The organism is Pseudomonas sp. GOM7 (genome assembly GCF_026723825.1).
Taxonomy (GTDB): Bacteria; Pseudomonadota; Gammaproteobacteria; order Pseudomonadales; family Pseudomonadaceae; genus Aquipseudomonas.
In genome coordinates, this window is record NZ_CP113519.1 from 1594035 (window position 1) to 1650513 (window position 56479).

The 56479-nt window shown below is 63.7% G+C and carries 52 protein-coding genes and 1 pseudogene (2 of these 53 only partly in view); 31 read left to right on the top strand and 22 right to left on the bottom strand.

Going from position 1 to position 56479, the window contains the following annotated elements; translation table 11 throughout:
* The 7 genes from mmsB to OU800_RS07195 form a co-directional block, all read right to left on the bottom strand.
* Positions 1-19, bottom strand: the beginning of a protein-coding gene (gene mmsB / locus OU800_RS07165) for a 3-hydroxyisobutyrate dehydrogenase (protein WP_268182386.1). The gene continues 869 nt to the left of window position 1, outside the view; the window shows 19 of its 888 coding nt (coding positions 1-19); it begins with the start codon at positions 17-19; the stop codon falls past the left edge of the window.
* Between the two features lie 151 nt (positions 20-170).
* Complete coding sequence (locus OU800_RS07170; protein ID WP_268182388.1) at positions 171-1007, bottom strand: isocitrate lyase/PEP mutase family protein; 837 nt, start codon at positions 1005-1007, stop codon at positions 171-173.
* 104 nt (positions 1008-1111) lie between these two features.
* Entirely contained in the window at positions 1112-2215 is a 1104-nt protein-coding gene (locus OU800_RS07175; RefSeq protein ID WP_268182390.1) for an enoyl-CoA hydratase/isomerase family protein, read from the bottom strand.
* A gap of 108 nt (positions 2216-2323) precedes the next feature.
* A complete protein-coding gene (locus tag OU800_RS07180; RefSeq protein ID WP_268182392.1) occupies positions 2324-3142 on the bottom strand; it encodes an enoyl-CoA hydratase in 819 nt (272 codons plus the stop codon).
* A gap of 53 nt (positions 3143-3195) precedes the next feature.
* Positions 3196-4359 carry an isobutyryl-CoA dehydrogenase gene (locus OU800_RS07185; protein WP_268182394.1) on the bottom strand — a complete coding sequence of 388 codons (1164 nt, stop codon included), beginning with the start codon at positions 4357-4359 and terminating at the stop codon, positions 3196-3198.
* Positions 4360-4365: 6 nt separating this feature from the next.
* On the bottom strand, positions 4366-5613 hold the full coding sequence (locus OU800_RS07190; RefSeq protein ID WP_268182396.1) for a substrate-binding protein: 1248 nt from the start codon (positions 5611-5613) through the stop codon (positions 4366-4368).
* Between the two features lie 93 nt (positions 5614-5706).
* Positions 5707-7203: a CoA-acylating methylmalonate-semialdehyde dehydrogenase gene (locus OU800_RS07195; RefSeq protein ID WP_268182397.1), complete on the bottom strand. Its 1497-nt coding sequence runs from the start codon at positions 7201-7203 to the stop codon at positions 5707-5709.
* 124 nt (positions 7204-7327) lie between these two features.
* Here OU800_RS07195 and OU800_RS07200 point away from each other — a divergent pair, with 124 nt between their 5' ends.
* Positions 7328-8209, top strand: a complete 882-nt coding sequence (locus OU800_RS07200; RefSeq protein WP_268184226.1) for an AraC family transcriptional regulator — start codon at positions 7328-7330, stop codon at positions 8207-8209.
* 6 nt (positions 8210-8215) lie between these two features.
* On the opposite strand, the gene OU800_RS07205 is transcribed toward OU800_RS07200, so the two are convergent.
* The gene (locus tag OU800_RS07205; RefSeq protein ID WP_268182399.1) at positions 8216-9028 is read right to left on the bottom strand and encodes an HDOD domain-containing protein; all 813 of its coding nucleotides are present in this window, start codon (positions 9026-9028) and stop codon (positions 8216-8218) included.
* Positions 9029-9167: 139 nt separating this feature from the next.
* Here OU800_RS07205 and ung point away from each other — a divergent pair, with 139 nt between their 5' ends.
* Entirely contained in the window at positions 9168-9857 is a 690-nt protein-coding gene (gene ung, locus OU800_RS07210; protein ID WP_268182402.1) for a uracil-DNA glycosylase, read from the top strand.
* Between the two features lie 7 nt (positions 9858-9864).
* On the opposite strand, the gene OU800_RS07215 is transcribed toward ung, so the two are convergent.
* From OU800_RS07215 to OU800_RS07225, 3 genes are all read right to left on the bottom strand, one after another.
* Positions 9865-10725 (bottom strand): DUF6279 family lipoprotein, encoded by an 861-nt coding sequence (locus OU800_RS07215; protein WP_268182404.1) that lies wholly within the window; start codon positions 10723-10725, stop codon positions 9865-9867.
* Positions 10726-10875: 150 nt separating this feature from the next.
* Positions 10876-11412, bottom strand: coding sequence for a tetratricopeptide repeat protein (locus tag OU800_RS07220; protein WP_268182405.1), 537 nt, complete (start codon positions 11410-11412; stop codon positions 10876-10878).
* Between the two features lie 199 nt (positions 11413-11611).
* Positions 11612-12268, bottom strand: coding sequence for a hypothetical protein (locus tag OU800_RS07225; RefSeq protein ID WP_268182407.1), 657 nt, complete (start codon positions 12266-12268; stop codon positions 11612-11614).
* A 152-nt stretch (positions 12269-12420) separates the two neighbouring features.
* On the opposite strand from OU800_RS07225, the gene OU800_RS07230 reads away from it, so the two are divergent.
* The 6 genes from OU800_RS07230 to OU800_RS07255 all read left to right on the top strand — a co-directional run bounded on the left by OU800_RS07230 (position 12421) and on the right by OU800_RS07255 (position 17987).
* Positions 12421-12543: a phage integrase N-terminal SAM-like domain-containing protein gene (locus OU800_RS07230; protein WP_268182410.1), complete on the top strand. Its 123-nt coding sequence runs from the start codon at positions 12421-12423 to the stop codon at positions 12541-12543.
* A gap of 370 nt (positions 12544-12913) precedes the next feature.
* On the top strand, positions 12914-13834 hold the full coding sequence (locus OU800_RS07235) for an ABC transporter ATP-binding protein (RefSeq protein ID WP_268182413.1): 921 nt from the start codon (positions 12914-12916) through the stop codon (positions 13832-13834).
* The gene (locus OU800_RS07240) at positions 13834-14565 is read left to right on the top strand and encodes an ABC transporter permease subunit (RefSeq protein ID WP_268182415.1); all 732 of its coding nucleotides are present in this window, start codon (positions 13834-13836) and stop codon (positions 14563-14565) included. Before OU800_RS07235 ends, OU800_RS07240 begins: the two co-directional genes overlap by 1 nt.
* Before the next feature lie 12 nt (positions 14566-14577).
* Positions 14578-16410, top strand: coding sequence for a GldG family protein (locus OU800_RS07245; protein WP_268182417.1), 1833 nt, complete (start codon positions 14578-14580; stop codon positions 16408-16410).
* Between the two features lie 164 nt (positions 16411-16574).
* On the top strand, positions 16575-17564 hold the full coding sequence (locus tag OU800_RS07250) for a DUF4340 domain-containing protein (RefSeq protein ID WP_268182420.1): 990 nt from the start codon (positions 16575-16577) through the stop codon (positions 17562-17564).
* 213 nt (positions 17565-17777) lie between these two features.
* Positions 17778-17987: a cold-shock protein gene (locus OU800_RS07255; RefSeq protein WP_268182422.1), complete on the top strand. Its 210-nt coding sequence runs from the start codon at positions 17778-17780 to the stop codon at positions 17985-17987.
* Between the two features lie 63 nt (positions 17988-18050).
* Here the strand turns inward: OU800_RS07255 and OU800_RS07260 are convergent, their stop codons facing one another.
* The 4 genes from OU800_RS07260 to dapE are packed head-to-tail and all read right to left on the bottom strand — an operon-like array spanning position 18051 to position 21008.
* Positions 18051-18632, bottom strand: coding sequence for a sugar O-acetyltransferase (locus tag OU800_RS07260; RefSeq protein WP_268182423.1), 582 nt, complete (start codon positions 18630-18632; stop codon positions 18051-18053).
* A gap of 47 nt (positions 18633-18679) precedes the next feature.
* Positions 18680-19051: a hypothetical protein gene (locus OU800_RS07265; protein ID WP_268182424.1), complete on the bottom strand. Its 372-nt coding sequence runs from the start codon at positions 19049-19051 to the stop codon at positions 18680-18682.
* 5 nt (positions 19052-19056) lie between these two features.
* Positions 19057-19869 carry a putative RNA methyltransferase gene (locus tag OU800_RS07270; protein WP_268182426.1) on the bottom strand — a complete coding sequence of 271 codons (813 nt, stop codon included), beginning with the start codon at positions 19867-19869 and terminating at the stop codon, positions 19057-19059.
* Positions 19866-21008 carry a succinyl-diaminopimelate desuccinylase gene (gene dapE / locus OU800_RS07275; protein ID WP_268182428.1) on the bottom strand — a complete coding sequence of 381 codons (1143 nt, stop codon included), beginning with the start codon at positions 21006-21008 and terminating at the stop codon, positions 19866-19868. The genes OU800_RS07270 and dapE overlap by 4 nt, the downstream gene beginning before the upstream one ends.
* A gap of 142 nt (positions 21009-21150) precedes the next feature.
* On the opposite strand from dapE, the gene tcdA reads away from it, so the two are divergent.
* From tcdA to OU800_RS07290, 3 genes are all read left to right on the top strand, one after another.
* Positions 21151-21960 carry a tRNA cyclic N6-threonylcarbamoyladenosine(37) synthase TcdA gene (gene tcdA, locus OU800_RS07280; RefSeq protein ID WP_268182429.1) on the top strand — a complete coding sequence of 270 codons (810 nt, stop codon included), beginning with the start codon at positions 21151-21153 and terminating at the stop codon, positions 21958-21960.
* Positions 21961-22149: 189 nt separating this feature from the next.
* The gene (locus tag OU800_RS07285) at positions 22150-22908 is read left to right on the top strand and encodes a substrate-binding periplasmic protein (protein ID WP_268182430.1); all 759 of its coding nucleotides are present in this window, start codon (positions 22150-22152) and stop codon (positions 22906-22908) included.
* Positions 22909-22937: 29 nt separating this feature from the next.
* Complete coding sequence (locus OU800_RS07290; RefSeq protein ID WP_268182432.1) at positions 22938-23405, top strand: DUF1456 family protein; 468 nt, start codon at positions 22938-22940, stop codon at positions 23403-23405.
* 1018 nt (positions 23406-24423) lie between these two features.
* Here OU800_RS07290 and OU800_RS07295 read toward each other — a convergent pair.
* The 4 genes from OU800_RS07295 to OU800_RS07310 form a co-directional block, all read right to left on the bottom strand.
* Entirely contained in the window at positions 24424-24828 is a 405-nt protein-coding gene (locus OU800_RS07295; RefSeq protein WP_268182434.1) for a SufE family protein, read from the bottom strand.
* Positions 24825-26030, bottom strand: coding sequence for an aminotransferase class V-fold PLP-dependent enzyme (locus OU800_RS07300; RefSeq protein ID WP_268182436.1), 1206 nt, complete (start codon positions 26028-26030; stop codon positions 24825-24827). Before OU800_RS07300 ends, OU800_RS07295 begins: the two co-directional genes overlap by 4 nt.
* A gap of 73 nt (positions 26031-26103) precedes the next feature.
* Positions 26104-27138, bottom strand: a complete 1035-nt coding sequence (gene dapD / locus OU800_RS07305) for a 2,3,4,5-tetrahydropyridine-2,6-dicarboxylate N-succinyltransferase (protein ID WP_268182438.1) — start codon at positions 27136-27138, stop codon at positions 26104-26106.
* A gap of 37 nt (positions 27139-27175) precedes the next feature.
* Positions 27176-27523 carry an ArsC family reductase gene (locus tag OU800_RS07310; protein WP_268182440.1) on the bottom strand — a complete coding sequence of 116 codons (348 nt, stop codon included), beginning with the start codon at positions 27521-27523 and terminating at the stop codon, positions 27176-27178.
* 153 nt (positions 27524-27676) lie between these two features.
* Here OU800_RS07310 and OU800_RS07315 point away from each other — a divergent pair, with 153 nt between their 5' ends.
* Entirely contained in the window at positions 27677-29311 is a 1635-nt protein-coding gene (locus OU800_RS07315; protein WP_268182442.1) for a Na+/H+ antiporter, read from the top strand.
* Positions 29312-29466: 155 nt separating this feature from the next.
* On the opposite strand, the gene dapC is transcribed toward OU800_RS07315, so the two are convergent.
* The gene (gene dapC / locus OU800_RS07320; protein ID WP_268182444.1) at positions 29467-30663 is read right to left on the bottom strand and encodes a succinyldiaminopimelate transaminase; all 1197 of its coding nucleotides are present in this window, start codon (positions 30661-30663) and stop codon (positions 29467-29469) included.
* Between the two features lie 381 nt (positions 30664-31044).
* On the opposite strand from dapC, the pseudogene OU800_RS24255 reads away from it, so the two are divergent.
* A pseudogene (locus OU800_RS24255) lies at positions 31045-31845 on the top strand (cache domain-containing protein); the annotation flags it as partial.
* Positions 31846-31983: 138 nt separating this feature from the next.
* Positions 31984-32748 (top strand): methyl-accepting chemotaxis protein, encoded by a 765-nt coding sequence (locus OU800_RS24260; RefSeq protein ID WP_442442589.1) that lies wholly within the window; start codon positions 31984-31986, stop codon positions 32746-32748.
* A 1071-nt stretch (positions 32749-33819) separates the two neighbouring features.
* Here the strand turns inward: OU800_RS24260 and OU800_RS07330 are convergent.
* A complete protein-coding gene (locus OU800_RS07330; RefSeq protein WP_268182448.1) occupies positions 33820-36519 on the bottom strand; it encodes a [protein-PII] uridylyltransferase in 2700 nt (899 codons plus the stop codon).
* Positions 36520-36583: 64 nt separating this feature from the next.
* On the bottom strand, positions 36584-37372 hold the full coding sequence (map, locus tag OU800_RS07335) for a type I methionyl aminopeptidase (protein WP_268182451.1): 789 nt from the start codon (positions 37370-37372) through the stop codon (positions 36584-36586).
* Positions 37373-37629: 257 nt separating this feature from the next.
* Here map and rpsB point away from each other — a divergent pair, with 257 nt between their 5' ends.
* From rpsB to OU800_RS07420, 17 genes are all read left to right on the top strand, one after another.
* A complete protein-coding gene (gene rpsB / locus OU800_RS07340; protein ID WP_268182453.1) occupies positions 37630-38373 on the top strand; it encodes a 30S ribosomal protein S2 in 744 nt (247 codons plus the stop codon).
* 128 nt (positions 38374-38501) lie between these two features.
* Positions 38502-39365: a translation elongation factor Ts gene (gene tsf / locus OU800_RS07345; RefSeq protein WP_268182455.1), complete on the top strand. Its 864-nt coding sequence runs from the start codon at positions 38502-38504 to the stop codon at positions 39363-39365.
* Positions 39366-39556: 191 nt separating this feature from the next.
* Positions 39557-40300, top strand: a complete 744-nt coding sequence (pyrH, locus tag OU800_RS07350) for a UMP kinase (protein ID WP_268182457.1) — start codon at positions 39557-39559, stop codon at positions 40298-40300.
* Positions 40297-40854 carry a ribosome recycling factor gene (frr, locus tag OU800_RS07355; RefSeq protein WP_268182459.1) on the top strand — a complete coding sequence of 186 codons (558 nt, stop codon included), beginning with the start codon at positions 40297-40299 and terminating at the stop codon, positions 40852-40854. Before pyrH ends, frr begins: the two co-directional genes overlap by 4 nt.
* A 17-nt stretch (positions 40855-40871) precedes the next feature.
* Positions 40872-41618 (top strand): polyprenyl diphosphate synthase, encoded by a 747-nt coding sequence (gene uppS, locus OU800_RS07360; RefSeq protein WP_268182460.1) that lies wholly within the window; start codon positions 40872-40874, stop codon positions 41616-41618.
* A complete protein-coding gene (locus tag OU800_RS07365; RefSeq protein WP_268182461.1) occupies positions 41618-42433 on the top strand; it encodes a phosphatidate cytidylyltransferase in 816 nt (271 codons plus the stop codon). Before uppS ends, OU800_RS07365 begins: the two co-directional genes overlap by 1 nt.
* A complete protein-coding gene (gene ispC / locus OU800_RS07370) occupies positions 42430-43614 on the top strand; it encodes a 1-deoxy-D-xylulose-5-phosphate reductoisomerase (protein WP_268182463.1) in 1185 nt (394 codons plus the stop codon). Before OU800_RS07365 ends, ispC begins: the two co-directional genes overlap by 4 nt.
* 19 nt (positions 43615-43633) lie before the next feature.
* Complete coding sequence (gene rseP / locus OU800_RS07375; protein ID WP_268182464.1) at positions 43634-44986, top strand: sigma E protease regulator RseP; 1353 nt, start codon at positions 43634-43636, stop codon at positions 44984-44986.
* 73 nt (positions 44987-45059) lie between these two features.
* Positions 45060-47420: an outer membrane protein assembly factor BamA gene (gene bamA / locus OU800_RS07380; RefSeq protein WP_268182465.1), complete on the top strand. Its 2361-nt coding sequence runs from the start codon at positions 45060-45062 to the stop codon at positions 47418-47420.
* Positions 47421-47456: 36 nt separating this feature from the next.
* Positions 47457-47960: an OmpH family outer membrane protein gene (locus OU800_RS07385; protein WP_268182468.1), complete on the top strand. Its 504-nt coding sequence runs from the start codon at positions 47457-47459 to the stop codon at positions 47958-47960.
* 2 nt (positions 47961-47962) lie between these two features.
* Complete coding sequence (lpxD, locus tag OU800_RS07390) at positions 47963-49018, top strand: UDP-3-O-(3-hydroxymyristoyl)glucosamine N-acyltransferase (RefSeq protein ID WP_442964738.1); 1056 nt, start codon at positions 47963-47965, stop codon at positions 49016-49018.
* Positions 49019-49065: 47 nt separating this feature from the next.
* On the top strand, positions 49066-49506 hold the full coding sequence (gene fabZ, locus OU800_RS07395; RefSeq protein ID WP_268182473.1) for a 3-hydroxyacyl-ACP dehydratase FabZ: 441 nt from the start codon (positions 49066-49068) through the stop codon (positions 49504-49506).
* On the top strand, positions 49503-50279 hold the full coding sequence (lpxA, locus tag OU800_RS07400) for an acyl-ACP--UDP-N-acetylglucosamine O-acyltransferase (RefSeq protein ID WP_268182475.1): 777 nt from the start codon (positions 49503-49505) through the stop codon (positions 50277-50279). The genes fabZ and lpxA overlap by 4 nt, the downstream gene beginning before the upstream one ends.
* 116 nt (positions 50280-50395) lie before the next feature.
* On the top strand, positions 50396-51529 hold the full coding sequence (lpxB, locus tag OU800_RS07405; RefSeq protein ID WP_268182477.1) for a lipid-A-disaccharide synthase: 1134 nt from the start codon (positions 50396-50398) through the stop codon (positions 51527-51529).
* The gene (rnhB, locus tag OU800_RS07410; RefSeq protein ID WP_268182479.1) at positions 51529-52146 is read left to right on the top strand and encodes a ribonuclease HII; all 618 of its coding nucleotides are present in this window, start codon (positions 51529-51531) and stop codon (positions 52144-52146) included. The genes lpxB and rnhB overlap by 1 nt, the downstream gene beginning before the upstream one ends.
* Positions 52147-52283: 137 nt before the next feature.
* Entirely contained in the window at positions 52284-55814 is a 3531-nt protein-coding gene (dnaE, locus tag OU800_RS07415) for a DNA polymerase III subunit alpha (protein WP_268182480.1), read from the top strand.
* Positions 55815-55951: 137 nt separating this feature from the next.
* A protein-coding gene (locus OU800_RS07420; protein WP_268182482.1) for an acetyl-CoA carboxylase carboxyltransferase subunit alpha crosses the window boundary here: on the top strand, positions 55952-56479 show its 5' portion. Its footprint extends 423 nt past the window's final position; only the first 528 of its 951 coding nucleotides appear in the window; its start codon is at positions 55952-55954; the stop codon falls past the right edge of the window.

Genomic DNA, 56479 nt, shown 5'->3' on the forward strand with positions numbered 1-56479 from the left:
TAAAGGCGATCTGGGTCATGTCGGTTCTCCTTTTCTTGTTGCTCTTGGGTGACTGCTCAATGCCAATCAATCACGCATCAATCGTGTAGGTTCCCGGTGCTCTGCCGGTCGCGGCTAAAGCCCCTCCCACAGGCCCCATTTCCCGGATTGCATCCGGGCTACGGCTAGTGTTACTGCCCGGTTTTGAACAGCTCGTTGAGTTCGGCGAAGGAAGCGGCGTTCCTGGCGAAGCCTGCGTCGCCCTGATGCAGCGCGCGTGCGGCCTGGAGGAAGCCGCCAAAGGCTGCGCGCGCCAGGCTGGAGCCGACGCTGACCCGGCGCACGCCCAGCTCGCTCAGGTCGTCCAGGGTCAGGGCGCTGCTGGACAGCCCCAGCAGCACGTTGACCGGCCTGGGCGCCACGGCCCGCACCACGGCGTCGATCTGCTCGCGCGTGGTCAGGCCGGGGGCGTAGAGCACATCGGCGCCGGCCTCGGCATAGGCTTCCAGGCGGCGCAGGGTGTCGGCCAGGTCTTCACGCCCATGCAGGAAGTTTTCTGCGCGGGCGCAGAGGGTGAAGGGGAAGGGCAGGCTGCGCACGGCCGCCACCGATGCGCGGATGCGCTCCACCGCCAGCTCCAGCGGGTAGATGGGCGCCTGCGGATTACCGCTGGCATCCTCGATGGAGCCACCCACCAGGCCACAGGCAGCGGCCTGCAGCAGGGTGTCGGCGCAGCCCTGGGGCTCATCGGCGAAGCCGTTTTCCAGATCGGCTGCCACCGGCAATGGCGTGGCTTCGACTATGGCGCGGGCGTTGACCAGGGTGTCTTCGCGGCTGATCAGGCCCTCGCCGTCGGCGCGCCCGAGGCTGAAGGCCAGGCCGGCGCTGGTGCTGGCCAGGGCCTCGAAACCCAGGGCCGCGAGGATCTTCGCCGAGCCGGCATCCCAGGGGTTGGGTAGCACCAGTAACTCGTCGCGTTGATGCAGGGCCTGGAAGGCCTGGGCTTTTTGCAGTTGCGTATCGGCCATGCTGTTGCTCCTTGTTAATTGTCGTGCCTGCAGATCCTCAGGTCGCGGCTATAGCCCCACAGGTGTAGGGTGCGCCGTGCGCACCGGGCAGGCGGCGCGGCCTTCTACAAATCCGCCAGTGGGTGCTCGCCGTCCCAGGCCGGGGCGAAGTGCGCCTCGATCACGTCCTGCGGGATCGTCGCCACATCCGGCCAATGCCAGTGCGGCGCCTGATCCTTGTCGATCAGGCGGGCGCGCACCCCTTCGAGGAATTCCGGGTGGCGGCAGCAATTCAGGCTCATGGCGTATTCCATGCGGAACACCTCGGCCAGGGACAGGTGGCGGGCCCGGCGGATCTGCTCCCAGACCAGATGGGCGGTCAGTGGGCAGCCATGGGCCAGGGTCTTGGCGGCGCGCGCCAGCAGGGCGTCGTCGTCCTGCTGCAGAGCGCTGAGGGTTTGCACCGCTGCCGGCAGGTCGGCGACATCGAGCAAGTCATCGATACGCTCGCGGCGCGGCAGCCACTGTGCGGCTGGCAGTTCTTCTCGGGCCTCGCTTTCCAGCGCGCGCAGCAGGCTGTGTAGCTGGGCCTCGGGCTGTTCGCGCCAGTTCAGTTGCACCAGGCCATCGAGCAGGGCGCCTTGCTGGTCGTCGCGCAGGAAGCGGTCGGCCAGGTTCAGATCCAGCGCATCGCGGGCGTTGATGCTGGCGGCGGTGAGGCCGAGGAACAGACCCAGGCGCCCAGGCAGGCGGGCGAGGAACCAGCTACCGCCGACATCCGGGTATAAGCCGATATTGATTTCCGGCATGCCCAGGCGGCTGCTGGGGGTGACGATGCGGATGCCGGCGCCCTGCATCAGGCCCATGCCGCCACCGAGCACATGGCCATGGGCCCAGCAGATGAAGGGTTTGGGGTAGGTGTGGATGCGATAGTCGAGGCGATATTCGTCGGCGAAGAAGCGCCGCGCCAGGGCCGGTACATCGCCAGGACGCTCGCGGCACTGGTGGACGAGCTGCACCACGTCGCCGCCGGCGCAGAAGGCCTTGGCGCCGTTGCCGCGCAGCATCACGCAGGCGATTTCGGGGTCGTTGGCCCAGGCCTTGAGGCGCGCATCGAGCGCTTCGATCATGGGCAGGGAGAGTGCATTGAGGCTCTTCTCTGCATCCAGGCTGGCGATGCCGATGCGGTAGCCATGCAGGCTGGGGCGTTCTTCAAATTGCAGATTCATAGGGCAACCTTTGGTTGAGCTTCAAGCCGCAAGCCACAAGCTTCAAGTAAGAGCGCCAGAGCGGCTTTTGGCTTGCAGCTCGTATCTTGCCGCTTGTCGCTGCTCCTCTCATTTATTGCGCCACTGCGGGTCGCGTTTTTCCAGGAAGGCGTTGACGCCTTCGCGGGTGTCGTCGGCGTCGAACAGGTCGACGAAGCGCTCGCGCTCTTCCGGTAACCAGGTGTTCGGGCCGCGCTGGCGGGCGCCCTGGATCAGCGGCTTGATGGTGCGCACTGCCACCGGGCTCTGCCGCGCCACCTTGGACGCCAGCAGCAGGGCGGTGCCACGGGCTTCGCCGGTGTCCACCACCTGCTCCACCAGGCCGATGCGCAGGGCGGTGTCGGCGTCGATGCGTTCGCCACAGAGGATCATGCGCTTGGCCCAGCCTTCGCCCACCAACCAAGGCAGCGCCTGGGTGCCGCCAGCACAGGGCAACAGGCCCACGGCCGCTTCCGGTAGGGCCATCAGCGCCTGGCGTTCGGCGATGCGCAGGTCGCAGGCCAGGGCGCACTCCAGGCCGCCACCCATGGCGTAGCCGTTGATCGCGGCGATGGACACGCCGCGGAAGTCACGCAAGGTCTCGAAGGCTTCGCCGAAGCGCCGGGCCATCTCGCGGGCGCGGGCCTTGTCGCCATCGGCGAACATGTTCAGGTCGGCGCCAGCGCTGAAGAATTTCGGCCCCTGGCCGGTCACCACCAGGGCGTAGACCTCGTCATCGCGATTGAGGTGCTCGATGACCTGCTTGAGGCCGATCAGCGAGTCGCGATCCCAGGTGTTGGCCGGTGGGTGGTTGATGGTGATCAGTGCGGTGTGGCCGTGCTTCTCCACGGTGAGCTTGTGGGTCAAGTCGAAGATGCCGGATTTGTAGGTTTCCAGTGCAGTGCTCATACCGATTCCTCGTCAATTTCTTCCCCTGCCATCGACGGACGGGGACTCAGCGGTTACAGCAGGCGATCGAGCATGCCGCCCTGCAGGAACAGGCGGCGGGCGACGATCACCCGCATGATTTCGTTGGTGCCCTCCAGAATCTGATGCACGCGGGCGTCGCGTACCCAGCGCTCCAGTGGATAGTCATTCAGATAGCCATAGCCGCCGTGCAGTTGCAGGGCCTCGTTGCAGATGTCGAAGCAGTGGTCGGTGGCGAAGCGCTTGGCCATGGCGCAATACAGGCTGGCTTCGCCGTGGCCATGGTCGAGCTTGTGCGCGGCCAGGCGCACCATCTGCCGGCTGGCAGTGAGGTCGGTGAGCATGTCGGCCAGCTTGAACTGCAGGGCCTGGAATTCGCTGAGGGCCTTGCCGAACTGCTTGCGCTCTTCCACGTAGCGCAGGCTCTGCTCCAGCGCCGCCTGGGCTGCGCCGAGTGAGCAACTGGCGATATTGAGGCGGCCGCCGTCGAGGCCCTTCATGGCGTAGACGAAGCCTTCGCCTTCCGGGCCGATACGGTGGCTGGCCGGAATGCGCACGCCCTCGAAGGTGATGGTGCGGGTCGGCTGCGCCTTCCAGCCCATCTTGTCCTCGTTGCGCCCGTAGCGCACGCCGGGGGCATCGGCCGGCACCAGGAAGCAGGAGATGCCCTTGGCGCCATCCTCGCCGCTGCGCGCCATGACGATCAGCACATCGGTACTGCCGGCACCGGAGATGAAGCACTTGCTGCCGTCGAGCACGTAGTCGTCGCCGTCGCGGCGGGCGCGGGTGCGCAGGTTGGCCGCGTCGGAGCCGGCGTCCGGTTCGGTCAGGCAGTAGGAGGCCAGCGCCTGGCCGCTGATCAGCCCCGGCAACCAGGCGTCCTTGAGCGCCTGGTCGGCGAAGCTGGCGAGCATCCAGGTGGCCATGTTGTGGATGGTCAGGTAGGCGGTGGTGGCCACGCAGCCGGCCGCCAGTTGCTCGAAGATCAGCGCGCTGGACAGCCGCGACAGGCCCAGGCCGCCATCCTCTTCGGCGATGTACAGGGCCAGGTAGCCCTGTTCGGCGGCGCGGCGGATTACCTCGATGGGGAAGTGGTGGTCGCGATCCCAGTCGGCGGCGTGGGGCGCCAGTTCCCGCGCGGCGAAGGCGCGGGCGCTGTCGGTGAGCAGGCGTTGTTCGTCACTGAGTTCTAAGTCCATGGCATCTCATTGCAAGGTCAGGGGTTGGCCGCCGGCACGGCGCTCGGCCTGCCAGTCGGCGAGGCTGGGCAGCGCGGTGCTGGCGTCGAGGCGATCGACGATCTCGAAATAGTCCTGTTTCAGCGGATCCTTGAGCACCTCGTCGCGCGGTTTCACCTTCACCGCGTAGACGGTTTGCAGGTTCTGGTGGTCGAAGGCACGCCATTGCTGCTCGTCTTTCAGCAGGCGGTAGCGGTGGCCCTCCAGCGCCTTGATCAGCGCTTCGCTGTCGAGGCTATTGGCCCGTTTGGCGGCATCGGCCCATTGCTGGACGATGCTGTAGGCCGATGCGGCGGAGCTGGAGGGGTACATCTGATAACGGGTTTTGAAGGCTTCGACGAAGGCTTCGCCACGAGCGGATTTCTCCAGCGCCGGCACGCGCCAGGTCCAGGGTTCGGTGCCAATCACCCCTTGCATCAGGCTAGGGCCGCCCTGCTCGATGATGCTCTGGGTGAGGTTGGGGGCGATCACCTGCATGCGTTCGGTCAGGCCGAGATCCTTGGCGATGCGCATGGCGCGTACCAGATCCTCACCGAACAGCACCAGGGCGAGGATGTCCGCCTTGCTGGCGGCGGCCTGGGTCAGGGCGTCCTGGTAGTCGGCCAGGCGCGCGCCGGGGAAGGGGATGCGCACCCCGGCATGCTGGGCGACATCCTCGCTGGCGGTGGTATGGCGCAACGAGGCTTCGGTGGTGTGGCCCCAGGTGTAATCGGCGGTGACGTAGAAGTAGCGCTTGTTCGGCAGGGTCTTGTTCAGGTACTGACCGAGCACCTGGGCACTCATCCAGGCGTTGTTGCACTCGCGGAACATGTAGCGATGGCCATCCTTGCCGGTGGTGTCGTTGGAGTAGGTGAGGGTGCCGAAATACAGCAGGCCATGCTCCTTGGCGCGCTTGCCGGCGGCGATGGCCACGGCGCTGGAGGAACCGCCGAAGAGCATCGCCGCGCCACCGGCAACCAGCTTGTCGACGTTCTTCACCGCCTTGGCCGGGCGCGAGGCGGTGTCCTTGCTGGACAGGCGCAAGGGCCGCCCCAGCACGCCGCCGGCAGCGTTGATTTCATCGATGGCCAACAGGGCTCCACGCATCTGCGCCAACCCCTCCTCCTTGTATGGCCCGGTGCGCGGGTAGTTGAGGCCGAGGGTGATGGGCTCGGCAGCCTGCGCACAGGCGGTGATTGCGGCCCACAGGGCCAGGACGCCAGACAGTCGACGCATTGCAGTTCTCCTTGTTCTTGTTCTGCAAAGTCCCTTTTTACGCCGCTTGTCCGGCTCCGGTGATTGTCTTTTCGTATAACAGCTACGTCGTTCTCATTTCAGTTGAATGGTCATGTTCGGCCCGTCGCCCAGTGGCGTGTCGTCGAACCAGCGGCTGGTCACCGTCTTGGTCTCGGTGTAGAAGCGCACCGCCTGTTTGCCGTAGGCGTGCAGGTCGCCGTAGAACGAGCCCTTCCAGCCGGTGAAGGAGAAGAACGGCAGCGGCACCGGGATCGGCACGTTGATGCCCACCTGGCCGACTTCCACGGCATGCTGGAAGTGCCGCGCGGCGCCACCGGAGCGGGTGAACAGGCTGGTGCCGTTGCCGTAGGGGCTGGCGTTGACCAGTGCGATGGCCTCGTCGAGGCTGTCCACCTCCATGCACACCAGCACCGGGCCGAAGATTTCCTCGCGGTACAGGCCCATCTTCGATGTCACGCCACGGAACAGGGTCGGCCCGACCCAGTTGCCGTCCGGGTAACCCTCGACCGTGCACTGCGAGCCATCGAGCAGGCACTCGGCGCCTTCGGCCTTGCCTTCGTCGATCAGGCGCAACACGCGCTGGCGCGCCTGCGGGCTGATCAGCGGGCCGTAGGCGGCGCCGCTGTCCTGCCAGTGACCGGGGCGCAGCGCGGTCATCTGCGCGGCCAGCTCGTCGATCCACTGCTTCGATTCGCCGACGAACACCGCCACGCTGATGGCCATGCAGCGCTGGCCGGCGGCGCCACAACTGGCGCCGAGCAGGTTGCTGATGACCTGATCCTTGGGTGCGTCCGGCATGATCACCATATGGTTCTTGGCTCCGGCGAAGGCCTGCACCCGTTTCAGATGCTGGGTGCCGGTGCGGTAGACATGCTGGCCCACCGTCACCGAGCCGACGAAGGACACCGCGCGCACCGCCGGGTGCACCAGCAGCGCATCGACCTGCTCGCGCCCACCATGCAGCACCTGCAGCACGCCGGCCGGTGCACCGGCTTCGAGGAACAGCTCGGCCAGGCGGTTGGGTGTCAGCGGATCCTGTTCGGAAGGTTTGAGGATGAAGCTGTTGCCGCAGGCGATGGCCAGCGGGAACATCCACAGCGGAATCATTGCCGGGAAGTTGAACGGGGTGATGCCGACGCACACGCCCAGCGGCTGGATCCAGCTGGCGGTGTCGATCTCGCGGGCGACGTTCTCCACCGTCTCGCCCATCATCAGGCTGGCAATATTGGCGGCATGCTCGGCCACCTCGATGCCCCGCCATACATCGCCCTTGGCGTCGGCGAAGGTCTTGCCGGTTTCCCGGGCGAGCAGCTCCGCCAGCTCATCGTGGTGTTCCTTGAGCAGATGCTGGTAGCGCAGCATCAGGCGGGCGCGTTCCGACACTGGCACCTCGCGCCAGGCGAGAAAGGCCTGCTGCGCACCGGCTACCGCCATCTCGATCTCTTCGGCGGTGGCCTTGGGCGCCAGGGCGATCACGTCCTGGGTGGCTGGGTCGGTGACTTCGATCAGATCCGAGGCCTGGCTTTGCAGCCACTGGCCGTCGATCAGTTGCGGCAGGGTATGGGGCATCTTGGCCTCCGGTTGTTCTTGTCCGAGTTCCTTATAGCCCCTGGTGGCGCTCTTGTGGATTGACGATCTTGGCCATCGGATGGACGATCTTGTCATTCGTATCGAGTGGCAGGGAGCAATCAGGATGGGCGCACGGGTGGAAACCTCCAATTGGCCGTTGCCCCTGGGCGGGCAGCGGTTCATCACGCCGCCGCGCCTGCGCCGCCTGCTGGCACGCCATCCCCTGAGCGCAGGGTGCTATCCATTGGCCATGGGGTTTTACCCGGAAGCGGTCAGCCACCAGATGCAGCGCGCCCAGCCGGATGACCACCTGCTGATCCATTGCCGTTCCGGCAAGGGCTGGCTGGAGACGGCGGATGGACGATTCGAGGTGATGCCTGGCGATCTGCTGCTGTTGCCCAAGGGCATCGCCCATGCCTATGGCGCCGACGCGAATAGCCCCTGGACCATCTATTGGGTGCATTTCGACGGCAGCCTCAGCGAGGACTTCCTGCGCCTGCTCGGGGGCCAGCCGTTGCGCCGCATCGGCGTGCAGCCGCGCCTGCTCGGCGACTTCGAGGCCTTGCTGGCGGTGCAGCGCCAGGGCTTAAATGCCTTGCCCTTCATCCATGCCGCACATCGCCTGCAGGCGATGCTCAGTTCGCTGGCGGCGCTGCCGGCGCGGGTCAATCTGAAATCCGGACGGGTGCTGGATATCGAGGCGGTGCAGGCAGTGATGCGTGAGCATCTGCGTGGCAGCCTCAACCTCGACGAACTGGCGGCGCAGTTCAAGCTGTCGCGCTTTCACTTCGCCAAGACCTACCGCGCGCTCACTGGCCATGCACCGATCCAGGATTTCATCCAGTTGAAGATGGCCTTGGCCTGCCGCCTGCTCGACCGCGGCGATATCGAGGTGCGCCAGGTGGCCGAGCAATTGGGCTATGACGACCCGTATTACTTTTCGCGGCTGTTTCGCAAGGTGGTGGGGATGGCGCCCAGTCATTACCGGGCGCTGCACCAGGGGTAGCAGGCATCAGGCGAGCAGGCGCTTCCACATGCTCAGCTCGTCGGCCAGCTCTTCGCGCAGGGTCGCCAGTGGCTGCTCCAGGCCCAGCTTCTTCTGTACCGGCAAGGGTTCTTCCGGCTCATGGCCGGCTTGCATGGCACTGGCGAGCAAGACCAGATCGGCCATGTCGGCGACGCCGTCGTGCTCGCGTTGCCACTGCCCATAGAGGCGTGCGCACTCGATGATGCTCGGCGGCAGTTGCCAGCGGGTGAGAATCAGCGCGCCCAGATTGCCGGACAGCGACTCGCACAGTTCCTCCAGGGTGGCGCTATCGCGTGGCACGTCCGGCCAGTTCTCCAGCTCCGACAACAGTGGCAGGCTGCCGATGTCCTGCAACAAACCGGCGAGCATGGCGTCGTCCATGGAAACGCCTGCACGCTGGGCGAGCACCGCACAGTGCGCCGCGCGTTCACGGGCGTGGCGCCAGCGCAGACGAAAGGCCTGCAGCAGCAGCGGGTCGGTACTCTCGAACAGGTGTTGCAGGCTGAAACCCAGCACCAGATCGGCCAGTTGTCGGGTGCCCAGGCGATCCAGCAGGTCACGCAAGGAGCCGCAGGGGCGACTGCCGCGCATCAGGGGGGAACTGGAGAACTGCATCAGATAGGCCGCCAGAGGCGGGTTGCCGTTGATCACCCGCACCAGTTGTTCCGTCGAGGTCATCGGGTTGTCCAGCAGCTTGCGGATGCGCACGGCCGCTTCGGGCATCTGCGGAATCTTCGCTTCGCCCTTGAGGAAGCGATTGAGTAGCGCCAGGCGCAAGGTATCGGTGGTATTCGACATGGTGTCCGAGGTCATTTTAGGTGCGATAGACAATAGGCTAGCAAAGCATGTTGCCGCCTGTCGCAATCCCTGTCCTTGACTTGCCGCAACCCCATCACTAGCGTGCCTGCATTCGTTGCGAGGCATACAGGAAAACCGGATGACCGACGACCACATCAAGCTCGAAGACAGTTGGAAGCACGCGCTGCGCGAAGAGTTCGACAAGCCCTACATGAAGGAGCTGGGGCAGTTCCTGCGTGCGGAGAAGGCCGCCGGTAAGGAGATCTACCCGCCTGGCCCACTGATCTTCAACGCGCTCAATTCCACGCCGCTGGATCGGGTCAAGGTGGTGATCATCGGTCAGGACCCTTACCACGGGCCCGGCCAGGCTCACGGCCTGTGTTTCTCGGTGCAGCCGGGGGTGGCCACGCCGCCTTCGCTGCTGAATATCTACAAGGAACTCAAGCGCGACCTGAACATCGACATCCCGGCCCACGGCTACCTGCAGAGCTGGGCCGAGCAGGGCGTGCTGCTGCTCAACACTTCGCTGACGGTGGAGCGCGGCAACGCCGGTTCGCATGCCGGCAAGGGTTGGCAGACGTTCACCGACCGGGTGATTGAGGTGGTCAGCGAACATCAGGACAAGCTGGTGTTCCTGCTCTGGGGCAGCCATGCCCAGAGCAAGCAGCGGCTGATCGATCCCACCAAGCATCTGGTGCTGCGCTCGCCGCATCCGTCGCCGCTGTCGGCACATCGCGGCTTCATCGGCAACGGTCACTTCAGTCGCTGCAACCAGTTCCTCAGCCAGAACGGCCTAACGCCCATCGACTGGCGCCTGCCGCCGCTTTGAACGCCGTTCAGCGCTGCACCAGCGCTTTGTCAGCCGTGCACTGTTGCGCGGCCAGGTCGGCATGCAGGTTGTCCAGGCGCTGGCTGGCGCGTTGCAACTGGCGCGTATCCGCCTGGTTGACGAGGTCGACTATCAACTCGGCCATGGCCTGCCGATTGGCCGCGTAGCTGGCTCGGTAAGCCTGGGTGTAGAAACGTTCGCGCTGTTGCAACAGGGCGCTGATGCGCGTGGCGAAGTCGTCACCTCGGCGCACGTAGAGCGCCTCGCGCAGGGCTTGCTGCCAGGCCAGGCGGTTATCGAACCAGACCTGATTCTGCCCGCCCAGGCCCTGCGCCCAGTCTTGCACCCGCTGGCGTTGCTCGGCATCGAGGCGGCCGAACCAGGGTTGCAGGCGCTTCTCCATGCGTTCGGCACGTTGGTTGATCTGTTGCGCCAGTGGTGGCTGGAGAAATTCCTCGCGCAGTTCGGCATTCTGCTCGTCCAGCGCCGTGAACAGTTGCTCCACCTGATAGGGGCTCAGGCCGCGCAGCAGCTCGACGGCACTGGGGGTGATCTCCACGGCGATGCGCTGCATGGCCTGCTCGAAGTCGGCCACCTGGCTGGCCATGAGCTGGGCGTCGCCCGCGTTCAGGGCCTGCTGGCTGCGTTGCAACCAGTCGAGATAGCGCGGCAGTTCCACGCTGCAGTGCCAGGTCAGGTGCGCCTGCAGGCGCGGTTCGAGCCAGGCGCTCTGCTCGCTGTTCAGGGGCACGTAGTCATTCAGCTTCCAGGGGATCAGCCAATCGAGATTGCGATAGGCCAGGTCGACACGGCTGCAGGCTGCCAGCAGCAGAGTCAGAACCAGGAGCAGAAACAGGGGTTTACGCATGGCTGCTGTCTCGTCAGGGCATGGCTATCGAGACTAATGCGCGAAGAGTCAGGTGCAAGAGGGCGGAAATATCCGCTAACGCTTGCTCTGGAAGAAAGAGCGCCGCGACGGCCTGGGCCATCGCGGCGCTTTATGCGCCTACTGTGTGCCCTACTGGCGCTGCAGTGCGGCGCAGGAAACCTCGTAGTTCTGCTTGCAGGCGCTCTCGTACAGGCGCTTGGCCTGATCTGGGTCACGCGGCAGGCCGCCCTCGCCACGACGATAGAGATTGCCCAGCACGTGCTGCGCCATCGGGTTGCCGGCGGCGGCGGACTGGTTCAGATAACGCAGCATCTCGCGCTGGTTGGCGAACTCCGGCGCATCACGCCCGGTATACAGATAGGCCAGGCTGACCGCCGCCATGCTATGCCCCTTGTCGGCGGCGAGCTTCCACCAGTACTCCGCCTGCTTGAGATCCTTCTCCGGCTGGCCGACGAAATAACTGCTGCCCAACTGGAACTGGCTCTCCAGATCCCCACGCTCGGCCTTCTGCCGCAACTGCGCCTGCACCTGCTCCTGGGTGGAGGGCTGGGTTTGCGGTGCAGGAGCCGGGCTAACCGGCTCCTGCTGCGCCTCACGGCTGCTGCAGCCGGCCAGCACGGCCAGGGCGAAGAGAACGAGGGCAGGGTAGTGCAAGGTGCGATTCATGCTGGGCTCCGGGGCAAAGGATTGGGGGTTAGGCCTTGTTCGGGTGCCTTAGTTCGGTAGGGCGATGTCTTCAGGTGGGGTAGATGATAGCTGGAGGCGGTTTGGGGTGGTTGCTCATGAAGGTTAAGCTCAGCGAGCAGGCAGAAATGCAGGTTTTGGCTGTGCAGCGAACGAAATGAAAGATGGCTGATGCCAGTTGTTAGCCGCTTGCACGATTTCTATCTAGAACATTTGCGTAATATTTGCTGTACGCGACTAGAGCAGGATAGCTGTGTAGCGTAATTTTGACTGCGTCCGTGGTTCCAGCCTCATCTGTGGCTTTTCGCACGCCTTCTTCAAGAAGGCGCCAAGTGAGCTTATAGCTTATGAATTCTTTGACTGGAAATGCATGCGTAGGCCCGCCCGGGGTTATGTTTTTTATGGGAAATCCAGCACTAATTGGAAGAAATTCTTCATCGAAAGGCAATTCAATGAATAAAGTTGACTCCATGACTCGATAGCCACGAACAAGGTCTAGCTCAGGCAAGGGGGCACTGTCGGTAGCGAATTCAACTCCCGGATACAATGTGAGGGCCGTTCCATGGAGGGCTAAAGGATGACCGTGATAAGTGGCGTTCCGAAGTGCTTTTAGAATATTGGTATATGCATTCCAGCCATTAAAATCTCCTGCTTTCCAGTTGTCTCCGGTTAGAGCGTGGTACTCCTTGCGCATTGTTTCTGTTAGTTGCTGGCTTTTGTATATGTACTGTTCAAATGCCTGTCGGAATCGAAAGGGGTGCCGCCTGGAGGTATTTATTTCGTAGTACAGGCGCTTCAGGTCCTCTGCAATGATTTGTGTTTTTAGAAGATCCCGCATGCATATCTCTGTGACTAACTATTAATTAGATGACGTTGCTTTCGCGCTTCAAGGCGGTACCTGTTGCATAAACTTCCTTGTGGCTTTGCGAGTCCTTGTCTGGCTCGAAGGTCGTCACGATAAACGCGGCAGCACCCAAGGAACAGCGCGACATGGATGACTGCAAGTCCAAGCTGCTGGATCAACTGCGCCAGCAGATTCGATTCAGAAACTATTCCATCCGTACCGAAGTTGTCTATGCCGAGTGGGCAAAACGCTATATCCGCCTTGAGTAGCTCCCATGCTCTGGCGTGGGAGAAGCCTTGCTATGCTCTGTGCTTGTTGCGGAGGTAGATATGCAACAGCCAGTTGATGGACGCTGTAGCGTCGAGGGTTGCATTCCCAAGCGGAGCGTGGGAACGATCCATTACCTCACAGGGGCTGCCGGGCGTGCCCGGAATGGGTGCCAAGGGCCGCGAAACTGTCCATTCGCTGAACCCCATATTCCATTTACAGCTTGTTGCAATCGATTGACTGAACTTTTCTGTTTTGTTGGAGTCACGCCTTCGTCCAGGGGCGTGCTTGTCCTCGCTCCTGGCGTTCTTGCGGGTTGCGCTTGGGCGGTGGTTTCGCTGAGCGCAGCGCCCTTCGCGACGGTGAGAGGCCATGATCGAGATAAGAAACCTGACCAAGCGTTTTGCGCAGCACACGGCAGTCGATGATCTGTCGTTCCAAGTCCAGCCAGGGGAAGTGCTGGGCTTTCTCGGCCCCAACGGGGCCGGCAAATCCACCACCATGAAGATGCTCACCGGATTTCTCGCGCCGACCTCCGGCACGGCGAGCATTCTCGGTAGCGATATCCAGACCCAGACCCTCCAGGCCCAGCGGCAGATCGGTTATCTGCCGGAAGGTGCGCCGTGCTACGGCGACATGACGGTGCGTGGCTTTCTCGAGTTCATCGCCGAGGTGCGCGGTTTTCGTGGCGCGGAGAAGACGCTACGGGTGCAGCGTGCAGTGGCGCAACTGGAGCTGGACAAGGTGCTGGAGCAGAGCATCGAGACGCTGTCCAAGGGTTTCAAGCGCCGCGTCGGCCTGGCCCAGGCGATTCTGCATGACCCGCGTGTGCTGATCCTCGACGAGCCCACCGATGGCCTCGACCCCAATCAGAAGCATCAGGTGCGCCAGCTCATCCAGGGGCTGGCCCGTGACAAGATCGTGATCATTTCCACCCATATCCTCGAAGAGGTCACGGCGCTGTGCACCCGCGCGGTGATCATCGCTCAGGGCCGCCTGCTGGCCGATGGCACGCCGCTGGAGCTGGAAAGCCGCTCGCGCTACCACCAGGCAGTGACGCTGCTGGCCGATGAGGCGCTGGATCAGGATGCCCTGGCGGCCCTGCCGGGTGTCGCCGGTGTCGAGGAGAACGCCCGTGAGCACAGCCTGAGCGTGTTGGCGCAGCCGGGCGAGGTGATCTTCCCGCAGGTCAATGCGTTGATCGCCGAGCGTGGCTGGAAGGTCAGGGAACTCAATGTTGAACGCGGTCGGCTCGATGAGGTGTTCCGCACGCTGACCCGGGGAGAGCAGTGATGACCCAGTTGCCCGTGATCTTCAAACGTGAGCTGGCCAGCTATTTCGCCACGCCGCTGGCCTATGTGTTCATCGTCATCTTCCTGGTGCTGTCCGGGGTGTTCACCTTCTACCTGGGGGGCTTCTTCGAGGGGGGGCAGGCGAACCTGTCGGCCTTCTTCAACTTCCATCCCTGGCTGTATCTGTTCCTGGTGCCGGCCATCGCCATGCGCCTGTGGGCGGAGGAGCGCAAGTCCGGTTCCATCGAGCTGCTGATGACCCTGCCGATCACCCGCTTCGAGGCGGTTACCGGCAAGTTTCTGGCGGCCTGGGTGTTCGCCGGCATCGCGCTGCTGCTGACCTTCCCCATGGTCATCACCGTCAACTACCTGGGCGAGCCGGACAATGGCGCCATCGTCACCGGCTACATCGGTAGCTGGTTGCTGGCGGGGGCGTACTTGGCCATCGGCTCGTGCATGTCGGCGCTGAGCAAGAACCAGGTGATTGCCTTCATCCTCGCGGTCAGCGCCTGCTTCCTGTTCATCGTCAGTGGCTTTCCCATGGTGCTCGACGCCTTCGCCTGGGCGCCGCAGTGGCTGGTGGATGCCATCGCCTCGCTGAGCTTCCTGGTGCGCTTCGATGCCATCAGCAAGGGCGTGATCGATGCGCGCGACCTGCTGTATTTCCTCTCGTTGATCGCCGCCTGGCTCACCGCCACCGCCGTGGTCATCGACCTGAAGAAAGCCGACTGAAGGAATGCGCCCATGAAAAAGCTGATCTATTCCGGCGCCGGGTTGCTGCTGATCGCGGTGGCCTTTATCGCCTTCAACCTGCTGGCCGGTATCGGCCTGGGCGGTGCGCGCCTGGATCTGACCGAGCAGAAGCTCTACACCATCTCCGACGGCACCAAGCAGATCCTTGGCGAGCTGGACGAGCCGATCAACCTGTACTTCTTCTATTCGGACAAAGTCGCCAAGGATCTGCCGGCCTTACGCACCTACGCCCAGCGCGTGGAGGAGATGCTCAAGGCCTACCAGGCCCAGGCGAACGGCAAGATCCGTCTGCACATCATCGACCCCGAACCCTTCTCCGAGGACGAGGACAAGGCCGCGCAGTTCGGCCTGCAGGCCATCCCGTTGCAGCAGGGCGGCGATTCCATCTACTTCGGCCTGGCCGGCACCAACGCGCTGGACGACACCCAGGTGATCCCGTTCTTTGCCCTGGATCAGGAGGAGCATCTCGAATACGAGCTGAGCCGCCTGGTGCAGACCCTGGCCAAGCCCGAGCTGCCGGTGGTCGGGGTGCTCTCCGAACTGCCGATGACCGGCGGCTTCGACATGATGACGCAACAGCCGACGTCGCCGTGGATGGTGCTGGAGCAGGTGCGCCAGTTGTTCCAGATCGAGACCCTCAAGCCTGACGTCGACCAGATTCCCGACAAGGTATCGGTGCTCTGGCTGGTGCACCCGAAAAACCTGCCGCAGCAGACGCTCTATGCCATCGACCAGTTCGTGCTGCGTGGCGGCAAGCTGATGGTCTTCGTCGACCCCTATGCCGAAGCCGACACGGGGGGAATGCCGGGGGAGATGGCGGTGGACAAGTCGTCCGATCTCGAGCCGCTGTTCAAGGCCTGGGGCCTGCGCATGGTGCCGGACAAGGTGCTGGGCGATGGTTCTTACGCCATGTCGGTCAACCGCGGCCAGGGCCAGCGTCCGGTGCGCCATGCCGCCTGGTTGAACCTGCCGCGCAAGGCGCTGGATCAGAACGACATCGCCACTGCCGGGCTGGAGAACCTCACCGTCGCCACCGCTGGCATCCTCGAACCCGTGGAGGGGGCGAAGACGCATTTCACCCCGCTGATGCAGAGTTCGGAGTACGCCATGCCCTTCGATGCCAAGCGTTTCGCCATGCTCAGCAACCCGGAGGAACTGATCCGCGAGCTGGAGCCCACCGGCGAGCGCTACACCATCGCCGCGCGCATCGACGGGCCGGCGCAGAGCGCCTTCCCCGACGGCATCGAAGGACGCAAGGATGGCCTCAAGCAGGCCGACAACATCAACGTGATCGCCGTGGCCGACACCGACATCCTCAGCGACCGCATGTGGGTGCAGGTGCAGGACTTCTTCGGCCAGCGCATTCCCCAGCCCTGGGCTGACAACGGCAGCTTCACCATCAACGCGCTGGACAACCTGAGCGGCTCCGACGCACTGATCAGCGTGCGTTCCCGTGGCCGCTTCAGCCGCCCGTTCACCGTGGTGGATGAGCTGCAGCGCGCCGCCGAGCAGCGTTTCCGTGACAAGGAGCAAGCCTTGCAGGCGCGCCTGAGCGAGACCGAGCAGCAACTGGCCGCGTTGCAGCACAGCGATGACCCGAACAAGGCCTTGGAGCTGACGCCGGAGCAGCAGAAGACGCTGCAGCGTTTCATTCAGCAGAAGCTGGAGATCCGCAAGGAGCTGCGCGACGTGCAATACCAGCTCAACGCCAATATCGAGTCGCTGGGGCGTACCTTGAAGATCATCAATATCGCCCTGGTGCCGGCGTTGCTGACCCTTGGCGTGCTGGCGCTGTGGCTGTGGCGCAGGCGTCGTCGCGCGTGAGGGCATCACCTGTGGGAGGCGCTTCAGCGGCGACAGTCGCGGCTAAAGCCCCTCCCACGAACCGGGCGTAGGGTGGATCACGCTCCACCGATCCACCGTTGCGGTGGATGTAAAAAGCGACATCCACCCTACGCCGCTTCCGAATCATCAACAGTGAGATGGGTATGGGACGTAAAGGTCTGATCGCATTGATCGTCATCGTGCTGCTCTGTGTGCTGGGCTACCTGGCCCTGCAGCGCAGCCAGCAGCAGAGCACGGCACAGGTCGAGCAAGGGCCCTGGCTGGCTGCCGAGCAGGATTATCTGGGCAGTCTGCAGGCCCTGGAAATCGAGTCGCCCGGCCAGCCGCCGGTGCGTATCGAGCGTCATGGCGAGGCCTGGGTGGTGCCGGCCAAGGCCGACTACCCGGCAGCGCCACAACCCCTGGCCGACCTGCTGCGTGGCTTGCGTGAGGCGCGCATCGTCGAGGCCAAGACCGCCAACCCGCAATGGCATGCCCGCCTGGGCCTGGCTGAGCAGGGTGAAGCCGGGGAGCAGGCACAGCGGATCAAGCTGCACTTCGAGGGCCACCCGGAACTCGATCTGCTCCTGGGCAAGCCCTCTCAGCAGGGTAGCGGGCAACTGGTGCGACGTTCCGGGGAGAATCAGGTCTGGCTGATCGACCAGAGCCTGCAACTGCCAGACAGCGAGCTGGACTGGCTGGATCGCCGGGTCACCGACATTCCCTTCACCAGCATCGCGCGCCTCGAGTTGCGCCATGCCGATGGCCAGACGCTGACCCTGACGCGCGCCGATGCCAAGCAGTACAACTTTGCCGTCGAGGAACTGCGCAAGGATCAGAAGCTCAGCTTCGAGGGCGCCGCCAATGGCGTGGCCACCCTGTTCTCCAATTTGCAGTTCGCCGACGCCGCGCCCTTGGCGCAGGTTGGCTTCAAGCAGGCACCGGTGTTGCAATTGAGCCTCGGCGGCTTCGACGGGCAGAAGCTGCAGGGAGCCTTGTACAAGCAGGGCGACGCCTACTGGCTGGTGCTCGACAAGCACGAAGGCTTCAAGGAGGGCGAGGTCAGTGCCCGGCCGGACTGGGCCTATCGGCTGGAGCCCGAACAGGTGCAGCGCTTGACCAAGACCGTGCGCGATCTGTCGGCCAAGGGCTGAGCAGGATGACTTGCGGCCCGTTTCAGCGGGCCGTAGGTGCTGGCAAAAAGTGCTTTGCAGTGAAAATGCTTGCTTTATACTCGGCCGCAGCGGTTGCTGCGAGAATGTCTCTCAGGCGTGTTTTCTTAGCGTTTGCAGGCCGAGAATGTTTTACCGAACCGCCAAAGCGTCCGTGAGACCAATAAAAATATTGCGAGTTTGGAGAAGTTGCGAATGGCAGAGCGTGAGACAGGAACCGTCAAATGGTTCAATGATTCCAAGGGTTATGGATTCATCCAGCGCGAGAGTGGCCAGGATGTGTTCGTCCACTATCGCGCCATTCGCGGCGAGGGCCACCGTACCCTGGTCGAAGGGCAGAAGGTGGAGTTCGGCGTGACCCAGGGCCAGAAGGGCCTGCAGGCCGAAGACGTTTCCACGCTCTGAAGGCAATGCCACGAGGCCCGTCGATGACGGGCCTTTTCGTTTGTGCCGGTATTGTTCGTCAGCTCAAGCCGGCGAGCGTCCATCCACCTCGGTTATCGGGCGGATCACCCGGCACGGATTACCAGCGGCGAGCACGCCTGGAGGGATCGAACGATTCACCACACTGCCGGCACCGATCACGCTGCCATCGCCAATCGTCACCCCCGGTAGGATAGAGGCGCCGGCCCCGACCCAGACGTCGTTGCCAATGGTCACTGGCCACGCATATTCGAGCCCGGCGTTGCGCCGCTGTACATCCAGCGGATGCCCGGCAGTGTAGATGCCGACATTGGGGGCGATGAACACGTTGTTGCCGATGTTCACGCTGGCGCAGTCGAGGATGACGAGGTTGACGTTGGCGTAGAAGTGCTGGCCGATGTGGATGTTGTGGCCGTAGTCGCAGTGGAAGGGGCCTTCGATGGTGAAGCCCTCGCCGATGCTGGCGATGATCCCCCGCAGTTGCGCCTCGCGGCTGTGCCTTTCGCTCGGGCAGGTGGCGTTCAGCTTGAACAGCTTGATCTTGGTGCGCAGCCGTTGCGCAAGCAACTCAGGGGCGTTGTTAGCATCGTAGAGCAGGCCGGCTGCGGCTTTCTCGGCTTCGTTCATGGGCGTCGCTCTGGATGGGGTGGCCGCCTGTTTGACCACGCGACCTTTCAGTCCGTGCGCCAGATGATTTCGCTTTCGCCGTCGGCATCCACCTTGATCCAGCGGTCGGCTTGCTCGTCGCTTTCATCCTCGACCCAAGTGCCCGGTGCGCAGCGGATCTGCACGCCGAGCGCGGCATGGGCGGCGCGGGCGCAGGCCAGGTCGTCGGCCCAGGGCGTGGCGTCGCTTTCCAGGTACAGGCTGTGCCATTTGCCCACGGCCTTGGGCAGCCAGGTCACCGGCACCCCGCCGGCCTGGCACTTGAAGGTCTGACCCTTCTGCTGCCAGTCGCTGCAGGGGCCGAGGACCTCGCCCAGCCACTGCGCCACAGCGTCGCGTTCGGCGTCTTTCAGGTAGATCTCGATATCGGGTTGGCGCATGACGGTCAGTCCTGGTCTTTAACGATCCAATCGTAGCGGATGGAAACGGTGACATCGAAGGGTGTGGCGATCACCGCCTCACGACGTTCGGCGCTGGCGCGCCAGCCGTGCGGGGTCATGGCCAGCAGGTCGGCGCGCGCCTGGGCGTCGGCCAGGTGCAGGGCGAACTCCAGGGTTTCGCTGTGCGCCAACTGCATACCCGGCGGAATCAGCGCCAGGTGCTTCTGGTCATCGTAGTCGCGCACTTCGTCGTACAGCTTCTGCCGCAGCTCCATCAGGTGCACGCGGGTCGGGCCCATGCGCAGCAGGCCGCCACCCGAGGCCAGCAGGCGCTTGGCCTCGCTCCAGTCGAGCGGGCTGAAGACGCTGGCCAGCAGCTGGCAACTGGCGTCGGCCAGGGGCACACGAGCCATGCTCGCCACCAGCCAGCTCAGTTGCGGCGTGCGCTTGCAGGCGCGCTTGACCGCCTCGCGGGAGATATCCAGGGCATGGCCGTCGGCAGCGGGCAGGGCGTGGGCGATCTGCTCGGTGTAATAACCCTCGCCGCAACCAATATCCAGCCAGCGTGCTGGCTTGCGTTCAGCGGCGAGTGCCGCCAGGCGAGCGGCCAGTGGGGCGTAGTGACCGCCTTCGAGGAAACGTCGGCGCGCCTCGACCATGGCGGCGTTGTCACCGGGATCGCGGCTGTTCTTGTGCTGCACCGGCAGCAGGTTGTAGTAGCCCTGCCGGGCGCGGTCGAAGCTGTGCCGGTTGTCGCAGGCCAGGCCGCTGGTGCTGGGCGCTAGCGGCGTCTGGCAGATGGGGCAGATCAGGCTCATGCGAGCAGTTTCACCAGAGTTTGATAGTAAACCTCGGTGAGCAGGTCGAGGTCGCTGGCCAGCACGCGTTCGTTGATTTGGTGGATGGTGGCGTTGACCGGGCCAAGCTCGACCACCTGAGTGCCTAGGGTGGCGATAAAGCGCCCATCGGAGGTGCCACCGCTGGTCGAAGGTGTGGTGTCGCGGCCAGTGACGTTCTTGATGCTGGCAGCCACGGCGTCCAGCAGCTCGCCCGGTTGGGTGAGGAAGGGCAGGCCGGACAGCGCCCACTCCAGGTGGTAGTCCAGGCCATGCTTGTCGAGGATGGCGGCGACGCGCTGCTGCAGGCCTTCGACGGTGGATTCGGTGGAGAAACGGAAGTTGAATACCGCCTTCAGCTCACCGGGGATGACGTTGGTGGCGCCGGTGCCGGAGTTGAGGTTGGACACCTGGAAGCTGGTCGGCGGGAAGTAGTCGTTGCCGTGATCCCAGTGCTCGGCGGCCAACTCGGCCAGCGCCGGGGCGGCCAGGTGGATGGGGTTCTTGGCCAAGTGCGGGTAGGCCACGTGGCCCTGTTTGCCATACACGGTGAGGGTGCAGCCAAGCGAGCCACGGCGACCGTTCTTGACCACGTCACCGAGCAGGCTGGTGCTCGAGGGCTCGCCGACGATGCACCAGTCCAGGCGCTCGCCGCGCTCGCGCAGGCGCTCGACCACCGCCTTGGTGCCGTGCTGGGCCGGGCCTTCCTCGTCGCTGGTGATGAGGAAGGCGATGGCGCCCTTGTGGTTCGGGTGGTCGGCAACGAAACGCTCCACGGCGATGATCATGCTCGCCAGGCTGCCCTTCATATCTGCCGCGCCACGGCCGCAGAGCATGCCCTGTTCGTCGATGCGCACGTCGAACGGCTGATACTGCCAGGCGTCCAGCGGGCCGGTGGGCACCACGTCGGTGTGGCCGGCAAAGCACAGTACCGGGCCTTCACCCCCACGTTTGGCCCAGAAGTTCTCCACCTCTTCGATGCGCATGGATTCCACCTCGAAGCCGCAGGCGGCCAGGCGGCGCATCATCAGTTCCTGGCAACCTTCATCCACCGGGGTCACGGACGGGCGGCGGATCAGGTCGAAGGCGAGTTCCAGGGTCGGGGTGAGGGGGGCGGTCATGGCGGCTCCGGTACAGCGGCTGGCGTGAAAGCCGGCCATCTTAGCAGGCCAGCGCAGAAACTACCCAGCCACCGGCTGTCTGTCGGGCTTGGGCGGGGGCGGTGCTGTCCCTATAATGCGCGCCTTCCTGCAGGGGGGTGAGATGAACACAGACGATCAACGATTCGGCGGCATAGCCCGGCTCTACGGCCAGGAGGGCTATCAGCGCCTGGCAGCGGCGCACGTGGCGGTGGTCGGCATCGGCGGTGTCGGCTCCTGGGTGGCCGAAGCCCTGGCGCGCTCGGGTGTGGGCGAGATTTCCCTGTTCGACCTCGATGACGTCTGCATCACCAACACCAACCGGCAGATCCAGGCGCTCGACGGCGCCGTGGGCAAGGCCAAGGTCGAGGTGATGGCCGAGCGCATCCGTGCCATCAATCCAGCCTGCGTGGTGCATGCGGTGGCCGATTTCGTCACCCGTGAGACCATGGCCGAGTACATCACCGAACAGCTCGACGGGGTGATCGACTGCATCGACAGCGTGCCGGCCAAGGCCGCGCTGATCGCCTGGTGCAAGCGGCGCAAGATCCAGATCGTCACCACCGGTGGCGCGGGTGGGCAGATCGATCCGACCCAGGTGCAGGTGGCCGACCTGAACAAGACCTTCAACGACCCGCTGGCGGCCAAGGTGCGCTCGTTGTTGCGCCGCGACTATGGCTTCTCGCGCACGCCGGGGCGCAACTACAGCGTGCCCTGTGTGTTCTCCACCGAGCAACTGCGCTACCCCAAGCCCGACGGCAGCGTGTGCCAGGCCAAGGGTTTCGTCGGCGAGGGCGTGCGCCTCGACTGTGCCGGTGGTTTCGGTGCGGTGATGATGGTCACCACAACTTTCGCCATGGCGGCAACGGCCAAGCTGGTGGATAAACTGGTGGCGGGTGCGCGACGACCTGCCGAGCGACTGCGCACTCGATGATCTGGGCTGGCGGCCACGCCAGCCATTTCGGTGCAACGGTATGCGCTGATGATGCAACGGGCTGGAGGGGTTCGACTGTTGCTCGCATCGAGGTGAGCCGTGCCGTACGGGTTATTGCATGTTTGCAGAGCGCGTCAGTGGAAATGCCTATCCGCTGTTTTCCTGACCTCATCCCTGGCCCTGGGGCTGTTGACGCCTGCACAGGGCGAGTTGAAAGCGCTGCGCATCGGCACGGGGGACTGGGTGCCTTATGTCGAGCAGGCGCGCAGCGACGGCGGAGTGCTGGCGCGGCTGATCCGCGCGGTGTTCGCCGAGTCGGGCTACGTGGTCGGGTTCGTTTTCCATCCCTGGGATCGCAACCTGCTGATGCTGCGAAAAGGGGAGCTGCATGCCGTCATGCCCTACAACTGCAGTGTGGATCGGCTCGAATCCGCCGTCTGCAGCGACCCATTGGTGCGTGGCGAGGTGGTGTTCTTCCATCGTCGCGACCTGGCGTTCGACTGGCACGGCATCGATGATCTGAAGGGCTATCGGATTGGCACGACGCTGGGCTACTCCTATGGCCTGGCGTTCGACAGGGCGGTTGTGCAGGGACGTTTGCAGACCGAGCGAAGTGGTAAGGAGTACACTGGCTTTCGCTTGCTGGAGCTCAAACGCATCGACCTGTTTCCGCAGAATCGCGCCGTCGGTTATGCCATGCTGCGCCGCCAGCCACCTGAACTGGGGGCTGCGGCGATCACCCATCATCCGCGCCCTTTGAACCTGGAGCCCTTGCATCTGCTGTTTCGCAAGGATGATCCGCAGAGTGCGCAGTTGCTGCGTCAGTTTAACGACGGCCTGCGTCGCTTCGCCGAGCGCGGAGACCTGCTGCGCCTGCAGCAGGCGCTCGATAATGGCAATGCCGACGACTGGCAGCCCAGCGGGCCGATCCAGGCCGCGCGGGACTGAGGCAGCTCATCGAATCATGGAGACTCTGGATGCTCAACAACGATGTACTGCGCAGCCTGCGCTATCTGCTGGATGTCAGCGACGCCAGGCTCGAGGCGTTCTGCCATCTGGCGGACTACCCGGTGGAGCCGGGGCTGATCTCTGCCTGCCTGTTGCGCGAAGAAGAGGCGGGCTACCGAGCCTGCCCGGACGTGCTGTTGGCCCATGTGCTCGAAGGGCTGGTGTTCTACAAGCGTGGCAAGGACGACAGCCGGCCGCGCTTGCCGGTGGAAAAGCGCCTGAGCAACAACCTCATCCTGAAGAAGCTGCGGGTGGCCTTCGAGCTGCGTGACGACGACATCCAGGCGATCCTGCAGTCGGCGGATCTGCCGATGACCAAGGCCGAGCTGGGCGCCTTGTTCCGTGCACCGGGGCACAAACACTACCGCGAGTGCGGTGATCAGATATTGCGCAACTTCCTGCGTGGGTTGACGTTGCGTGAGCGTGGCGCTGTGTAGCGCGGCTGCCGTTCGGGTTTTAGCAGGCGGTTGAAATACGGTTCTTCGCGGAATCTCTTGATATCGGACTGGCAAGTTTGTGTTGGTTGTTCTTATGCCTGTTCCGAATTGCCGCGTTTTTGTTGATGTCTCTGGTTTCGCCCTCCCGGGCGAGTCACTTTTGCCCGGATGGCCGGCCCGACAAAAGTAACCAAAACCTCCGCCCTTTCATCCGGCCCTGGCTGCGCCAGGGTTCGCTCACTCCATCGCCGTTCCAGAGGCCCGCCGCGGTGGGCCATCCATGGCCCATCGCGGCTCTCGGCTTTGGCATCCTGCGTCGCTCTACCTCCTGCATCCATGCAGTCGTCGCGACATCCATGTCGCTCAACCTCTTCCACGACGATTGCGTTCGCCCTCCTGGGCGGGCTCTGCACGCGCCTGAACCTGCGGTAACCCAGAATTAGCGTGGAGTGCTTGAACATGGGTCAGCCTTAGGGCTGACTGAGAAGCCGGCTATACGCCGGCAAACTGAAACTACTCGAATGAAAGTTTTGGTTTAACCCGACAGCCAATCGTGGCTTCACCGTTACCAGAACACTCAGGGATGCCCGGAACCGATGTACGTTCAGGCGCGCAAATGCCCCCTTCAGGAGGCCGAACGCAGGCATTGTGCAGGGGGCGAGTGGCATGGATGCCACGAGAGGCGTAATGGGCCATGGATGGCCCATGTACGCCGACCCCGGAGCAATGCCGGAGTGAGGGAAGTCGAGCGAAGCATGACGGGGACGCCTAGTTCCGGATGGCGGGGGTGCGTTTCTTTTGCTTACTTTTCTTTGCGCAGTTCAAAGAAAAGTGAGTCGCCTGAGGGGGCGAAACCCGGAATACCTGAAAACACCCAAAGCGGCGTCCAGAACACCAACACGGGCCAACAAGACAACACACAAACTTGCCAGTCCGATATCACCCAAGCATTCCCCTGAAATGCGATGCCCCTTAGAAAACTAGGCGGCGCAAGAGGCCAAAGCCGAGGCGTTTTTTGTTAGCCCAACAGCTCACGCATTCGCAACAACACGGCATTGAGGCCGTTGCTGCGCGAGGGCGATAGCTGGCGTTGCAGGCCCAACTGGGCGAACCAGTCGGCCAGGTCGAGCCTGGCCAACTCGTCAGCGTTCAACCCTTCGACCCGCACCAGCAGCACGGCAAGCAGGCCGCGCAGCAGGCGGGCATCACTGGCAGCGCGGAAATGCCAGGCGCCATCACGCTGCTCGGCCACCAGCCAGACCAGACTTTCGCAGCCATGTACGCGGTTGTGCTCCTGGCGTTGGGCCTCGTCCAGCGGCTCCAGGTGCTCGCCCCATTGCATCAGCAGGCGCGCGCGCTGTTCCCAGCCAGTACAGGCGGCAAAGGCGTCCAGGGCTCGTTGGGCGCCAGGTGGCAGCTTCATCGCAGCAGCTCCAGGGCCTTGTCCAGCGCAACGAAGAAACGCTGCAGGTCGGCACCGTCGTTGTACAGGCCGAGCGACACGCGGGTCGCACCGGCCAGGCCAAGACGCTTCATCAGCGGCATGGCGCAGTGGTGTCCGGTGCGCACGGCGATGCCCTGTTCGCTGAGCAGATGGGCCAGGTCGGCGTTGTGCACGCCTTCGACCTGGAAGCAGGCCAGTGCCAGTTGCGGTTCGCCCAGCAGGCGCACACCGGCGCGGGCTTGCAGGCCGGCCAGCAGTTCGCCGTGCAAGGCCGCTTCATGGGCGGCCACGGCGGCCTGATCCAGCCCGTTCAGCCAGTCCAGCGCGGCGCCCAGGGCAATCACCGCGGAAACCGCCGGCGTGCCGGCCTCGAAACCCAGCGGGGCGGGGCGAAAGCGGGCGTCGTGGTAGTCGGCGTCCTGCAGCATTTCGCCACCGAACTGCCAATGCTGCAGTTTCGCCAGCGCTTCGCCACGGGCATAGAGCAGGCCGACGCCATCCGGGCCGTAGAGCTTGTGCGCCGAGCAGACGTAGAAGTCGCAACCCAGCGCCTGCATGTCCGGCCTGGTATGCACGGCGCCCTGGGCGCCGTCGATGACAGTCAGGGCGCTGTGGGCCTTGGCCAGAGCCAGCAACTCAGTGAGCGGCTGCCAGCGGCCGAGCACGTTGGAAAGCTGCGAGACCGCCAGCAGGCGCGTGCGCGGGCCGATCAGGCGAGCGGCTTCGCCCAGGTCGATACCGCCTGCCGCATCCAACGGCAACACCACCAGCTCCAGGCCCCGACGCTTGGCAAGCTGCTGCCAGGGCAGCAGGTTGGCGTGGTGCTCGGCGGCGCTGATGACGATTTGCCCGCCAGGCTGCAGCAGGTGCTCCAGGCCGTAGGCCAGCAGGTTGAGCGATTCGGTGCTGCCACGGGTGAAGACGATCTCGTCACTGCTCTGCGCGTTCAGCCACTGCGCGGCCTTGCTGCGTGTGGCCTCGAAGGCGCGGGTGGCGCGTTCGCCTGGCAGGTGCTGGGCGCGATGCACGTTGGCTACGCCGCCGGCCAGGTAGGCGAGCAGCGCATCCAGAACCGCCTGCGGTTTCTGTGCGGTGGCGGCGCTGTCCAGGTAGGTGTGGCCGTCGGCTTCGAGGGCAAGAATGCCGGGGAATTCGGCGCGCCAGGGGGAATTCAGAGCCATGAGCTTCAAGCCGCAAGCTGCAAGTTGGAGCCGCAGAGCTTGCGGCTTGTAGCTTGCAGCTTGGCGCTGCCTCTTAGTTGTGAGCGTGCAGGGCTTCGTTCAGCTCGATGGCCGACTTGTGGGTCTTGCACTCCACGGCGCCGGTCTGCGAGTTGCGACGGAACAGCAGGTCGGGCTGGCCGGCCAGGTCGCGGGCCTTGAGCACTTTCACCAGCTCGTTGTTCTCGTCGAGCAGGTTCACCTTGGTGCCGGCGGTGATGTACAGGCCGGCTTCGACGGTGTTGCGGTCGCCCAGGGGGATGCCGATACCGGCGTTGGCGCCGATCAGGCAGCCTTCGCCGACGCTGATGACGATGTTGCCGCCGCCGGACAGGGTGCCCATGGTGGAGCAGCCGCCACCCAGATCCGAGCCTTTGCCGACGAATACGCCCGCAGACACGCGGCCTTCGATCATGCCTGGGCCTTCGGTGCCGGCGTTGAAGTTGACGAAGCCCTCGTGCATCACCGTGGTGCCTTCACCGACGTAGGCGCCCAGGCGCACGCGGGCGCTGTCGGCGATACGCACGCCGGCCGGTACCACGTAGTCGGTCATTTTCGGGAACTTGTCCACCGAGAACACTTCCAGCAGTTCGCCTTTCAGGCGTGCTTCCAGTTGACGTTCGGCCAGTTCGGCGAGGTCGACGGCGCCCTGGCTGGTCCAGGCGACGTTGGGCAGCAGCGGGAAAATGCCGGACAGGTTCAGGCCATGGGGCTTGACCAGGCGGTGCGACAGCAGGTGCAGCTTGAGGTAGGCCTCGGGGGTGCTGCTCGGCGCGCTGTCTTCGGCCAGGAAGGTGGCCACCAGCGGGTTGCTGCTCTCGGCCAGGCGGGTCAGCAGGGCGGCCTGGGCAGTATCGATGCCCTTGAGCGCTTCGGCCAGGTCACGGGCCTGGGCGTGGCTGAAGGTGATGGCCTGGTTGCCACCCTGGTAATCCAGGATCTCGGCGGCTTTGGCCACCAGATCGGCTGCCGGGTTGAGCAGCGGTTGCGCGTAGAAGACTTCCAGCCAGTTGCCCTGACGGTTCTGGGTGCCGACGCCGAAGGCGATGCTGAAGAGGGTGGTGGTCATCGATGAGGTTCCTTGCAACAAATTCGGGTGAGAGTGATCAGGCCAACGCAGCTTGGTAGGTGTCCGGCTTGAAGCCGACCAGGGTCTTGTCGCCCAGGTCGAGCACCGGGCGTTTGATCATCGAAGGCTGGGCCAGCATCAGGTCGATGGCCTTGGCCTGGTCGAGATCGGCTTTCTGCGCGTCATCCAGTTTGCGGAAGGTGGTGCCGGCACGGTTGAGGACGATCTGCCAGCCATGCTCGTCGCACCATTTCTCCAGGCTCGCACGGTCGATGCCGGCGCTCTTGTAGTCGTGAAAGGCATAGTCGACGCCATGCTCGTCGAGCCAGGTTCTGGCCTTCTTCATGGTGTCGCAAGCCTTGATGCCATACAGGACGTAACTCATGGTCTTCCTCTGATGAGTGGCGTGCCGGGATGTCCGGAAAAAATGGCCGGCTATTATGCCATGGCTGGTGTGGGCGTGGCGGGCACTGTCGCAGGGATGTGTTACAGCGCTAGAATCAGCGTCACGCACTCACTCCCGCCGGTTTTCTCCCTCATGCAACTGCTCTACACCATTCTGATCATGCTGCTGGTGGTCAGTGGTACGCGTATCAGCGCGCAGTTCATCCCCTTGCCTCTGCCTCTGCTGCAAATTCTCATCGGCGCCCTGTTGGCCGTGCCGGCGCTGGGGTTGCATGTACGCCTCGATCCGGAACTGTTTCTGCTGCTGTTCATTCCGCCGCTGCTGTTCGTCGATGGCTGGCGCATGCCCAAGGGGCAGTTCCGCCAGTTGCGCACGCCGATTCTGTTGCTGGCCTTCGCCCTGGTGTTCTTCAGCATTCTCGGTGCGGGGCATTTCATTCACTGGTTGTTGCCGCAGGTGCCCCTGGCCGCCTGTTTCGCCCTGGCGGCGGTGCTGTCGCCGACCGATGCGGTGGCGGTCTCGGCGATCACCCACGGCCGCCTGCCTAGCACCCTGAACAACCTGTTGCAGGGCGAGGCGCTGATGAACGATGCCTCAGGCCTGGTGGCATTCAAGTTCGCCGTGGCGGCGACCCTCACGGGAGTGTTCTCGATCAGCGATGCGAGTCTGCAGTTCGTGCTGGTGGCGGTCGGCGGGCTGGCCGTCGGCGTGGCCCTGAGTTACCTGCTGGGGCGCCTGCGCGCCTGGATGATCGCCCAGGGCTGGGAAGACCCGGCGACGCACGTGTTGCTGCTTTTGCTGCTGCCATTCGCCGCCTACGTGGCCGCCGAGCACTTCGGGCTGTCCGGCATCCTCTCGGCAGTGGCGGCAGGGATGATGCAGAGCCGCCTCGACCTGCTCCCGCGGCAGACCTCCACGCGCCTGCTCAACCGCAGCGTGTGGGCGCTGCTGGAGTTCACCTTCAACGGCCTGATCTTCCTGCTGCTGGGCCTGCAGTTGCCGGACATCCTCACGGCGGCTCTGGGCGATCATGCCGAGCCCTGGATGTTCGCTCTGCAGGCCATGGGCCTGGTGGCGGCGATCTACGCCGTGCTGATGCTGCTGCGCTTCGTCTGGGTCTACGGCTACTGGCGCGTGTCGGGCTCCTTGCGTCGGCTGCGCGGCGAGCCGACGCGCTTCGCCGGGCAGTCGCGCATCGCCTTGAGCGTGGTGCTGACCCTGGGCGGCGTGCGTGGCGCAGTGACCCTGGCGGGCGTGATGTCGCTGCCCTTGCTGCTCAACAATGGCCAGGCCTTTCCCGAGCGCGACCTGCTGATCCTGATTGCCGCCGGGGTGATCCTGCTGTCGCTGCTGGTGGCCAGTGTCGCTTTGCCGCGCATCCTGCCACGTCTGCCGCAGGACAACGTGGCGCTGCACGAGCGTGAGCTCAATCGTCACCGCGCCGCGGTGCTGGAGGCGGCGATTCGTTATCTGGAGTCCGAGGACGAGCGTGCCGCCGACGCCGAAGGGGCTATCGCTGCGGTCGAAGTGAAGGCGCGCCTGATGAGCGAGTATCGCGACCTGCTGGAGCGTGCCCGTGGCGGCGATGAGGCACGCGAGCAGCAGCGCGAGACCGACCGCCTGGAATATCGCCTGCGTCTGCAGGCGCTGCGCACCCAGCGTCTGGAGTTGTACCGCATGCGCCACGACAACGAGCTGGACGACGACTTGCTGGCCGAGATCCTGCGCGATCTGGATATCGCCGAGGCGCGCCTGAACAAGAGCTGAGTCGCCAGAGGCATCGCCTGTAGCCCGGATGCAATCCGGGGCTTCTGTAGGAGCGAATTCATTCGCGAAGGGGCTGGCGCCCCAGGACAATCGTGAATGAATTCGCTATGCGGGCGAGAGGGATCGCCCGCAAGATGGCACGCTATCGACCCGACTCAGGCGCTACGAATGAATCGCGCGATGCGCTCGGCCGCTTCGATGCACTCGGCCAGCGGCGCGACCAGGGCCATGCGCACGCGCCCAGCCCCCGGGTTGACGCCATCCACCTCACGCGATAGGTAGGAGCCCGGCACCACGGTGACGTGTTCGGCCACGAAGAGCTCGCGGGTGAACTGTGTATCGTCGCCCGGCGTGCGGGCCCAGAGGTAGAAGCCGCCATCCGGGCGTTGCACGTCCATCACCGGGGCCAGGATTTTCAGTACGGCATCGAACTTCTCGCGGTACAGGTCGCGGTTGGCGCGCACGTGCGCTTCGTCGTTCCAGGCGGCGACGCTGGCGAGCTGGGTCTGCACCGGCATGGCGCAGCCGTGGTAGGTGCGATAGAGCAGAAAGTGCTTGAGAATCTCGGCATCGCCGGCCACGAAGCCCGAGCGCAAGCCCGGCAGATTGGAGCGTTTGGACAGGCTGTGGAACACCACGCAGCGTGCGAAATCGCGGCGGCCCAGCTCGGCGCAGGCGCTGAGCAGGCCGGGCGGTGGTGCGTCCTCGTCGAAATACAGCTCGCTGTAGCACTCGTCGGCGGCGATGACGAAATCGTGCTCGTCGGCCAGGGCGATCAGCTTCTTCAGGGTTTCCAGCGGGATCAGCGCGCCGGTGGGGTTGCCTGGCGAGCACAGGAACAGGATCTGGCAGCGCTGCCAGACCTCCGTCGGCACGGCATCGAAGTCCGGGTTGAAGCCATGGTCTTCCAGGCACGGCAGGTAGTGCGGTTCAGCGCCAGCGAGAAAGGCCGCGCCTTCATAGATCTGGTAGAAGGGGTTGGGGCTGACCACCAGGCCCTGGGCATCGCGGTCGACCACCGCCTGGGTGAAGGCGAACAGCGCTTCGCGGGTGCCGTTGACCGGCAGCACGTGGCGCGCCGCATCCAGCCAGCCTGCGGGCACGCCGAAGCGGCGCTCGCACCAGGCGGCGATGCTCTGGCGCAGTTCCGGCAGACCCAGGGTGGTCGGGTACACCGCCAGTTTGTCGAGGTTGGCGGTCAGCGCCTGGGCGACGAAGTCCGGCGAGCGATGCTTGGGCTCGCCAATGGACAGGGCGATGGGCGCGCGGTCGGCGGCGGGCTGCGCATCGGCGAGCAGGGCGCGGAGTTTCTCGAACGGGTAGGGCTGCAACTGGGCGAGGGCGTGGTTCATGGTGATCCGACGTGTCCTGTGGAAGGCGGCGACAAAGCTGCCGACACTAGCATGGCGCGCGCGCCGAGGAAAATTCCGCTGGCTGTCCGTTTTACGCTGGTTTAGGTCAACAATGCTGACGCTCGAGCGATTCAAGAGTATTCACATAGTGCCGATAGCCTGAGCGTAAAATTTTCCCACGAGACTCTCCTTATGCGCACCCTCAAGTTCAGCCACAAGATCATGCTGGCTGCTTCCCTGGTGGTCATCGCGGCCTTCGCGTCCTTCGCCCTGTACAACGACTACCTGCAGCGCACCTCGATTCGCCACAACCTGGCCAACTACCTGCACGATGTCGGCCTGGTTTCCACTGGCAACATTCAGCACTGGCTGGATGGGCGCATGCAGTTGCTGGACAACCTCGCCGAGTCGGTGCAGGACGACAGTTCGCCCGAGATGCTGGCGCGTAATCTGCAACACCGCAGCATCGCCTCGGCCTTTCTCTATGCCTATTACGGCCAGGCCGATGGCACTTACACCCAGTTTCCGCCGAGCGAGCTGCCGGCCGGCTACGACCCGCGTCAGCGCCCCTGGTACAAGAGTGCCGTGGGCAGCAGTGGCCCGGGCCTGACCGCGCCCTACCTGGCGGCCGACCCGCGTGACGGGCTGCTGATCACCATTACTCGCCCGGTCAGCGCGGGCGGCAGCTTGCGGGGCGTGGTGGGCGGCGATCTCAAGCTGCAGACCATCGACGACATCCTCAACTCCTTCGACCTGGGCGGCATGGGCTACGCCTTCCTGGTGGACGAGCAGGGCACGGTGCTGGTGCATCCGGACAAGAGCCTGGTGCTGAAGAAGCTGCCGGAGCTTTACCCCGAGGCAACGCCGCGTCTGGAATCCAGCCTGCAGAACACCACAGGCGTCGATGGCAGCGCCCGTATCGTCACCTTCCAGCCGGTGCAGGGGCTTACTGGGGTGCGCTGGTACGTCGGCCTGTCGGTGGACGAGAGCAAGGCGTTCGCGGCCCTGCGTGAGTCGCGCCTGTCCGCGTTGATGGCGACCATCATCGGCGTGGTGGCGATTCTCCTGCTGCTCGGCATGCTGATCCGCATTCTGCTGCGCCCGCTGCACGTGATGAGCCATGCCATGAGCGGCATCGCCGAAGGCGAGGGGGATCTGACTCAGCGCCTGAAGATCGCCTCCGGCGACGAGTTCGGCGAACTGGCCGGGGCCTTCAACCGTTTCGTCGAGCGTATCCACGAGTCGATCCGTGAAGTGGCCTCGACCACTCGTGAGGTGCACGAGCGTGTCACGACCGTGGTACAGGCCTCCAACGCCTCCATGGGTAACTCCAGCGAGCAGGCGGCGCGCACCGACAGCGTGGCGGCGGCGATCAACGAGCTGGGCGCTGCTGCCCAGGAAATCGCCCGCAACGCCGCTGATGCCTCGCAACAGGCCAGCGAGGCACGGCGCAATGCCGAGGAAGGGCAGGGCATGGTCGAGCGCACCCTGGCGGCGATGGGCGACCTGTCGGAGAAGATCCAGGCGTCCGGCAACCATATCGAGCTGCTCAGCGAGAAGAGCAACGACATCGGCCAGATTCTCGACGTGATCAAGGGTATTTCCGAGCAGACCAACCTGCTCGCGCTCAATGCCGCCATCGAGGCCGCCCGCGCCGGCGAGGCTGGGCGTGGTTTCGCCGTGGTGGCCGACGAGGTGCGTAACCTGGCCCAGCGCACGCAGAGCTCGGCGCAGGAGATCCAGCAGATGATCGAACAGCTCCAGGCTGGTGCCCGCGATGCCGTGGCGACCATGACCGAGAGCCGGCGTTTCAGCGAGGACAGCGTGCGCATCGGCGGCCAGGCCGGGGAGAACCTGCGTGGCGTGACCCAGCGCATCGGCGAGATCGACGGCATGAACCAGTCGGTGGCCACCGCTACCGAGGAGCAGACCTCGGTGATCGAGAGCCTGAACATGGACATCACCGAGATCAACACCCTGAACCAGGATGGCGTGCGCAACCTGCAGGCCAGCCTCAGTGCCTGTACCGAGCTGGATCAGCAGGTCGGGCGGCTCAAGCACCTGGTGGACAGCTTCAGGATTTGAGGCTGTCTGCCTTTGGGGGCGAATTCGTTCGCGATGTTGGTGGCCTTGGCGCCTAATGCCAGTCAGTTAAGGCTGTCCGTGTTTGGCTCCCCTCTCCCGTTTACGGCAGAGGGGCTGGGGGTAAGTTTGGTTGATACCGGACTGGCAAGTTTGTGTGTTGGTTTTTCTGATGCCTGTTCCGGATTGCCGCGTTTTTGTTGATGTTTCTGATTTCGCCCTCCCGGGCGAGTCACTTTTGGGGCAAAAGTAACCAAAACCTCCGCCCTTTCATCCGGCCCTGGCTGCGCCAGGGTTCGCTCACTCCATCGCCGCTCCAGAGGCCCGACCGGATGCGGCCCACCGACGGTGGGCCATCCATGGCCCATCGCGGCTCTCGCGGCATCCATGCCGCTCGACCTCTTCCACAACGATTCCGCTCCCCCTCCTGGGCGGGCTCTGCACGCGCCTGAACCCTAGGTAACCCAGAATTAGCGTGGAGTGCTTGAACATGGGTCAGCCTTAGGGCTGACCGGGATGCCGGCTGGAAGCCGGCAAGCTATTCAAGCGAATGAAACTACGCGAATGAAAGTTTTGGTTTAACCCGGCGGCCACGTCATGGTTCCACTGTTACCAGAGCACGCCGGGCATGCCCGGAACCGATGTCCGTTCAGGCGCGCAAATGCCCCCTTCAGGAGGCCGAACGCAGGCATTGCGCAGGGGGCGAGTGGCATGGATGCCACGAGAGGCTTGAAGGGCCATGGATGGCCCTTGCAAGCTGACCCCGGAGCGGTGCCGGAGTGAGGGGAGTCGAGCGAAGCATGACGGGGACGCCTAGTTCCGGATGGCGGGGGGGCGTTTCTTTTGCTTACTTTTCTTTGCGCAGTTCAAAGAAAAGTGAGTCGCCCGAGGGGGCGAAACCCGGAATCTCTTAATACACCGCAGCGGCGTCCAGAACACCAAACAACACACAAATTTGCCAGTCCAGTATCAAGACCGCCTTTCCCGAGATTCCGCGAAGAACCCTTTTGCAGGCGAGTTCATTCGCGATGCTGGCGGCCATGGGCCGATAGATCCGCGACGCGACAGCCCCCCTCAGAAGGTAATGCTCTGCGCCGGGCTGGGCGTGCTGGGCTCCGAAAGCTTGGCGATGATCGCCTCCTGCAGGCGCGCGCAGAACTCTGGATCCGACAGCGGCTGACCCTTGTCGTCGGTGATGAAGAACACGTCCTCGACCCGCTCGCCGAGCGTGGCGATCTTGGCGTTCTGCAGCGACAGGTCATATTCGACGAAGATGCGCCCGATACGCGCCAGCAGGCCGGGGCGATCCGGTGCGGTGAGTTCGAGTATGGTCACCGGGCGCTGCGCATCGTTGTGGATGGTCACCTGCGGGGCGAAGGCGAAGTGCTTGAGCTGGCGCGGCACCCGGCGCTGGATGATGGTGGGGTAGTCGTCGGGGTTGCGCAGGGCGGTGATCAGGCCCTCGCGAATCTGTTCGATACGCGCCGGGTTGTTGCCGATCGAACTGCCGTCGGCATCCAGCACGATGTAGGTATCGAGGGTGAACTGGCTGGTGGAGGTGATGATTCGCGCATCGTGAATGCTCAGATTGAGCTGGCTCATCGCCGCCACCGTCACGGCGAAGAAGTCGTGCTGGTCGGGGGCATAGATGAAGATCTGCGTGCCACCCTCGAACTCGCGCTGGGTGGTTTCCTTGATCAGCACCAGTGGCCCGCCATCGTCGGGATGCTGGAGGATGGCATCGGTGTGCCAGGCCACGTCGCTGGCGGTATGGCGCAGGAAGTAGTCGTCGCCGAGCTGGCTCCAGAGCTGCTCGGCATCGTCCGGGTCGGTGCCGCTGCGCACCAGGGTGTCCAGAGCGGCGTTCTGCGTCTGGCGAATCTGTTCTTCACGATCCACCGGGTTTTCCAGGCCTCGACGCAGGGCGCGCTTGGTTTCGGTGTAGAGCTGGCGCAGCAGGCTGGCGCGCCAGGAGTTCCACAGGCTGGGGTTGGTGGCGTTGATGTCGGCCACAGTCAGCACGTAGAGGTATTCCAGGTGGGTCTGGTCGCCGACGAACTGGGCGAAGTCGTGGATCACCTGTGGGTCGGAGAGATCCTTGCGCTGTGCGGTGGTGGACATCACCAGGTGGTGCTGCACCAGCCAGACGATCAGCGCGCTGTCCCAGGCCGGCAGGTGGTGGCGACGGGCGAAGGCCTCGGCATCCAGCGCGCCCAGTTCGGAGTGGTCGCCGCCACGGCCCTTGCCGATGTCATGGTAGAGCCCGGCCAGGTAGATCAGCTCGGGCTTTGGCAGGCGCTCGATGATCTTGCTGGCCAGCGGGAATTTCTCCGCCAGCTCCGGCCAGCGGAACTTGCGCAGGTGCTTGATCAGGTTGAGGGTGTGCGCGTCGACCGTATAGATGTGGAACAGGTCGTGCTGCATCTGCCCGACGATATCGCCGAACTCCGGCAGGTAGCGACCGAGAATGCCGTAGCGGTTCATCCGCCGCAGGTTGCGGTGAATGCCCTCCTTGCACTTGAACAGCTCGATGAACAGGCTGGTGTTGCGGATATCCTTGCGGAAATCGTCGTCGATCAGGTGGCGGCTGTCGCGCAGCAGGCGAATGGTGCCGGCGCGCACGCCCTTGATTTCCGGATGTTGGGCCATCAGCACAAAGATCTCGAGGATGGCGAAGGGGGTGCGCTTGAAGATGTTGGGGTGGATGGCCTCGATGTAGCCGTCACGCACCTGGAAGCGGCTGTTCAGCGGTGTGCACTGGCTGCTTTCGGCAGCGCGCAGGATGACTTCCTCGAAGTGCTGGTTGAGCAGATCCGACAATTCGGAAATGCCCATGACTACGCGGTAGTACTTCTGCATGAAGTGTTCGATGCTGCGCTTGCCGTCGCCATCCTTGTAGCCGAACAGGGCGGCGATCTTCACTTGATAATCGAACAGCAGGCGATCCTCTGCGCGTCCGGCGAGCATGTGCAGGGCGTAGCGCACCTTCCACAGGAACTCCTGGCTGGAGGCGAGCAGGGCGTATTCGCTCTCCAGCAGGAAGCCATGGCTGACCAGGGCCTGCAGGTTGAGCGTGCCGAACTGGCGGCGGGCGACCCAGAGAATGGTCTGGATGTCGCGCAGGCCGCCGGGCGAACCCTTGACGTTGGGTTCGAGGTTGTATTCGGTGTCGTTGTACTTGCCGTGGCGTGCCTTGCGCTCCTCGCGCTTGGCCAGATAGAAGTGCTTGCTCGGCCACATCTGCTCGGGGCTGGTGACCTGCTGCATGCGTTGGCGCAGGTGTTCGGGGCCGGCGATGGTGCGGCTTTCCATCAGGTTGGTGATTACCGTCAGGTCGGCGCGGGCCTCTTCGGCGCATTCGTCGACACTGCGCACGCTCTGGCCGACTTCCAGGCCGATGTCCCAGAGCAGGGTGAGGAAGCCTTCGATGGGCTCACGGAAAATCTCATGGTCACTGCTGTCGAGCAGAATCAGCAGGTCGATGTCGGAGTAGGGGTGCAGCTCGCCGCGACCATAGCCGCCGACGGCGAGCAGGGCGATGTCGGCATCCTCGCACCAGCTAAAGCGCTTCCAGGCTTCCTGCAGGATCTGGTCGACGAACCAGGCGCGATCCTCCACCAGGCGGCGGATCTCGCGGCCGGCCCGATAGCGCGAGTCGAGTACTTCATGCGCCTGGCGGATGGCTTTCTTGAAGGCGGCGATGGGGCTGGATTTGAGTGCCAGTTCGGCCTGGAACTGGCCACGGTCGAACAGTTCGGTATCCATCTGCGGCATGCCGGCGCCTTCCTATATAAGCCAGGGTACGCTGTGCGCACCACTTGATTTCATGGTGTTGCGATCACTGCCCGGACGAGGTGCGCGCGATGCTGTCGTCGCTGCGCAGGGTGAGGATCTCATAGCCATCGGCGGTGACCAGCACGGTGTGCTCCCACTGCGCCGACAGCTTGCGATCCTTGGTGATGGCGGTCCAGCCGTCGCCGAGCAGGCGGGTTTCCGGGCGGCCCTGGTTGATCATCGGCTCGATGGTGAAGGTCATGCCTTCCTTGAGCTCCATGCCAGTGCCGGCCTTGCCGTAGTGCAGCACCTGCGGCTCCTCGTGGAACACCGCGCCGATACCATGGCCGCAGTACTCACGCACCACGGAGAAACCGTTCTTCTCGGCGTGCTTCTGGATCACTTCGCCAATATCGCCCAGGCGCGCGCCCGGTTTGACCAGCTCGATGCCTTTATACATGCACTCCTGGGTGACCTTGGCCAGGCGCTCGGCCCATTCGGCCACCTTGCCGACCATGAACATCTTGCTGGTGTCGCCGTGGTAGCCGTCCTTGATCACGGTGATGTCGATGTTCAGCACGTCGCCGTCCTTGAGCGGCTTGTCGTTGGGGATGCCGTGGCACACCACATGGTTGATCGAGGTGCAGATCGACTTGGGAAAGCCCCTGTAGTTGAGCGGTGCGGGGATGGCCTGCTGCACGTTGACGATATAGTCATGGCAGATGCGGTCGAGCTCTTCGGTGGTCACGCCCGGCTTGACGTGTTCGCCGATCATCTCCAGCACCTCGGCGGCCAGGCGGCCGGCGACGCGCATTTTCTCGATTTCTTCGGCGGATTTGATGGTGACGGTCATAGCCAGCTCTCGGGTACTCACGGAAAAAGGCGCTCATATTAACAGCTACGGGCTACAGGCTACAGGCAGGCTTGCTGCTTGAGGCTTGTAGCTTATGGCTGCTCTTTATGGTATAAAACGCGCCGCTTTACGGGCAGCATGCCCGAAAGCTCAAACCCACACACGTATCGACACGGTTTCCTGGGTGCCCTTCGACAAGTTCGGGGGTTGGAAGCTGGGATACGTGGAGGCCTAACCCGACTTATCAAGGAACTATCATGTCCCAAGTCAACATGCGCGATATGCTGAAGGCCGGTGTGCACTTCGGCCACCAGACCCGTTACTGGAACCCGAAAATGGGCAAGTACATTTTCGGTGCGCGTAACAAGATTCACATCATCAACCTCGAAAAAACCCTGCCGATGTTCAACGACGCCCTGTCGTTCGTTGAAAAGCTGGCTGCTGGCAAGAACAAGATCCTGTTCGTTGGCACCAAGCGTTCCGCTGGCAAGATCGTTCGCGAAGAAGCGGCTCGTTGCGGCTCGCCGTTCGTCGATCACCGCTGGTTGGGCGGCATGCTGACCAACTACAAGACCATCCGTGCTTCGATCAAGCGCCTGCGCGAGCTGGAAACCCAGTCCCAGGACGGCACCTTCGCCAAGCTGACCAAGAAAGAAGCTCTGATGCGTACCCGTGATCTGGAAAAACTGGATCGCAGCCTGGGTGGTATCAAGGACATGGGCGGCCTGCCGGACGCGCTGTTCGTGATCGACGTCGACCACGAGCGCATTGCCATCACCGAAGCCAACAAGCTGGGCATCCCGGTCATCGGCATCGTCGATACCAACAGCAGCCCGGAAGGCGTTGACTACATCATCCCGGGTAACGACGACGCCATCCGCGCCATCCAGCTGTACATGGGTGCCATGGCTGACGCCGTGATCCGTGGTCGCAGCAACGCTGGCGGTGCCACCGAAGAGTTCATCGAAGAAGCCCCGGCTGCCGAAGCTGCCGAAGGCTAAGCAGTAACGTCGCTCATATAGCGTGCGTGCTGAGCAAGAAGGGGGCTAGGCCCCCTTTTTGCCACTCACAGATTTGCTCACCCGCCTGACGGGTGAATGGTTGAAGACCTACCGAGAGGATTTTCAAGATGGCAGAGATTACTGCAGCCCTGGTCAAAGAACTGCGCGAGCGTACCGGCCAAGGCATGATGGAATGCAAGAAGGCCCTGGTTGCTGCTGGTGGCGACATCGAAAAAGCCATTGATGACATGCGTGCTTCCGGCGCCATCAAGGCCGCCAAGAAGGCTGGCAACATCGCTGCCGAAGGCTCCATCGCCGTGCGCGTCGAAGGTGGCCGTGGCCTGATCATCGAAGTCAACTCGCAGACCGACTTCCTGGCTCTGCAGGACGACTTCAAGGCCTTCGTCAAGGAAAGCCTGGACGAAGCCTTCGAGAAGAACCTGACCGAAGCTGCTCCGCTGATCGCTTCCCGCGAGCCGGCTCGTGAAGCTCTGGTCGCCAAGTGCGGCGAGAACGTCAACATCCGTCGTCTGACCGCTGTGACCGGTGACACCGTGGGTGCCTACCTGCACGGCCACCGTATCGGTGTTCTGGTCGTTCTGAAGGGCGGTAACGACGAACTGGCCAAGCACGTTGCCATGCACGTTGCTGCCTCCAACCCGGCTGTGGTTTCCCCGGATCAGGTGTCCGAGGAGCTGGTTGCCAAGGAGAAGGAAATCTTCCTGCAGCTCAATGCCGAGAAGATCGCCGGCAAGCCGGAAAACATCGTCGAGAACATGGTCAAGGGCCGTATCGCCAAGTTCCTGGCCGAAGCCAGCCTGGTTGAGCAAGCCTTCATCATGGACCCGGAAGTCAAGGTCGGTGATCTGGTGAAGAAAGCCGGTGCCGAAGTCGTTTCCTTCGTGCGTTACGAAGTGGGCGAGGGCATCGAGAAGGCCGAGACCGACTTCGCTGCCGAAGTGGCCGCTCAGGTTGCTGCCAGCAAGCAGTAAGCGGTTTTTCCGGTATGTACCCCCAAAGAGGCTGCCCGTTTGCGCGGGCGGCCTCTTTGCCGAATAAGGGGTAAGAATGATTATGGCGGCCGCTCCAACGAACGGCCGCCGGCACTGTCAAAGTGCCAGATAGCAGCCGTGCCTAAGGCACGCTGCGCCCAGAACACACATCGCCGCAGGAGAGACTTGCAATGGCTCAGCAGACGACTGGTCGCCAACCTCGCTACAAACGCATTCTGCTCAAACTCAGCGGCGAGGCCCTGATGGGCTCGGAAGATTTCGGCATCGATCCCAAGGTGCTCGATCGCATGGCGCTGGAAGTCGGCCAACTGGTCGGCATCGGCGTGCAGGTCGGCCTGGTGATCGGTGGCGGCAACCTGTTCCGTGGCGCGGCGCTGTCCGCTGCCGGTATGGATCGCGTCACCGGCGACCATATGGGCATGCTGGCCACGGTGATGAACGCCCTGGCCATGCGTGACGCCCTGGAGCGCTCGAACATCCCGGCCATCGTCATGTCGGCGATCTCCATGGTCGGCGTGACCGATCACTATGACCGCCGCAAGGCCATGCGCCACCTCAAGACCGGCGAGGTGGTGATCTTCGCCGCCGGCACCGGCAACCCCTTCTTCACCACCGATTCGGCCGCCTGCCTGCGCGCCATCGAGATCGATGCCGACGTGGTACTGAAGGCGACCAAGGTCGATGGCGTGTACACTGCCGACCCGTTCAAGGATCCGCATGCCGAGAAGTTCGAGCGCCTGACCTATGACGAGGTGCTCGATCGCAAGCTGGGGGTGATGGATCTGACCGCCATCTGCCTGTGCCGCGATCACAAGATGCCGCTGCGGGTCTTCAACATGAACAAGCCGGGCGCCCTGCTTAACGTGGTGGTAGGCGGCGCCGAAGGAACCCTGATCGAGGAGGAAGCACAATGATCAACGACATCAAGAAAGACGCTCAGGAGCGTATGGGCAAATCCCTGGAATCGCTGGATCGTAACCTGGCGTCCATCCGCACGGGTCGTGCTCACCCGAGCATTCTCGACAGCGTCAAGGTGCCGGCCTGGGGTAGCGAGATGCCGCTCAACCAGGTGGCTGCGATCACCGTCGAAGATGCCCGTACCCTGAAGATCGTCGCTCACGACAAGAACCTCAGCGCCGCCATCGAAAAGGCCATCCTGACTTCCGACCTGGGCCTGAACCCATCCAGCGCCGGTACCACCATCCGCGTGCCGATGCCTGCCCTGACCGAGGAGACCCGCAAGGGCTACACCAAGCAGGCGCGTGGTGTGGCCGAAGACGCCAAGGTCGCCGTGCGCAACGTGCGCCGTGACGCTCTGGCCGAGCTGAAGAAGCTGGCCAAGGCCAAGGAAATCAGCGAGGACGAAGAGCGTCGTGCCGCTGACGAGCTGCAGAAGATCACCGACAAGTTCATTGCCGATGTCGACAAGGCTCTGGAGGTCAAGGAAAAAGACCTGATGGCCGTTTGATCGCACAGGCTTCCGACATGGATAAGAACAAGCAGGGGGCAGTGCCGAGGCACGTCGCCATCATCATGGATGGCAACAACCGCTGGGCCAGAAAGCGCCTGTTGCCAGGTGTGGCCGGGCACAAGGCCGGGGTCGACGCGGTGCGCGCGGTGATCGAGGTATGTGCCGAGTCGGGCGTCGAGGTGCTGACGCTGTTCGCCTTTTCCAGCGAGAACTGGCAGCGTCCCGCCGATGAAGTCGGGGCGCTGATGGAGCTATTCCTCGGTGCGCTGCGGCGTGAGGCGAAGAAGCTGCTGGACAACGACATCGCCTTGCGCATCATCGGTGATCGCTCACGCTTTCATCCCGAGCTGCAGGCCGCCATGCGCGAGGCCGAGGCGCTGACCGCCGGCAAGCGCCGCTTCACCCTGCAGATCGCCGCCAACTATGGCGGCCAGTGGGACATCGTTCAGGCCACTCAGCGCCTGGCGCGTGAGGTGCAGGCCGGGCATCTGCTGCCCGAGGAAATCAGTGCGGAGGTGCTGCAGGGCTGTCTGGCCACCGGCGACATGCCGTTGCCGGATCTGTGCATTCGTACCGGTGGCGAGCATCGCATCAGCAACTTCCTGCTCTGGCAGTTGGCTTACAGCGAGCTGTACTTCTCCGACCTGTACTGGCCGGATTTCAAGCATGAGGCCATGCGCAAGGCGCTGGCCGATTTCGCTACCCGCCAGCGTCGCTTCGGCAAGACCAGCGAGCAGGTGGCAGCCGAGGCGCGCTCCTGATGTTGAAGCAACGAATCATCACGGCACTGGTGCTGCTACCCATCGCCCTGGGCGGCTTTTTCCTCCTCGATGGCCTGGCGTTCGCCCTGTTCATCGGTGCGGTGGTCAGTCTGGGGGCCTGGGAGTGGGCACGCCTGGCGGGCTTCGAGTCGCAGGGGCTGCGCGTCGCCTATGCAGCGGTTGTCGCCTTGCTGCTGGCAGTGCTCTATCTATTGCCTGGCCTGGCGCCATTGATCCTGGCGCTGGCGGTGCTCTGGTGGGTGGCCGCGACCTGGCTGGTGCTCGGCTATCCCGATAGCAGTCGTTACTGGGGTGGCTTGCCTGGCCGTCTGTTGATCGGTCTGCTGATCCTCCTGCCGGCCTGGCAGGGGTTGGTGTTGCTCAAACAATGGCCGCAGGCCAACGGTCTGATCATCGCCGTCATGCTGCTGGTCTGGGGGGCCGATATCGGCGCGTATTTCTCCGGCAAGGCCTTCGGCAAGCGCAAGCTGGCGCCGCGGGTCAGCCCTGGCAAGAGCTGGGAAGGTTTCTACGGTGGTCTCGCTGCCAGCCTGCTGATCACCTTGCTGGTCGGCCTGCAGCAGGGCTGGAGCGTTGGCTCGCTGGTGCTGGCGCTGCTGGGTGCGGCGCTGGTGGTGATGGTGTCGGTGGTTGGTGATCTCACCGAGAGCATGTTCAAGCGCCAGTCCGGGATCAAGGACAGCAGCAACCTGCTGCCGGGGCATGGCGGCGTGCTGGATCGTATCGATAGCCTGACGGCGGCCATTCCGCTGTTCGCGGCACTGCTCTGGCTGGCCGGCTGGGGTTCGCTGTGAGTGGCGTGCAGCGCATCACCGTGCTGGGGGCGACCGGCTCCATCGGTCTGAGCACCCTGGACGTCATCGCGCGTCATCCCGAACGTTATCAGGTCTTCGCTCTGACTGGCTTCACTCGTCTGAGCGAGCTGCAGGCGCTGTGCCTGCAGCACCGCCCGGCTTTCGTCGTGGTGCCGGATGAGCAGGCGGCGCAGCCGTTGCGCTTCGCGCTGCGCGATGCCGGCCTGAGCACCGAGGTGCTTATGGGCGAGCAGGGGCTGTGCACCGTCGCCTATCATGCCGAGGTGGATGTGGTCATGGCGGCCATCGTCGGTGCGGCTGGTCTCAAACCGACCTTGGCGGCCGTTCAGGCTGGCAAGAAGGTGCTGCTGGCCAACAAGGAAGCGCTGGTGATGTCCGGTGCCCTGTTCATGCAGGCGGTACGTGATAGCGGCGCCACCTTGCTGCCCATCGACAGTGAGCACAATGCCATCTTCCAGTGCCTGCCGCACGACTATGCACGTGGCTTGGCGCCGGTGGGCGTGCGCCGCGTGCTGCTTACCGCTTCCGGTGGGCCGTTCCGCGAAACGCCATTGGCTGAGCTGGAGCAGGTTACCCCCGAGCAGGCCTGTGCACACCCCAACTGGTCCATGGGGCGCAAGATTTCCGTCGATTCGGCGAGCATGATGAACAAGGGCCTGGAGCTGATCGAGGCCTGCTGGTTGTTCGATGCCAGGCCCGAGCAGATCGAGGTGGTGATCCACCGCCAGAGCGTGATCCATTCGCTGGTCGACTACATCGATGGCTCGGTGCTGGCACAGTTGGGCAACCCCGATATGCGCACGCCCATCGCCCATGCTCTGGCCTGGCCGCAGCGCATCGACTCCGGCGTCGCGCCGCTGGACCTGTTCGCCGTCGGTCGCCTGGATTTCCAGCGCCCGGACGAGACACGCTTTCCCTGCCTGCGCCTGGCCCGCGAGGCCGCGCAGGCAGGGGGCACCGCGCCGGCGATGCTCAATGCGGCCAACGAGGTGGCGGTCGAGGCCTTTCTGCAGCGGCGCATTCGCTTCACCGAGATAGCGCGTATGATCGAGAGCGTCCTGAACGCTCAGGCAGCGCAGGTGGTCGAAGCGCTCGATATCGTGCTGGCGGCTGATCGCCAGGCGCGTGAGCTGGCCCTGCAGTGGCTTGCCCGCCGTTGAGGCGGGATGGAGAGAAGAAATGAGTGCGCTGTACATGTTGGTAGGCACCCTGATCGCGCTGGGTGTGCTGGTGACCTTTCACGAATTCGGCCATTTCTGGGTGGCGCGGCGCTGTGGCGTCAAGGTGCTGCGTTTCTCCGTCGGTTTCGGCAGCCCACTGGTGCGCTGGCACGACCGTCAGGGAACCGAATTCGTCATCGCCGCCATCCCGCTGGGTGGCTACGTGAAGATGCTCGACGAGCGCGAAGGCGAGGTGCCAGCCGCCTTGCTCGATCAGGCCTTCAATCGCAAGACGGTGGGGCAGCGCATCGCCATCGTCGCGGCCGGTCCCATCGCCAACTTCCTCCTCGCCCTGGTGTTTTTCTGGGCCGTGGCCATGCTCGGCAGCCAGCAGGTGCGCCCGGTCATCGGTGCGGTGGAGCAGGGCAGCCTGGCCGCAGCGGCTGGCCTGCATGCCGGACAGGAAATCGTTTCGGTCAATGGTGAGGCCGTGACCGGCTGGGCACCGATCAATCTGCAACTGGTGCGCCGTCTGGGCGAGAGTGGCACCCTGAATATCGGCGTGCGCGAGCCTGGCTCGACGGTCGAGTCGGTCAAGCAGGTGCAATTGAACAATTGGCTGCGGGGGGCGGATGAGCCCGATCCCATCGGCTCGCTGGGCATACGTCCGTGGCGCCCGGCACTGCCGCCGGTGCTCGCCGAACTCGATGCACAAGGCCCGGCGCAGGCCGCCGGCCTGCGCACGGGAGATCGCCTGCTGGCGCTTGACGGCCAGCCGCTGGAGGATTGGCAGCAGGTGGTGGACAAGGTGCGGGCCATGCCGGATCAGCGGGTGACGTTGCGCTTCGAGCGTGACGGTCAAGCCCAGGAGGTGATGCTGACCCTGGCTAGCCGTGGTGATGGGGAGGCCCGTAGCGGCTACCTTGGCGCCGGGGTGAAAGGTGGCGAGTGGCCGCCCGAGATGCTTCGCGAAGTGCGCTACGGGCCGCTCGAAGCCGTCGCCGAAGGCGCACGGCGTACCTGGGCGATGAGCGTGCTGACCCTCGATTCGCTGAAGAAGATGCTGTTCGGTGAGCTCTCGGTAAAAAACTTGAGCGGGCCGATAACCATTGCTAAAGTGGCGGGCGCTTCAGCTCAGTCGGGGCTTGGGGATTTTCTGAATTTCCTCGCCTACCTGAGCATTAGCCTGGGGGTTCTCAATCTGCTGCCCATTCCCGTACTGGATGGTGGGCATCTGCTTTTTTATCTGGTCGAGTGGGTGCGTGGTCGCCCCTTGTCTGAGCGGGTTCAAGGTTGGGGGATGCAGATCGGCATCAGCCTGGTCGTCGGAGTCATGCTGCTGGCTCTGATCAACGATCTTGGTCGTCTGTAACCCATGCTGAATTACAAATCTGTCGCCTAGTGCGGCAGATTTTTTATCGTCAGTTGGAATAAGAAAGGACTTCATGAAACGTCTGCTGCTACCTGCGGTGTTGTCCGCATTGATGATCGCCGAAGTTCACGCCGAGTCCTTCACCATCTCCGATATACGTGTCAACGGACTGCAGCGGGTCTCCGCCGGAAGCGTATTCGGTGCTCTGCCGCTCAACGTGGGTGAGCAGGTCGATGACAGTCAACTCGTCGACGCTACCCGCTCGCTGTTCAAGACCGGTTTCTTCCAGGACATCCAGCTCGGCCGTGATGGCAACGTGCTGGTCGTCACCGTGGTCGAGCGTCCTTCCATTTCCAGCATCGAGATCGAAGGCAACAAGGCCATCACCACCGAAGACCTGCTCAAGGGCCTGAACCAGTCCGGTCTGGCCGAGGGCGAGATCTTCCAGCGCGCCACCCTCGAAGGCGTGCGCAACGAACTGCAGCGCCAGTACGTGGCCCAGGGTCGCTACTCGGCCGAGATCGAGACCGAGGTGATTCCGCAGCCGCGCAACCGTGTGGCGCTGAAGATCACCATCAACGAAGGCACCGTCGCCGCCATTTCCCACATCAACGTGGTGGGCAACACGGTGTTCTCCGATGAGGATCTGAGCGATCTGTTCGAGCTCAAGACCACCAACTGGCTGTCCTTCTTCAAGAACGACGACAAGTACGCCCGCGAAAAGCTCTCCGGTGACCTCGAGCGTTTGCGCTCCTATTACCTGGATCGCGGCTACATCAACATGGACATCAGCTCCACCCAGGTCTCCATCACCCCGGACAAGAAGCACGTCTACATCACCGTCAACATCGATGAGGGTGAGAAGTACAGCGTGCGTGACGTGAAACTCTCCGGTGACCTCAAGGTGCCGGAAGAAGAGATCCGCGCACTGCTGCTGGTCAAGGAAGGGCAGGTCTTCTCGCGCAAGGTGATGACCACCACCAGCGAGCTGATCACCCGTCGCCTGGGTAACGAGGGCTACACCTTCGCCAACGTCAACGGCGTGCCGCAGGCGCACGACGAGGACAACACCGTTTCCATCACCTTCGTTGTCGATCCGGGCAAGCGTGCCTACGTCAACCGCATCAACTTCCGTGGCAACACCAAGTCCGAGGACGAAGTGCTGCGCCGCGAGATGCGCCAGATGGAAGGTGGCTGGGCTTCCACCTACCTGATCGACCAGTCCAAGGTGCGTCTGGAGCGTCTGGGCTTCTTCAAGGAAGTCAACGTGGAAACCCCGCAGGTGCCGGGTACCGACGATCAGATCGACGTCAACTACAGCGTCGAGGAGCAGCCGTCCGGTTCCATCACCGCCAGCGTCGGTTTCGCCCAGAACGCCGGTTTGATCCTCGGTGGCTCCATCAGCCAGAACAACTTCCTGGGTACTGGCAACAAGGTCAGCCTCGGCCTGACCCGTAGCGAATACCAGACCCGTTACAGCTTCGGCTTCGTTGACCCCTACTGGACGGTCGATGGCGTCAGCCTGGGTTACAACGCCTTCTACCGCACCACCGACTACGACGAACTCGATGTCGACGTGTCCAGCTACTCGGTGGACAGCCTCGGTGCCGGTATCAGCATCGGTTACCCGATCAGCGAAACGTCGCGCCTGACCTACGGCCTCACCGCGCAACAGGACACCATCGATACTGGGCGTTACACCGTCGATGAAATCTTCGACTTCATCGAGCAGGAAGGCGATAACTACCTGAACTTCAAGGGCTCCATCGGCTGGTCCGAGTCGACCCTCAACCGTGGCGTGCTGGCCAACCGCGGCCATTCGCAAAGCCTGGTGCTGGAAACCACTCTGCCGGGCAGCGACCTGTCGTTCTACAAGCTCGACTACCGTGGCCAGGTGTTCACCCCGCTCAGCGACAACTACACCCTGCGCTTCCACACCGAGCTGGGTTACGGTGACAGCTACGGCTCCACCTCCGAGTTGCCGTTCTACGAGAACTACTACGCCGGCGGTTTCAACTCCGTGCGTGGCTTCAAGGACAGCACGCTTGGTCCGCGCAGCACGCCGAGCTCCGGCAACAAGCCCGGCACCCTGCGTGACCCGGATCAGGATCCGCTGCCGTTCGGTGGTAACGTGCTGGTGCAGGGTGGGGTGGAAATGCTCTTCCCGCTGCCGTTCGTCAAGGATCAGCGCTCGCTGCGTACCTCGCTGTTCTGGGACGTGGGTAACGTGTTCGACACCAATTGCTCGTCGAGCCAGAAGAAGATCAGTGATAGCTGCAACATCGACTTCAGCAGCATGGCCAGCTCCGTGGGGGTCGGCCTGACCTGGATTACCGCGTTGGGGCCGCTGAGTTTCAGCCTGGCCATGCCGATCAAGAAACCGAATGATGCCGAAACTCAGGTCTTCCAGTTCTCCCTGGGCCAAACCTTCTAATACCGAAAGCCAACAGTTTTGTTGCAGGAGTGCATTGTGCGTAAGTTGACTCAACTGGTTATGTTCACCGTCGCCCTGATCGCCACCCCGGCGTTCGCCGAGATGAAAGTGGCCGTGCTGAACTATCAAATGGCCCTGCTCGAGTCGGATGCGGCCAAGCGTTATGCGGTGGACGCCGAGAAGAAATTCGGTCCGCAGCTCAACAAGCTCAAGACCCTGGAAAGTGATGCCAAGCGCATCCAGGATCGCATGGTCAAAGAAGGCGAGAAGATGCAACAGGCCGAGCGTGAGCGCCTGGAGCTGGAATTCAAGCAGAAGGCCCGTGACTTCCAGTTCCAGTCCAAGGAGCTGAACGAGTCCAAGGCCATCGCTGATCGTGAGATGCTGGCCAAGCTCAAGCCGAACCTGGACAAGGCCGTCGAGGAAGTGATCAAGAACGGCAACTTCGACCTGGTGCTCGAGCGTGGTGCGGTGATCGATGTCAAACCTCAGTACGACATCACCCGCCAGGTCATCGAGCGCATGAACAAGATGCGTTGAGCATGACCGCGACTTACACCCTCGGCCAGTTGGCCGAGCGCCTGGGCGCCACCCTGCGTGGCGCCGAAGGCAGGGGCATCACGGGCCTGGCCACCTTACAGGAGGCCAGGCCCGAACAGTTGAGCTTCCTGGCCAATACGCAGTACCGCAAGTTCCTGGCGCAGACCCAGGCCGGCGCCGTGCTGCTCACCGCGAGCGATGCCGAAGGCTATGCCGGCGATGCCCTTATCGTGGCCAACCCTTACCTGGCCTACGCCCAGCTCTCGCATCTGTTCGATCGCAAGCCCCAGGCCGTTGCCGGTATTCACCCGACCGCGCAGGTCGCGGCCGATGCCCAGGTCGACCCGAGCGCCAGCATCGGCGCCTATGCGGTGATCGAGGGCGGGGCGCAGATCGCCGCTGGCGTGAGCATCGGCGCGCATTGCGTGATCGGTGCGCGTAGCGTGATCGGCGAAGGCGGCTGGCTGGCGCCGCGCGTGACGCTGTATCACGACGTGCGCATCGGCAAGCGCGTGGTGATCCAGTCCGGTGCGGTGATCGGCGGCGAAGGCTTCGGCTTCGCCAACGAGAAGGGCGTCTGGCAGAAGATCGCGCAGATCGGTGGCGTGACCATCGGCGACGACGTCGAGATCGGCGCCAACACCACGGTGGATCGTGGCGCGTTGTCCGACACCCTGATCGGTAACGGCGTGAAGCTGGATAACCAGATCATGATCGCGCACAACGTGCAGATCGGCGACAACACCGCCATGGCCGGCTGCTGCGGCATTTCCGGCAGCACCAAGATCGGCAGGAACTGCATGATCGCCGGTGGCGTCGGCATGGTCGGGCATATCGAGGTGTGCGACAACGTGTTCGTCACCGGCATGACCATGGTGACCCGTTCGATCACCGAACCGGGGGCCTATTCTTCCGGTACCGCCATGCAGCCAGCAGGCGAGTGGAAGAAGAGTGCGGCGCGCATTCGTCAGTTGGACGAGATGGCCAAGCGTCTACGCGAGCTGGAAAAACAGCTCGCCGCCGTGACCCAGACGGCGAACGCCTCATCTGATGCCTGAGCACGGTGTGACCGTGCTCTTTTCTTTTCTTACAGGCTTAACCGGACATGATGGACATCAACGAAATTCGTGAATATTTGCCGCACCGCTATCCTTTCCTACTGGTGGATCGTGTGGTGGACCTGGACGTCGAAGGCAAGCAGATTCGCGCCTATAAGAATGTCAGCATCAACGAACCTTTCTTCAACGGGCACTTCCCCGAGCACCCGATCATGCCGGGCGTGCTGATCATCGAAGCCATGGCCCAGGCCGCCGGTATCCTTGGTTTCAAGATGATGGGCATCAAGCCGGCTGACGGTACCCTCTACTACTTCGTCGGCTCCGACAAGCTGCGTTTCCGCTCTCCGGTACTGCCGGGCGACCAGCTCGTGCTGGAGGCCAAGTACCTGAGCGATCGTCGCAGCATCTGGAAGTTCGAGTGCCGCGCCACTGTCGACGGCAAGGAAGTCTGCTCCGCTGAAATCATCTGCGCGGATCGCAAGCTATGAGTTCGATCGACCCTCGTGCCATCATTGACCCCAGTGCCAGACTGGCCGACGACGTCGTCGTCGGCCCGTGGAGCATTGTCGGGCCCGATGTGGAAATCGGCGAGGGTACGGTGATCGGCCCGCACGTGGTGCTCAAGGGCCCGACGGTGATTGGCAAGCACAACCGCATCTACCAGTTTTCCTCGGTGGGTGAGGATACGCCCGACCTCAAGTACAAGGGTGAGCCAACGCGGCTGGTGATCGGCGATCACAACGTGATCCGTGAAGGTGTCACCATTCACCGCGGCACCGTGCAGGATCGCAGTGAAACCACCCTGGGTGACCACAACCTGATCATGGCCTATGCCCATATCGGCCACGACAGCGTGATCGGCAACCACTGCATCCTGGTCAACAACACCGCGCTGGCCGGGCACGTCTGGGTCGATGACTGGGCGATCCTGTCCGGCTATACCTTGGTGCACCAGTTCTGCCGTATCGGCGCGCACAGCTTCTCCGGCATGGGCACCGCCATCGGCAAGGACGTTCCGGCCTTCGTCACCGTGTTCGGCAACCCGGCCGAGGCACGCAGCATGAACTTCGAGGGCATGCGTCGTCGGGGCTTCTCCGCCGAGGCCATCGCCGCCCTGCGCAGGGCCTACAAGTTGGTCTATCGCCAGGGGCTGACGGTGGAGCAAGCGCTGAACGAGCTGGCCGAGTCCGCCGCCCAGTTCCCGGAAGTGGCGATCTTCCGCGACTCCATCCAGGCGTCCACGCGCGGCATCACGCGCTGAGACGCGGCCCGATCCGCTGGATGCGCGCGCAAGTTCGAGCCAAACGGGCATGAGTGCCTGTAGACTCCGCCTCTTTGCCTCTGGCCCGCGAGATTTACCACAGGTTCCAAACGTCCATGAGCAGACCTCTTCGCGTCGCCCTGGTCGCCGGTGAGGCGTCCGGAGACATCCTCGGCTCCGGCCTGATGCAGGCCATCAAGCAACGCCACCCGGATACCGAGTTCATCGGTGTCGGCGGCGCGCGCATGGAAGCCGAGGGGCTGAAATCCTATTTCCCCATGGAGCGCCTGGCCGTCATGGGGCTGGTCGAGGTGCTCGGCCGGCTGTTCGAGCTGCTCGGCCGTCGTCGCCAGCTCGCCCGTGATCTGATCGCCGCGCAGCCGGACGTGTTCATTGGCATCGATGCCCCCGACTTCAACCTGGGCCTGGAGCTCAAGCTGCGCCGTGCCGGGATCAAGACCGTGCACTACGTCAGCCCCTCGGTCTGGGCCTGGCGGCAGAAGCGGGTGCTGAAGATCCGCGAAGCCTGTGACCTGATGCTGACCCTGTTTCCCTTCGAGGCGCAGTTCTACGACGCTCATCAGGTGCCGGTGCGTTTCGTCGGCCATCCGCTGGCCGATGCCATCCCGCAACAGGCTGACCGTGCCGCTGCGCGCGAAGCGCTGGACCTGCCGCAGGACGAGCCCGTGGTGGCCCTGATGCCAGGCAGCCGTGGCGGTGAAGTGGCCCGGCTTGGCGAGCTGTTCCTCGACGCGGCGATCCGCCTGCGCGCGCTGCGCCCCGGTATTCGCTTTCTGCTGCCTTGCGCCACCCCGGAGCGCCGCCAGCAACTGGAGCAGATGCTGGTCAATCGTGATCTGCCGCTGACTCTGCTCGACGGTCGCTCGCACGAAGCACTGGCCGCCTGCGATGCAGTGCTGATCGCCTCGGGTACCGCGACCCTGGAAGCGCTGCTGTACAAGCGGCCGATGGTGGTGGCTTACCGCGTGGCGCCGATGACCTACCGGATTCTCAAGCGCCTGGTGAAGAGCCCATACATCTCCCTGCCCAACCTCTTGGCCGAGCGCCTGCTGGTGCCTGAGCTGATTCAGGATGCGGCGACGGCAGAGGCGCTGGCTCAGGCCGTGGCACCTTTGATCGATGGCGGCCAGGTGCAGACCGAAGGTTTCGATGTGATCCACCGTGCGCTGCGCTGCGATGCCTCGGTGTCGGCGGCCGATGCGGTGCTCAAGCTGGCGGGGCGTGACTGATGCAACTGGGGCTCGATTTCACCCTGGTCGAAGAACTGGTCGCCGGGGTCGACGAAGTCGGTCGTGGCCCGCTCTGTGGGGCGGTGGTGACGGCGGCGGTGGTACTCGATCCGGCACGGCCGATCATCGGCCTGAACGACTCGAAGAAACTCAGCGAGGCGCGGCGTGAGGCGCTGTTCGACGAGATTCGGGAAAAAGCCCTGGCCTGGTGCATCGCCCGTGCCGAGGTGGAGGAGATCGACCGCCTGAATATCCTGCATGCCACCATGCTGGCCATGCAGCGCGCGGTCGAAGGTTTGAGCGTTACACCCAGGCTGGCGCTGATCGACGGCAATCGCTGCCCCAGGCTGGCGGTGCCCAGTGCTCCGGTGGTCAAGGGCGACAGTCGGGTGCCGGCCATCGCCGCTGCCTCGATCCTGGCCAAGGTCAGCCGCGACCGGGAGATGGTCGAAATGGATCGGCTCTATCCCGGCTATGGCATCGCCGGGCACAAGGGCTATCCCACGCCCGTGCACCTCGAAGCGCTCAAGCGACTGGGGCCGACGCCGATCCATCGGCATTCCTTCGCGCCAGTCAGAGAAGCAGCTACAAGCCTCAAGCTGCAAGCTCCAAGTTAAGAGCAAAAGCAGCGTAGCCCCGGTGCAATCCGTGGCATGGGCACGGGCCATGAACTTGCAGCTTGTGGCTTGCAGCTTGCTGCTCGCTCTTACTGCTACAATCGCCGCTTTGTCGTTTTCACCTGCAAGGCCGCCTCATGACCCAAGCGTTCGTCCACCTGCGTCTGCACACCGAATACTCCCTGGTCGATGGCCTGGTGCGGGTCAAGCCGCTGATCAAGGCCGTGGCCGGGGCCGGTATGCCGGCAGTGGCGGTCACCGACATGAGCAACATGTGCTCGTTGGTGAAGTTCTACAAGACCGCCATGGGCGCTGGGGTCAAGCCGATCTGCGGTGCCGATATCTGGCTGGCCAGCGCCGAGGAAGATGGCCCGCTGACGCGCATGACCCTGCTGGCGATGAATGCCAAGGGCTATCGCAACCTCACCGAGCTGATCTCCCGTGGCTGGGCCGAAGGGCAGAGCAACGATCTGGTGATCATCCAGCGCGACTGGGTCAAGGATGCGGCCGAAGGCTTGATCGCGCTGTCCGGCGCCCGCGAAGGCGAAGTGGGCCAGGCGCTGCTGGCCGGTGACCAGGCGCTGGCCGAAACGCGCCTGCGCGAATGGATGGCGGTGTTCCCGGAGCGCTTCTACCTGGAGGTGCAGCGCACCAGTCGTGTGGGCGACGAGGAATACCTGCACGCCGCCGTGGCCCTGGCCGATCGCCTCGAGGCGCCGCTGGTGGCGACCAACGACGTGCGCTTCATCAAGCAGGACGACTTCGAGGCCCACGAAACCCGCGTGTGCATCGGCGAGGGTCGTACTCTGGACGACCCACGTCGGCCACGGCATTACTCCGACCAGCAGTACCTCAAGACTCCGGCGGAAATGTGGGAGCTGTTCGCCGACCTGCCCGAGGCGCTGGAAAACACCGTCGAGATCGCCAAACGCTGCAATATCGAGGTGCAGCTCGGCAAGTATTTCCTGCCGGACTTCCCCACACCCAACGGCATGGGGATCGACGACTACCTGCGGCATGCCTCCTTCGAGGGGCTGGAAGAGCGTCTGGAAGTGCTGCTGCCCAAGGACACGCCGGACTACGAGGCGAAGAAGCAGGTCTATATCGACCGCCTCAACTTCGAGCTGGACATCATCATCCAGATGGGTTTCCCCGGTTACTTCCTGATCGTGATGGACTTCATCCAATGGGCCAAGAACAACGGCGTGCCGGTCGGCCCGGGCCGTGGTTCGGGTGCCGGCTCGCTGGTGGCCTACGTGCTGAAGATCACCGACTTGGATCCCTTGGCCTATGACCTGCTGTTCGAGCGCTTTCTCAACCCCGAGCGGATTTCCATGCCCGACTTCGACGTCGACTTCTGCATGGACGGTCGCGACCGGGTGATCGACTACGTGGCCGAGAAATACGGGCGTAACGCGGTAAGCCAGATCATCACCTTCGGCTCCATGGCGGCCAAGGCGGTGGTTCGCGACGTGGCGCGGGCCCAGGGCAAGTCCTACGGCCTGGCCGACCGCCTGTCGAAGATGATCCCCTTCGAGGTCGGCATGACCCTGGAGAAGGCCTACGAGATGGAGGAGCCGCTGCGCGAGTTCCTCAAGAACGACGAAGAGGCCCAGGAAATCTGGGATATGTCGCTCAAGCTCGAAGGCGTGGTGCGCGGTACCGGCAAGCACGCCGGGGGTGTGGTGATCGCGCCGACCAAACTCACCGACTTCTCGCCGATTGCCTGTGACGAGGAGGGCGGCGGCCTGGTGACCCAGTTCGACAAGGACGACGTCGAGCAGGCCGGCCTGGTCAAGTTCGACTTCCTTGGTCTGCGCACCCTGACCATCATCAAGTGGGCGATGGAAACCATTCATCGCATCCAGAAGCGCGATGGCGCCGCGGACGAGGAACTGGTCAACATCGACTTCATCCCTCTGGATGACAAGAAGACCTACGACATGCTGCAGAAGGCGGAGACCACCGCGGTCTTCCAGCTCGAATCGCGCGGCATGAAGGAACTGATCAAGAAGCTCAAGCCCGACTGCCTGGAAGACATGATCGCACTGGTGGCGCTGTTCCGCCCCGGGCCGCTGCAGTCCGGCATGGTGGACGACTTCATCAACCGCAAGCACGGCCGCGCTGAGCTGTCCTACCCGCACCCGGATTACCAGTACGCCGGTCTGGAGCCTGTGCTCAAGCCGACTTACGGCATCATCCTGTATCAGGAACAGGTGATGCAGATCGCCCAGGTCATGGGCGGTTACACCCTGGGCCAGGCGGACATGCTGCGTCGCGCCATGGGCAAGAAGAAGCCCGAGGAAATGGCCAAGCAGCGCGGCGGCTTCATCGAAGGTTGCGCCAACAACGGCATCGATGCCGACCTGGCGGGCAACATCTTCGACCTGGTGGAAAAGTTCGCCGGCTACGGCTTCAACAAGTCCCACTCGGCCGCCTACGGCCTGGTCTCCTACCAGACCGCCTGGCTCAAGGCGCACTACCCGGCGCCCTTCATGGCTGCGGTGCTGTCGGCGGATATGCACAACACCGACAAGGTGGTGATTCTGGTCGAAGAGTGCCGCAACATGAAGTTGCGCATCGATCCGCCGGATGTGAACGTCTCCGAGTTCAAGTTCACCGTCAACGACGACGGTCGTATCGTCTACGGCCTCGGCGCGGTCAAGGGCGTGGGTGAGGGCCCGGTGGAGGCCATCGTCGAATGCCGCGCCGAAGGCGGGCCGTTCAAGGACCTGTTCGACTTCTGCAACCGCGTCGACCTCAAGCGCATCAACAAGCGCACCCTCGAAGCGCTGATCCGCAGCGGTGCGCTGGATCGCCTTGGCCCCTACTACCAGGACGAGCTCAAGGCCTACCAGGCCAGCGTGGACAAGAACCGCGCTGTGCTGCTGGCGTCCATGGAAGAGGCCGTGCAGTCCGCCGAGCAGACCGCGCGCAGCGCCGAGAGCGGCCACATGGATCTGTTCGGTGGCCTGTTCGCCGAGCCCGAGGCGGATGTCTACGCCAACCATCGCAAGGCGCGCGAGCTGCCGATCAAGGAGCGCCTGAAGGGCGAGAAGGACACCCTGGGCATCTACCTGTCCGGCCACCCCATCGACGAGTACGAAGGCGAGATTCGCCGTTTCGCCCGCCAGCGCATCGTCGAGCTCAAGCCGGCGCGCGATACCCAGACCATCGCCGGGATGATCGTCAACCTGCGGGTGATGAAGAACAAGAAGGGCGACAAGATGGGCTTTATCACCCTGGATGACAGATCAGGGAGGATCGAGGCTTCGTTGTTCGCCGACGCCTTCGCCAGCAACCAGGCGCTGCTGCAGAACGATGCGCTGGTGGTGGTCGAGGGTGAAGTCAGCAACGACGACTTCTCCGGCGGTTTGCGTCTGCGTGCCAAGCGCGTGATGAGCCTGGAAGAGGCGCGTACCGGCCTGGCCGACAGCCTGCGCGTGAAGGTCGCCAGCGAAGCGCTCAAGGGTGATCGCCTGCGCTGGCTGGCCGAATTGTGCAGCAAGCACAAGGGCGCCTGCCCGGTGACCCTGGACTACAGTGGCGAAGAGGCACGGGCCTTGCTTCAATTCGGTGACGCCTGGCGAATCGACCCGGCCGACACTTTGATTCAGGCATTACGTGACCAGTTCGGGCGCGACAACGTCTTTTTGCACTACCGCTGATGCGCGAGGGGGGCAACGCCCCTGCGCGCCAGCAAAGGCACCTGTGGTGTCGACCCGCTGCGCCCCATCCCGTATGGTAGGGCGCCTAATGGATACAGCTCCCCGGCCGCTTGGCCGTCGACGCAAGACGGATGACTATGAACCCGAATTTCCTCGATTTCGAACAGCCGATCGCCGACCTGCAAGCCAAGATCGAAGAGCTACGCCTGGTTGGTAACGACAACTCGCTGAACATCAGCGACGAGATTGCCCGCCTGCAGGACAAGAGCAGTGCGCTGACCGAAAGCATTTTCGGCAACCTGACCAGCTGGCAGATCGCCCAGCTCGCGCGTCACCCACGCCGCCCCTACACCCTGGACTACATCCAGCACATCTTCACCGAGTTCGATGAGCTGCATGGCGACCGTCACTTCTCCGATGACGCTGCAATCGTGGGTGGTGTGGCGCGTCTCGGCGAGCAGCCGGTCATGGTCATCGGCCACCAGAAGGGCCGTGAAGTGCGCGAGAAGGTACGCCGCAACTTCGGCATGCCGCGCCCCGAGGGCTACCGCAAGGCCTGCCGCCTGATGGAAATGGCTGAACGCTTCAAGATGCCGATTCTTACCTTCATCGACACCCCCGGTGCCTACCCGGGCATCGATGCCGAGGAACGCGGCCAGAGCGAG

Excerpts from the sequence above, each read along its gene's own strand:
- OU800_RS07170 (WP_268182388.1), bottom strand. The coding sequence starts at position 1,007 with ATGGCCGATACGCAACTGCAAAAAGCCCAGGCCTTCCAGGCCCTGCAT.
- OU800_RS07175 (WP_268182390.1), bottom strand. The coding sequence starts at position 2,215 with ATGAATCTGCAATTTGAAGAACGCCCCAGCCTGCATGGCTACCGCATC.
- OU800_RS07180 (WP_268182392.1), bottom strand. The coding sequence starts at position 3,142 with ATGAGCACTGCACTGGAAACCTACAAATCCGGCATCTTCGACTTGACC.
- OU800_RS07185 (WP_268182394.1), bottom strand. The coding sequence starts at position 4,359 with ATGGACTTAGAACTCAGTGACGAACAACGCCTGCTCACCGACAGCGCC.
- OU800_RS07190 (WP_268182396.1), bottom strand. The coding sequence starts at position 5,613 with ATGCGTCGACTGTCTGGCGTCCTGGCCCTGTGGGCCGCAATCACCGCC.
- OU800_RS07195 (WP_268182397.1), bottom strand. The coding sequence starts at position 7,203 with ATGCCCCATACCCTGCCGCAACTGATCGACGGCCAGTGGCTGCAAAGC.
- OU800_RS07200 (WP_268184226.1), top strand. The coding sequence starts at position 7,328 with ATGGGCGCACGGGTGGAAACCTCCAATTGGCCGTTGCCCCTGGGCGGG.
- OU800_RS07205 (WP_268182399.1), bottom strand. The coding sequence starts at position 9,028 with ATGTCGAATACCACCGATACCTTGCGCCTGGCGCTACTCAATCGCTTC.
- ung (WP_268182402.1), top strand. The coding sequence starts at position 9,168 with ATGACCGACGACCACATCAAGCTCGAAGACAGTTGGAAGCACGCGCTG.
- OU800_RS07215 (WP_268182404.1), bottom strand. The coding sequence starts at position 10,725 with ATGCGTAAACCCCTGTTTCTGCTCCTGGTTCTGACTCTGCTGCTGGCA.
- OU800_RS07220 (WP_268182405.1), bottom strand. The coding sequence starts at position 11,412 with ATGAATCGCACCTTGCACTACCCTGCCCTCGTTCTCTTCGCCCTGGCC.
- OU800_RS07225 (WP_268182407.1), bottom strand. The coding sequence starts at position 12,268 with ATGCGGGATCTTCTAAAAACACAAATCATTGCAGAGGACCTGAAGCGC.
- OU800_RS07230 (WP_268182410.1), top strand. The coding sequence starts at position 12,421 with ATGGATGACTGCAAGTCCAAGCTGCTGGATCAACTGCGCCAGCAGATT.
- OU800_RS07235 (WP_268182413.1), top strand. The coding sequence starts at position 12,914 with ATGATCGAGATAAGAAACCTGACCAAGCGTTTTGCGCAGCACACGGCA.
- OU800_RS07240 (WP_268182415.1), top strand. The coding sequence starts at position 13,834 with ATGACCCAGTTGCCCGTGATCTTCAAACGTGAGCTGGCCAGCTATTTC.
- OU800_RS07245 (WP_268182417.1), top strand. The coding sequence starts at position 14,578 with ATGAAAAAGCTGATCTATTCCGGCGCCGGGTTGCTGCTGATCGCGGTG.
- OU800_RS07250 (WP_268182420.1), top strand. The coding sequence starts at position 16,575 with ATGGGACGTAAAGGTCTGATCGCATTGATCGTCATCGTGCTGCTCTGT.
- OU800_RS07255 (WP_268182422.1), top strand. The coding sequence starts at position 17,778 with ATGGCAGAGCGTGAGACAGGAACCGTCAAATGGTTCAATGATTCCAAG.
- OU800_RS07260 (WP_268182423.1), bottom strand. The coding sequence starts at position 18,632 with ATGAACGAAGCCGAGAAAGCCGCAGCCGGCCTGCTCTACGATGCTAAC.
- OU800_RS07265 (WP_268182424.1), bottom strand. The coding sequence starts at position 19,051 with ATGCGCCAACCCGATATCGAGATCTACCTGAAAGACGCCGAACGCGAC.
- OU800_RS07270 (WP_268182426.1), bottom strand. The coding sequence starts at position 19,869 with ATGAGCCTGATCTGCCCCATCTGCCAGACGCCGCTAGCGCCCAGCACC.
- dapE (WP_268182428.1), bottom strand. The coding sequence starts at position 21,008 with ATGACCGCCCCCCTCACCCCGACCCTGGAACTCGCCTTCGACCTGATC.
- tcdA (WP_268182429.1), top strand. The coding sequence starts at position 21,151 with ATGAACACAGACGATCAACGATTCGGCGGCATAGCCCGGCTCTACGGC.
- OU800_RS07290 (WP_268182432.1), top strand. The coding sequence starts at position 22,938 with ATGCTCAACAACGATGTACTGCGCAGCCTGCGCTATCTGCTGGATGTC.
- OU800_RS07295 (WP_268182434.1), bottom strand. The coding sequence starts at position 24,828 with ATGAAGCTGCCACCTGGCGCCCAACGAGCCCTGGACGCCTTTGCCGCC.
- OU800_RS07300 (WP_268182436.1), bottom strand. The coding sequence starts at position 26,030 with ATGGCTCTGAATTCCCCCTGGCGCGCCGAATTCCCCGGCATTCTTGCC.
- dapD (WP_268182438.1), bottom strand. The coding sequence starts at position 27,138 with ATGACCACCACCCTCTTCAGCATCGCCTTCGGCGTCGGCACCCAGAAC.
- OU800_RS07310 (WP_268182440.1), bottom strand. The coding sequence starts at position 27,523 with ATGAGTTACGTCCTGTATGGCATCAAGGCTTGCGACACCATGAAGAAG.
- OU800_RS07315 (WP_268182442.1), top strand. The coding sequence starts at position 27,677 with ATGCAACTGCTCTACACCATTCTGATCATGCTGCTGGTGGTCAGTGGT.
- dapC (WP_268182444.1), bottom strand. The coding sequence starts at position 30,663 with ATGAACCACGCCCTCGCCCAGTTGCAGCCCTACCCGTTCGAGAAACTC.
- OU800_RS24260 (WP_442442589.1), top strand. The coding sequence starts at position 31,984 with ATGGGTAACTCCAGCGAGCAGGCGGCGCGCACCGACAGCGTGGCGGCG.
- OU800_RS07330 (WP_268182448.1), bottom strand. The coding sequence starts at position 36,519 with ATGCCGCAGATGGATACCGAACTGTTCGACCGTGGCCAGTTCCAGGCC.
- map (WP_268182451.1), bottom strand. The coding sequence starts at position 37,372 with ATGACCGTCACCATCAAATCCGCCGAAGAAATCGAGAAAATGCGCGTC.
- rpsB (WP_268182453.1), top strand. The coding sequence starts at position 37,630 with ATGTCCCAAGTCAACATGCGCGATATGCTGAAGGCCGGTGTGCACTTC.
- tsf (WP_268182455.1), top strand. The coding sequence starts at position 38,502 with ATGGCAGAGATTACTGCAGCCCTGGTCAAAGAACTGCGCGAGCGTACC.
- pyrH (WP_268182457.1), top strand. The coding sequence starts at position 39,557 with ATGGCTCAGCAGACGACTGGTCGCCAACCTCGCTACAAACGCATTCTG.
- frr (WP_268182459.1), top strand. The coding sequence starts at position 40,297 with ATGATCAACGACATCAAGAAAGACGCTCAGGAGCGTATGGGCAAATCC.
- uppS (WP_268182460.1), top strand. The coding sequence starts at position 40,872 with ATGGATAAGAACAAGCAGGGGGCAGTGCCGAGGCACGTCGCCATCATC.
- OU800_RS07365 (WP_268182461.1), top strand. The coding sequence starts at position 41,618 with ATGTTGAAGCAACGAATCATCACGGCACTGGTGCTGCTACCCATCGCC.
- rseP (WP_268182464.1), top strand. The coding sequence starts at position 43,634 with ATGAGTGCGCTGTACATGTTGGTAGGCACCCTGATCGCGCTGGGTGTG.
- bamA (WP_268182465.1), top strand. The coding sequence starts at position 45,060 with ATGAAACGTCTGCTGCTACCTGCGGTGTTGTCCGCATTGATGATCGCC.
- lpxD (WP_442964738.1), top strand. The coding sequence starts at position 47,963 with ATGACCGCGACTTACACCCTCGGCCAGTTGGCCGAGCGCCTGGGCGCC.
- fabZ (WP_268182473.1), top strand. The coding sequence starts at position 49,066 with ATGATGGACATCAACGAAATTCGTGAATATTTGCCGCACCGCTATCCT.
- lpxA (WP_268182475.1), top strand. The coding sequence starts at position 49,503 with ATGAGTTCGATCGACCCTCGTGCCATCATTGACCCCAGTGCCAGACTG.
- lpxB (WP_268182477.1), top strand. The coding sequence starts at position 50,396 with ATGAGCAGACCTCTTCGCGTCGCCCTGGTCGCCGGTGAGGCGTCCGGA.
- rnhB (WP_268182479.1), top strand. The coding sequence starts at position 51,529 with ATGCAACTGGGGCTCGATTTCACCCTGGTCGAAGAACTGGTCGCCGGG.
- dnaE (WP_268182480.1), top strand. The coding sequence starts at position 52,284 with ATGACCCAAGCGTTCGTCCACCTGCGTCTGCACACCGAATACTCCCTG.